Genomic DNA, 57,671 nt, shown 5'->3' with positions numbered 1-57,671 from the left:
TGGCGCCGGGCTTGTTTTCGACGATGAAGGCCTGCTTCCATGTGGCCGTCAATTGCTCGCCGATGATGCGGGTGACTGCATCCGGGCCGCTGCCAACAGAATAGGGCAGCACGGCGCGCACGCTGTGGCTGGGATAGCCGGACGGTTGCGCCTGGCTGGGCGGCGCAAGGGAAGCGCCCGCCAGGACGGTCAGGGCGATGGACGCCAGAATCAGGGTTTTTGTCATGTCTCCTCCATACTCCATGGATGGTTTATCGGATGGTCTGGCCATCCTTGTTGTCGGCCGTCAGGCCGGCCCGGGCTTCATAGGCCGCGGTAAACGCCGGGTCGCGCTGGCGCAAATCTTCATGGCTGACCTGGCCGGTGCGCCGCATGTAGTCGTAGGCGAAAGACACCGGATTCAAGTGCATCTTGTCGGCGACGTTCTCGTACCAGTCCAGGCTGCGAGCCGCGGCCGCCTGGAAGTTGGACGAAGCCGGCCGACGCAGGGACTCGAAGACCGCGAAGGCGGCTTGCGTTTCGGTCGGGTGTTGTTTCAGTCCTTCATGCAAGGCAATCGCGTCCTGCATCGCCATACGGGTGCCGGAGCCCAGGGAGAAATGCACGGTGCGCAAGGCATCACCCAGCAACAGGATGTTGCGGTGCGACCAGTTGTCGTTGCGCACGATGTTCGCCTCGAACCAGAGGGAACGATTGCCCAGCAGTTCATGGGCGCCCAGGTCGGCCCGGAACACGTCGGCGCAATAGCGGCGGCTTTCTTCCTCGCTGGCGCAGTCCAGGCCCGCGCGGCGCCAGGTGTCGGGATCGACCTCGACCAGGAACGTGCTCAGTTCGGGGCTGTATTGGTAGCTGTGGGCGATGAATATTCCGTGTCCGGTCTGACGGAAGATCAGCGATACGGGGTGGAAGCGCTGGCGCGTGCCATACCAGGCGAACTTGTTGCGCCGACGTTCGAAACTGGGCCGGAAATGATCGGCGAACTGCTTGCGCACGGCGCTGTTGGAGCCATCGGCGGCGACCAGCATGTCGACCTCATCGGCCAGCTGCGAAACGTCTTCGACGCGATGGTCATAGGTAATGCGTACCCCGGCCTTCAGGCAGGCCTGCTCCAGCACCTTCAGCATGTCCAGCCGCGAGGTGCGCGAGAAATGGTTGCCCTGCACCTGGATGCGTTCGCCCCTGTGCACGATCTCCATGTAGTTGCAGTGTTCGTGGTGCGCGACGAAGGCATGGAAGAACTCCGGGTCCGCCTCGCGCAGGAAGGCCAGGCCGATATCCGAAAACACCACGCCCCAGCCGTAGGTGGCGCCCTGTGGATTCTGCTCATAGACCTGTATGTCATGGCTGGGATCGTGCTTTTTGGCAAGCAGGGAGAAATACAAGCCGGCGGGGCCGGCCCCGATGACGGCGATCTTCATGGTTCAGGACTCCTGGAGGGCGCCGCCTGTGCGCAGGCGGTCTGATAGGCGAGCAAGGCATCGCGCATCGCTGGGGGGATGGGGATGGCCCGGCGTTCGCCGCGAGCCACGCAAACGGGCGTCAGCCGTGCATCGAAGGCAGGCAGGCCCCGCACGCTGGCCGCGATATGCAGGGTGTAGGAACGTTCGCCGATGCGTTCGACGTGAACCGCCATGTCGAACTCTTCGTCAGGCCATAGCGAGGCCTGAAAATCGAAGGCCAGCGCGCGCGTCGGGGTGCCGAAACCGTGCTCGTCTTTGAGGCGTTGCGGCGTGCCGCCGAGCAGCCGTCCATAGAAGAGTTCCGCGGCCGAGATCACGTACTCGCTGAAGGTAACGGTGTAGACCACGCCTGCGGGGTCGCAATCGCCCCATTTGACCCGTCGCCGGACGACGAAGGGCGTTACGCCGATCACATATTCGGTGCTCGTCATGGCTGGCTTCCTGCCGCGCGGGCGGCTTCCTGGTTGAGGATTTCGCCGATCATCCTGCGCAGCGCCGTCTTGTCGAGCTTGCCGACCTTGGTAACGGGGTACGCCTCGATGACCTCGACGCGTTCGGGGCATTTGTATTTCGCCAGGCCCTGCGAAACCAGGAAGGACAACAGTTCCTGCACGGATGGGGCGGTATGGCCCGGGCGCGGGATGATGAAGATGCAGCCTTTTTCGCCATAGAAGGGGTCGGGCATGGCGACCAACCGAGCCTCGGACACTGCCGGATGCGCACTGACCAAGGCCTCGACTTCCTCGCAGCCGATCTTCTCTCCGCCACGGTTGATGTTGTCGCGCAAGCGACCTTCGAAGGTGTAGTGGACTTCGCCGTCGTGGACGTGCTGGGTCATCATGTCGCCAGTGCGGTAGAAGCCGTCCGAGGTATAGGCTTCGGCATTGGCTTCTGGCGCGTCGAAAAAGCCGGGCACCGTGGAAGGGCCCCGAAAACAGAGTTCGCCCATCTGGCCGGGGGGAGCGAGCGCTTCGCTACCTGGCACCAGCAGCCGGATCTCGTCTTCGGCGCTGCCCGAGCGGCCCTGGGTCTTGTGGCGCACATGGGCGGGCGCGCTGGCGGGGGAACCCAGCAGCAAGCCTTCCGTGATGCCGAACAGGTTGGAACAGGGGACGCCAAGGTGGGCTTCCAGGCGGTCCGCGGCGCTCATGGTGGTGAACAGCCGCAAAGAAGACAGGTCGTGCCGCGCAAGGTCGGCATAGGCCATGAGCTGAGGAGCAATGGGGCCGATCGAAATAGCGCGGGTGACGCGATGGGTTTCGATGAGCTCCAGCATGCGCGGCACGTCCATCCGGGACATGAACACCGCCGACAGGCCCAGCAGGACCAGCGGCATCAGCACGTAGACCTGGGCGGCGTTGTGCAGCAGGGGCAGGGCCCAGATGATCCGGTCGTCCTCGCGCAGTTCGTAGCGCTGGGCACATGCCAGCGCGTGCGCCAGGTACTCGGCATGGAAGCGCGGGATGATCTTCGGCACCCCGGTTGTCCCGCCTGATAGCTGGAAGCCCAGCACATCTTCGCAACCGGGTTCCTGCTCGGCCAGCATGTCACGAGCGCGCGCCAGCGGCATGCCGTCTATCAGCGCCTGCAGGCAGGCGCCTTCGGACGCCTGTCCGCGCGCGACGATCAGGTGCTCCAGCCCGGGATGGGCCTGCATCATCCGGGATGCGAACCCGGGCAAGTCGAAGGTGCTGAAATCGGCCTGGACAAAGTAGGCGCGCGCGCCCGACTGCCGGATCAATTGGCCGATCTCGAGTTCGCGATGCTGCGGCAGCGAACACACGGGTACGATGCCTGCCTTGTAGCAGGCCAGCAGCGCAAGCGCAGTCTCCAGGGTGGTGCCCATTTGGAAAATGGCGCGGTCGCCCGGACGCAGGCCGGCTTCCAGCAATGCCGCCCCGAGCCTTTCGGTGCGGGCGTCCAGCTCGGCGAAGCCCAGGCTTCCCTCTTCGGTGATGATGGCCGGACGGTCGCCGCAGCGTCGCGCGGTTTCACGCAAGGCTTGGCCCACCGTCAGCGGGCGCCAGGCGCCGCTGGCGAAATAGGCGCGGGCCCGTTCCTCGGGGTGATATATGACACCCTCGATGGGGTAGCGAATGTTCCGCATGTCTGTCTCCTCCTTGTGGGGTTCACGCGGCCATGGGCTCGATTCTTACGTGATCGCGGTCCAGGACGGCGATGGTGCCGCTTACGCCGCCGGTGAACAGCCCATACCAGACGGCAGGCTTCAGGCCCAGTGTCTTACGGCGGAATTCCAAGGGGGCGTCGCCCTGGATGCAATCGAAATACTCGCCCTGCACCACGGCGCAATCGTCGCGCTGTTTGGCGTCGCGCACGAGCGGAGCGAACTCTTCCACGCGTGGCACGAAAATGCGCACGCCCGGGCGCTTGCCATCGTGGTTCGATTGCAAGGCTTCGACCAGTGCCGCCTTGCGCGCCCATATGCCGTCGATATGGCTGATGCGTCTGCCCGCGGCCAGCGCTTCATCCTCGGCCTGGATCGCGGCTTGCAGGGTCAGGTCCGCATCCAGGGCATCAATCTTGCCCAGCGGCCGCAGTTTGCGCGTGAATTCGATGAAATAGCCGTTGGGGTCCCGCACGTAAATGGACTCGATCACCTCGTGGCGGGTCTCGACGGAGACCTCCAGGCCGGCGTCTTCCAGTTTTTTCTTCCAAGCCTTGAGCTCATCTTCGCCTTGCACCAACCAGGCCGTGTGCGTGGCGTCGCCGATATGGTCGTCGGGGAGGGGGCGCATACGGCTGCGGCCCTGCATGGACTCGGGTTCCTCGGAACCCAGGTAATAGAAGAAGGCGATCGTGCTGCCTTGGCCGCTATCGAAGAAAAAGTGCAGAAAGTCGGGATGTGTCCGGGGGCCCCAGCCGCGCGCGGAAATGACGTGGACAAGGGGCAGTCCAAGTACATTCCGGTAAAAGTCTACGGTGGCGCGCAGGCGCCAGGTGGGCCTGGCGGTGTGGTCCACACCGTGCAGTCTCAGCGGGCCGGGCATTGTTTGGCAGGAAGTCATGCGGCTACTCCGTCAGTCGGTGATTACAGGAAACGTGCTTGCAGCCAGGCGGCGAGTTCGCGGCCGGCGCGATAGCGCCCCGGCTCTTCACCGTCCTGCAACGCGCGGCCGTGGTGATCGCCGCGGATGCGCAGATGCTGCTTGTCGCGCGCGGCGATGGCGTCGTTGATGGCCCGCACGTCGGCCGGGAAACAGGCTTGGTCGCCGGTGTATTCGATAAGTAGGGTGGGCTGGACGATGGCCGGCGCGGTACGAGAAAGGGCGGCGTTGGAAGACAGGCCCGACCAGGTCGACAGCCAGCTTTCAGGCGTGCAAAAGCGTGCGAAACCTACTGCCCCATAGTTGGAGGCATAAGGATCTTTGCCCCAAAGCGATCCCGGGTGGCGGTCGGAAGGGTCCATCGTTAAGTCCAGGCAACGCAGGTCCGCGTCGGTGCGCCAGACGGTAAGGACAGGCGTATGGGCCGCCTGACGACGGCGGCCGGCGGACGTGTCCGCACCGGTTTTCACCTGCTCGCGCGCCTGCTGGCGCGCGGCGATCATCCCCCGCGCCAACGCGTCCAGTCGCGCGACGCGCGCCTGCTGGGCCGCCCGGTAGCGGGCGACGAAATCCGGCGCGTAGCATGCCTGCCCCTTCGGCCGGTAGCCATTGCGGGGATCCAGCGGGTCCAGGTCCGGCGTCACCGACAGCGCGTCGTTCTCCTCGGCGACTGACGGGTCGATGCAGTTCATGAGCAGCGCGCCCTGGCCGGGATGCGGGCCGACCAGCACCATTCCCTGTACCCCCGGCATGTCCAATTCGTCCAGTCCGGTTCGTTTGCCCCCCGGCGTGCGTGTGAAACGCTGCGCGCCAGGCAACCCCGATTGCTGCGCGTAGAGGGAATAAAGGCCGGCGCCGCCCGAATTTCCCAGCAGCACGATATGGGTGTACCCCTGTTCGCGCAGGAAGCGCATGCCCGCGGCGACGTCATGCAGCGCGATTTCGTGTTCCAGGCGCAGGTCGTTGCCAACGGATCGCGCGCCTTGCGACCACGCTGCGCATCCTGCCGCGACGATGTCGGGAATCAGGTAGTGACAAGCCATGAATTCGCGCGGATGCATCACGCACACCACTACGTCGGGCCGTTTGCCAGCGGGCAGGTAGAGGGAACCAGAGGTCGCGGCGCCGTCGGCGGTGCGCAGCACGACATTGCGAGTCGAGGCGCCGGCCGGCAGGTCCCGGGGGTTCCAGTCGGTGTTCAGAAAGCCCGCATTGACCGGGCCTGTAGAGGTTTCGATTGCCACGTCTGTCTCCATCCAAGCTGTAATGCAGCCTGTTTTGTCGCATTAGACAAATATTTGACGTGAGTGTCAATTGAAGTAAATAATTTGACGCGAACGTCAATTTGAGGAAAATAATGGTTGATCCGGCGGGCAGCAGAGAGAAGCAGGGCCGTGTCCGCGAGTAACACTGAAGGGACATCGCAACCGTGAATGACGTATCGACCAAGGCAACCCTGAAAGGCGAGGCGCTGCGCAGCGCCATCCTCGACGTGGCGGCCAAGCTGTTCATTGAAAGAGGAACCGCTGGCACCAGCATGCAGGACATCGCCGAGGCGCTGGGGCTCAGCCGCACCGCCGTCTACTATTACTTCAAGAGCAAGGAGGCCATTCAGCGCTCTCTGACCGAAGAAGTGCTTAGCACGGCGCGCAGGCTCGCTGGCGAGACCGTCGCGCGCGATGACATCGACCCTGTAACAGCTTTGCGCGCCCTGGTCTCGCAGCACGCTGAACTGATCTTATCGAGGCCCGCAGAGTTTCGCGTGGCCGACCGCACGGAAGCCGACATGACCCCGAAGCAGCGGGCCTCGGTGCAGAGCGCGCGCCGGAACGTGCTGGAGAATTTCAGCGGCGTGATCGAGCGGGGCGTGCGCGAAGGACAGTTCCGGATAGTCGACGCGCGCGTCGCCGCGTTCAGCCTGATCGGCATGTGTAACTGGTCGGCGTGGTGGTACAAGTCCAGCGGGCGGCTGAGCTGCGCGGAAGTCGCCGACATCATGGCGGAGATGGCTGTCCATGCGTTATTGCGCGACGAGGCGCGGCGCCCGAGGGCGCCGGCAGACGTGCGCGAGTCGTTGCGTCTGGTGCGCGAAGACTTGGACTATCTGGAGAAGGTGGTCCTTTCGGATCGCTGATCGGTACGAGCGGAAGATCGCTGTCTGCAAGGTGACGGCGGCGCCGCTGGTGACTTTACTCCTTGTATCTCCCGTGACTCAATAGCGCCAGCGCACGGTCAAGGAACCAGAGTGCTCGCGATTGCCGCCGCCATATTGCCCGCTGTAGAGAACGCCCACCGTGGCGTTGGCGGACATGGCCACTTCGGCGCGCAACTCGGCCAGCGCCGCGTTGCGCGCGATGGGCGTGCCGGACACGGTGAAGGCCTGACCGCCGTCGAACGCCAGGGTGGATTTCGGCGCCACGTCGCCGAAGGCATGGCGCCAACCCAGCGTGCCCTGCAAGCGGCCTTCGGCGCGGCCCAGCATGAAGGCCGTCTGCGCGCGCAGGCCCAGCGTGGAACTGGTCTGCTTGTCGCTGCTGCTTTGGCCGTGCAGCGCGGCTGATCCACCAGATTCCGAGAAGCTGCGCGTGCGCAGATTGCTCCATGCAATGCCGGCGAACGGTTCGATGCTGGCGCGTTCGGACAGCGGCATCGCGTAACCCAGTTCGGTGAAGAGCTGTGTCGTGCTGGCGCCGTAATCCGCGGTCAGTTTTTGCTCGATGCCGGACACGGTGGCGCGGCGTTCGGTGCTGACGTCGTGCCAGGTGTAGGCCGCGCCCGCCAGCAGGTTGAGGTTGCCCGCGCCGGCCGCGAAGGATTTGCCGCCGTACACGCTGGCGCTGTAGCCGGACACGTCGGATTGCGATGCGCGGCCGTCGACGCGGATCTTGCTGTCGGTGTAGCCCAGCGCGCCTCCCAGGCGCCAGCCGTTGCCCACGGCATGGTCGGCGCCCGCAAAGACGCCGCCCGTATGCTGCCGGACCTGCGCCGTGTTGGCATCACCTTGCAGCGTTTGCCAGTTGCCCACCACTTCGGCCCAGGCTGGCTGCGCGTTGGACGAGGGCAGGGCGGATGCGGGGAATGTGCCACCGGCCTGCGCCGTGGGCGCGCCCGCACGCATGCCGGCGTTCAGATTGGCGCGCAGGTGCGACAGCGGCAGCGCGCGCGTGGCGGCGCTGGTCCCCATCAGGCTGGACGCCACGCTGGCGTGCGCCTCGCCGGAGAGGCTGTTGAAGACCGCGGGCGGTGCGCCTTCGGGCAGGGTCAGGACATACTCATGCAGCGGGTTGCCGGCGGGCAGGCTGTCGAGCGCATTGGCCACGGCGCGTTGATTGCTGCTTTGGGCCGCATCCGCGAAGGCGATCGGGCGTGGCGGCGTGGCGGGGTCGACGGGATTGCCCGGGACCTGCTTGCGCTCCAGTTGCAGCGTGACGTCTTGCGCGGCGTATTGCAGCGTGGGATTCAGGTAGGCGTAGCTGGACGACACGCTGTCGAACTGGCCGTTGATGGCGCCCGCCATCAGGATCGTATATTGCCGCGTGCTGTCGAAGCCGCCCTCGGGGCCGATATGAACGACGGAGCCGGCCAGGTTGGCGGCGCCTGTGACAGCCACGCGCGCGCTGGCCGACGACGCGGGGTCCGCCGCCACCCGGTACGTGGCGCCCGGCAGCAAGGTCAGGTCGCCCGCCACCGTTAGAACGCCACCCAGGTTGCCCGGCGCCAGGATGGCGCCGCTGCGCAAGGAGGTGGACCCGACCTGGCCCGCGCCCTGCAGTTGGGCGCCGCTCGACACCGCCAGGGTGCCCCCCAGCGTGGCGGCCGACGCGATGTCCAGCGTGCCTGCCTCGACCAGCATGTTGCCGGTGAACGCGCTGCCGTTGCCGAAGACGCGCAAGGTGCCCGCGCCCGACTTGGTCAGCTCGCCGGCGCCCGTGATGGCTCCGCCCAGGCCCAAGGTGCTGCCCGCGCTCACCGCGAGGCCGCTGGCGGCAGAGATCTTGACGGCGCGCGCGGTATCGAAACTGGCCGTCGTGGCTAGCACGCCGCCGCTCAGCAGCAGGCCGCCCGAGGCGTCGCCCAGGTTAGCGTCCCGCGAGACGGACAGCGTGCCCTGGCGGATGTCGGTGCCGCCGGTGTAGGAGTTGTCGCCCGCCAGGACGAGCGTGCCGAAATCGGTCTTGGCCAGCGTGCTGGCGCCCGTGAGCGATGACGCGACGGTGCCGGTCATGCCTGCATCGGCGAGCGATCCCGTCCCCACCCGGACAATGCTGACGCCGCCCGCGCCTTGCAGGGCGATCGCGTCGCCCTGGATGCGATAGCCATCTGCAGCGATCTGCATGCCGGTCACGCCGATGGCGCCCGCCGCGTCATCGACCGTGACGGTGCCCGCTTGCCCCTGGAACACGGCATAGGTCGGGTTCGGCTTGAACACACCATTGAGGGCGCCGTCCACGCTGGTCCAGTTGAGGTTGTCGGCGCGCCATGTGCCCGCGCCGCCATCGACGGCGCCGTTGTCATGGCGAGCGACGTTGCCGCCATCCCAGAAGCCCAGGGCGGCACCGGCGGTCGAGGCCAGATTGACCTGGCCGGCAACGGCCGTCTGCACGGTCAATGCATTGAGCTCCACGCCCGCAGGCGTGCTGCCGATGGCCAGATTGTTGCCGGTCAAGTTGCCGGCATAGTCGAACAGGCGGTAGACGCCCGCGCCAAAGCCGCCTTGGTCCGCCACGTTGAGGGTGCCGGCCAGGTTGAGATCGCCGCCCACGTTGAAGAGGCCGCTATTGGGCGCGCTACCCAGTGCGACATTGACCTGGCTGGCGCCGGTTAGCGACAAGTTGCCTGCAATGGTCAGCATCTGCCCTTGCACGCCTTGCAGCACGCCGCCGGTCAGCGCGGCGTTGCCTGTGATGGTGCCCGTGCCCGCGATGGCGCCTGTGCCGCTGGCGGCCACATTGCCACGCAGGAGGCCATCGACTTGTAGGCGTCCGCCCGTGACGCTGGCCGAGCCGCCCAGCGTGTCGGCCACGCGCAGCGTGCCCGCCTGCACCTGGGTCTGGCCGGCGAATGCCTGGCTGTCGCCCAGCAATTGCAGTTGCCCCGCGCCGCTCTTTACGAGGCTGCCGGTGCCCGTCAGTTGACCGGCGTAAGATGCGCCGGCGGCGTCTTCGAAATGCAGCGTGCCGGCCGCGCCGATCGTCGTGTCGCCGGTATAACGGCCGGCGCTGCTTGCCAGCGTGCCCGCGTCGATCTGCCAGCCCAGGCCGCTGGTGCCGGTCAGGCTCAGTACGCCGGCGCCCTGTTTGATCAGCGTGCCGCTGCCGCTGATGTTGCCGCCGAAGGCGGCGTCGGTCGCCTGGTCGAATACGACCGCGCCATTGTTCAGCAGATTTCCCCGAATGGCGCCTGCGTTGCCCGCCAGCGTACCGGCCTCTACGCGCGTGTTGCGGTAGGTGTTGGTGCCGGTCAGCGTCAGCGTGCCAGCGCCTTGTTTTTGCAGGTCGGCCGTGCCGCTGATGGTGCCTTGCAGGCCCAGCGTCGTGCCCGCGTCGACATCGATGACGCCGTCCTGCAGCAGTGACACCGCGCGCGCGCTATCGAAGCTGGCGGTCGTGGCCAGCGTCCCGCCGTTGAGCGTGATGCCGCCTGCCGTCGCGCCCAGGTTGGCGTCGGCGGACACGGACAGCCTGCCCTGGCGGACTTCGGTGCCGCCGGTATAAGTGTTGTTGCCCGCCAGCACTAGCGTGCCGAAGTCCGACTTCACCAGCTTGCCGGCGCCGCTTAGGCTGGAGGCGATGGCGCCACTCATGCCGGCGCTCGCGGCCACGCCAGTGCCCACGCGGATGATGCTCTCGCCGCCCGCGCCCTGCAGTGCGATCGAGTCGCCCTGGATGCGATAGCCATCCGTGGCGATCTGCATGCCCGTCACGCCGATGGCGCCCGCAGTGTCGTCCACCGACACCGTGCCCCCAGCGCCCTGAAACACCGCGAAGGTCGGGTTGGGCTGGAACCGGCCGTTGATCGCGCCATCTCCATCCGTCCAGTTCAAGCCATCGGCGCGCCATGCGCCCGTGCCGCCATCGATCAGGCCGTTGTCGCGCTGCGCCGCGTTGGCGCCGTCCCAGAAACGCAGCGTCGCGCCGGCGGTCGACAGCAGGTTGACCTGCCCGCCCACGGCGGTCTGAAGGCGCAGGTCGCTCGCGTCGATGCCGCTGGGCGTGGCGCCGACGCTCATGGTGTTGGCGGTCAGCGTGCCGCCATAGTCGAACAGCCGGTACACGCCCGCCCCGAAGCCGCCCTGGTCGGCGACGTTCAGCGTGCCGTTCAGGCCAAGGTCTCCCGCCACCTGAACGAGCGCGCCCGTCGAGGCCGCGCCCAGGCTGACGTTGACGCGGCTGGCGCTGTCCATCAGAAGGTTGCCGCCGATTGTCAGCGTCTGGCCTTGCGTGGCTTGCAGCACGCCGCTGGTCAGCGTCACGTTTTGGTTGATGCGGCCCGAGCCGCCCAGTGTGCTGTCGTCCTGCACCGCGACGCTGCCGCCGATCGTGCCATTCGCGATCAGGGTGCCGCCCATCAGCACCCGGGTCAGGCCGGTGTAGGAGTTGATGCCCGACAGGGTCAGCGCGCCGGGCCCGGCCTTGTCCAGGCCGCCTGTGCCCGAGATCGTGCCCGCGAAGTTGCCCGTTTGCAGGGTCAGCGTATTGGCGCCCAGGGCGACCGTGCCCAAGCCCGAGAGCGATCCCAGGCCTCGATTTCCCCCGGCGGACAGGTCGAGCGTCCCGCCCGCGTTCACCGTGACGCCGGCCGTCGGGGCCAGACTGCCCCCCGCGCCTAGCGCCAGGGTGCCGCCGCTGATCGCCACGCTGCCGCCGAAGGTGTTGGCGCCCGACAGCGTCTGCGTGCCCGCGCCCGCTTTGATCAGCGAACCCGCCCCGGATATGATCCCCGAGAAGCTGTTGCTGGCATTGCTGTCCAAGGTCAGTGTGCTGGCGCCAAGCCGAACGGCGCCATTGCCCTGCAATGCGCCCAGCGTCTGGTTGCCTGCCGCGGACAGGTCCAGCGTGGCGGCCGAGGACACATCGACCGCCTGAGCGCTCAAGCTGCCCGCAGCGCCCACGGCAAGCGTGCCCGCATCGATGTAGACCGAGGTCCCGATCGCGTTCATGCCGGTCAGGGTCACCGTGCCGGCCCCCAACTTACCCAAGCGGCCATTGCCGGAGATGTCGCCGGAATAGGCGCCGTTGGTGTCTTGCCTGAACAACAGGTAGCCATCGTTGCGGATGTCGCCCCGAACGCTCTGCGTGCTGGTATCCAACGCCGAGGCATTCTGAATAATGGTCAACCCGGTGTAGGTGTTGGAACCATTCAAGACGACCACGGCCGGCCCCGCCACGGTCAACCCGCCAGTGCCAGAAATCGTGCCGTCCAGCAACATGTCATTGTTGCCCGCCAGGGTCAGGCCACCGGCGCCAAGCACGATATCGTTGTTCAGGAGCAGGCCGCCGGCTGGCCCCGTGATGCTGCCGCCATTTGCCGTGATCCGCGCATTGCCCAGCACGCTGTTGTTGGCGATGTTCGCCACGCCGCTGTTCAAGGTGACGGCGCTGTCCGCCAGCGTGGACCCGGTCAGGTTCCAGGTGCCGCTGTTCACCACCAGATTGTCGAAGTTGATGTATTGGTCGCCGGAAATCGCTGTCTCGGTGCCCGCCGCGCCGCTGCCCGTGCCGGCCGACGGCAGCACCGTTTGCAGCACCAGCGTGTTGTTTGCACCGGCGCCGCCATCGACGGTGCCGGGCGGCGCGAAGTTCAGCCCCGGCACCGAGCTCACGGGCAGGTCGGCAATCGCGCTGCCCGATCCGCGCAACACCGTCGAACCAGAGACCGCAGTGAAGGTATTGTTGCCGCCCTGGCCGAGCGAGACTCCCCCGAGGATCGCGCCAGCATTGGCGAAGCTGTGGCCCAGGGTGGGCGTGCCCACCTGTTCCAGTGCGATGCGTCCGACAATGGTTCCGGAGCTCTGGTTCTCGAATATCACCTGGCCCCCGCCATAGGCGGCGATCACCGGCATGTCCGCGCCCGCGATCGCCAATCCGGAGCGGGGAGTGCTGCGGATCAAGCCTGCGTTGCTCAGGTGGGTCGTGCCGCCCGTGCCGTTGTGTACGGCAATGGCCATGCTGCCCAGGTCCGGCAGGCCAGGTTCTCCGCCCGCGACCCCGCCGATCGTGCCCGTTGCGGTGTTGAAGATGCTGAGGGTGTTGACGGAGCCGTTGCCCATCGCCACACCCCCCGCCACGACCGATGAGGGACCGAGGAGGGTCGGGTCGATCCGGCCCGAGTTGGTCAGCGTGACGGTGCTGCCGGTCAGGCTCATCGCCGTCCCGCCTGCGCCCAGCACAACGCCTACTGTCGCGTCCTGCTCCACCGTGACGGTGCCGTCGATACCCATCGCGTAGCTGGGCAACAGCGGATTGGCGGCGCCGGTGCACACGGCGTTGTTGCCGACCAGCGAACAGGTGGCCTGAACCGCGGCGCTTACGCTGGATAGTCCCATGGCCAGCGCCAGGCTCAACGCATAGCGCGGCGCGCGCGCGCTGACGCGTCCGCCCGACGACGAGCGTCCACCGCGCGCTTGCGCCGCCAATTCCGATGCCGCTTGCCAGACGCGCAGCTTACGATTCCATACCAGCCGGTAAGTGTGATTCAAAACGGGGCTCTCCAGGGGGCGATGACGGCATTCCTGGGTGCACGGGCAGTCTGTCGGCGGCGCGCGCGGGCTTCGAAGCGCGCCAGCACGGAGGGGCGCGCTCACGCTTCTGGAATGACGGGTGATGTGTTGGGGATGAGTCTGCATCAATTAGTAACTTGTTTACAACGGTGCTAATTGAGAGAAAACCGGGGAATTTGCCGCCTATTCCGGCGATTGGTCGGCGACCCCTGGGGCGAAAGCGATCAAAGCGCTGCCCGCGCGGTGCCGCGTGCCCGCCTGCGCGGGGTCACCCGACTGTTTGCCGCATGACGCCAGGCCGTCTTGCCGCGGCGATAATGGCGCTTTTCCGGCCGCCGCATGAGCGCCGTGGAGCTGCATAAGTGGGCAAGCACAACGATCCGGCCGTTCCCCCGCTGACGCTGTCGACGGCGTTGAACACCGCGCATGCGCATTGGAACGCGGGCCAGGCGCCGCAAGCCGAACACCTTTGCCTGCGGGTCCTTCAAGCGGCGCCCGACCAGCCCGATGCACGGCATCTGCTGGGGGTGATCGCGCATGCCTATGGGTTGGCCGACCTGGCTATTACGCACCTGCGGGTGGCCTGCCGGCCCGCGTCCACGCCGGCCATCTATTGCAGCAACCTGGCCGAAATGTGCCGTCAGCGAGGGCTGCTCGACGAAGCGGAAAGCGCCGCGCGCCGCGCCGTGGCGGTGGACCCGGATCTGGCCGAAGGGTGGAACAACCTGGGCATCATCCTGCAAGAACGGGGCCAACTGGCCGCCAGCCTGGAATGCCTGCAACGCGTGGCGGCGCTGTTGCCGGCCAGCGCCGAAGCCCACAACAATCTGGGCAACACCTGCAAGCTCCTGGGCAACAACGCGCAGGCGGTGCAGCACTACCAGCATGCCCTGGCGTTGAACCCGCGCTTTGTATTGGCGCTGTGCAACCTGTCGGCGGTCTTGCGCGATGAAGGCCGCCATGAGGCGGCGCTGGCGGCCATCCGGCGCGCTATCGACATCGACCCGCTGACGCCCCAAGCCCACCAGATCCTTGCCAGCCTCGACGCCACGCGCGCCGCCAGCCCGCGACCGGCGGCGATGGCTCCCTTTCAGGCCGTGCACGCGCAGGCGCAGGCCTTGTTGCTGGCGGGGCGCCACGCGGACGTCGACGCATTACTGCAAAAGACGCTGGCGGATGGCGACGGGCCGATTGCGCTGTGGCGGCAATGGGGCTCGGCCCTGCGCGCGCTGGGCAGGGACGGCGAGGCGCGGGTCATCCTGGAAAGGGTGGTGGCAGCCACTCCTGGCGATGCGGGTGCCCGTTTCGATCTGGCCGAAGTGCTGTTGCTGCAAGGTGAATTCGAGGCGGGCTGGCGCGAATACCGCTTCCGCTATCAGATGCCGCATACCGTGTTGCGGGGCCGCCCCATACAGCAGCCCCGTTGGGAAGGGCAGGCCATCCCGGGCCAGACCTTGCTGATTCACGACGAACAGGGCTTTGGCGATACGTTCCAATTCCTGCGGCTGGTGGCCTTGGCACGCGCCCGCAGCAGCGCCCGGGTCATCCTGGAAGTCAACGCGGCCTGCCATGCGCTGGCCGCGCGCAGCGGCGGTTTCGATCAGATCATTCCCGCAGGCACTGTGCCGCCCGCGTTCGATTACCACTGTGAATTGATGAGCCTGCCGTTGGCCTTGGGCCTTCGCCTGGACGATCTGCCCGTCAACACTGCGTATCTGCGCCCCGACCCGCAACGGGTGGCGCACTGGCGGGCGCGCCTGGCGGCGCTGCCCCGGCCCTGGGTCGGGCTGGTGTGGGCCGGCCGGCCCAGCCATTCCAATGATGCACAGCGCTCGATGGCGCTGGCCGACCTGGCGCCGCTGGCGCGAGCGGGTGTCAGCTTCATCGGCCTGCAAATGGGCTCGGCAGCCGCTGAAGCGGCCACGTCGCCAGCGGGCATGTCGCTGTTGCCGCTACACGAAGAAATCCGTGACTTCGACGATACTGCGGCAATCATTACGCTGCTGGATGTCTTGGTGACCGTGGACTCTTCTCCGGCGCATCTGGCTGGTGCGCTCGGCTGCCCCGTATGGCTGCTGCTTCCCTTCGTGCCAGACTGGCGCTGGCTGCGCGGCCGGGCCGACTCGCCTTGGTATCCAACTATGCGCCTATTTCGCCAGCCAGCGCCGCATGCCTGGGGGCCGGTATTGAGTCAGGTGGCAGCGTCGTTAGATGAACTGCGCACCGCGTACCGCAGATGATGGGCTTCGCGCATTTTTCTTCTGTAGATACGCTCCACGCGCATGTCCTGGGTATATAGGAAGACCTCCCACATGAGGCGTCTCGGGCACAACCCGAACCGGTCATCCGTGCAGAGGTAGGCTCGGCGCATCGAGGCAGCGATATAGGGATGCTAGAAGGGATGCTAGATGTAGAATGATATAGATTCCCATTCAACTTTTAGTCACCCGCTGCGCCGCACATGCTCCCGCGTTCCACGCTTTCATCGGACCCGCACCTTCTGGTCCGCATCTATACCGAAGACAGGCCTTGGCTGCTGGGCCGCCTCTACACGCGGCTGCGCAACATCGAAGATGCGGAGGACGTCGCGGGCGACACGTTCGTCCAGTTGATCCAGAACCCGATGCTTGCCTCCGCACGCGAGCCCCGCGCGCTCATTATCACGATCGCAAAGCGGCTGATCTGGAAACTGTGGCGCCGCCGGGAACTGGAAACTGCCTGGTTCGAAAGCCTGCTGGACAAGGGCGAGCAGTTTTCCCCGTCCCCGCAGGAGCAGCTCATCATTCTGCAGACGCTGCATCAGGTGGACCAGATGCTCGATGGCCTGTCCGCCAAGGCGCGCGCGGCCTTCCTGTACAGCCAGCTCGACGGCCTGACGCACAAGGAGATCGCCGTCGCGTTGGGCGTATCGGTGAGCAGGGTGCGGCAGTACATCGCGCAGGCGCTGCAGCGCTGCTATGCGCTGGCGGAGGCGCCATGAGCCGCGAGCTGGCAACGAACGACGCTGGCGACCGCGCGATCGGCTTCTGGCTGAAACTGACGTCCGGCGAGGCGACGGACGCCGATCGCAACGCATGCGCGGCGTGGCGCGCGGCCGATCCTGCCCACGAACTCGCCTGGGCACGGCTGCAGCAAGGGCTGAGCAAGTCGGTGGGACGGCTGGAAACCGTATTGAAGAATGAGCATCACGCCTTGCGGCGCACGCTGGTGCGACCCACGCGCCGCCGCATGCTGCTCAATGCCGCCGGCCTGGTGGGCGCGGCGGCGACTGGGGCCTGGGTGGCGAACCGGGTCTCTCCACTGAGCAATCTGGCGGCCGATCTGGGCACCGCCACCGGAGAGCGCCGGGAGTTCACGCTCCCGGACGGTAGTCTGTTGATGCTGGACGCGCGTAGCCGGGTAGACCTGGAGTTCACGGCACAGCGGCGCAGTGTGCGTCTCCTGGAAGGTGCCCTGGTCGTACAGCCGCGCGCGGGCCACCCCGCATTGTTCGACGTGCATACCCCGCACGGGCAGGTCCGCAGCACGGGGGCCGGCTGCATGGTCCGGCTGGAGCCGCAAGCCAGCCTGGCGGTGGCGTTGCAAAACAGTATCGAGGTCCTCCCGCGCGAGGCCGAGCGGCTGACGCTGGCCTTTGGGGAAGGGGCGCGCTTTGGCGATGTCTGGGTGGACCGGCCGCAACCGATGGAAGACGCGGCCTCGTGGCGCGAGGGGTGGCTCAAGGCCCGTGACCAGCCGCTGGGCGAGATTGCCGCCGCGCTGGGCCGCTACCGGACGGGTCTTCTGCGCGTGAGTCCCCGGGCCTCCGTCCTTGCTGTGTCCGGCCTATACCCGCTGGACGATACCGACCGCGCGCTCAGCGCGCTGGAACATACCTTGCCGATCACCGTCAGCCGCTACACCCGTTGGCTGACCTTGATCGACGTACGGCCGGCCTGACCGGGCGTTTCAACTTTTTTTCGCATGGGGACTGTCACTTTTCCGATCTCGCGGCACATGTCTACATATCGCTGTGCGCAACGTATCGGAGATCTTCATGCGCGTATTTCCTGTTTCCCATGTTCTATGCGCCGCCCTGGTCCTGGCGGCATCCAGCCTCGCCCTGCCGGCGTATGCCCAGCCGATCGCGCCCATCGTGTTCGATCTGCCCGCCGCCAGTCTGGACGCCACCTTGACCGAGATCGCCCGGCTGGGCAAGACCGTGGTGTCCTACGATCCGCAGCTCGTGCGCGGCCTGGATGCCCCCGCTGTGCGGGGCGCCTACACCACGGACGCGGCGCTGCGAGCAGCCTTGGCGGGCAGCGGGCTCGAATCCACGCGGGCCGCGGACGGCACGTTGACCCTGCGGCGTGCGCCGGGCTCCCCGACCACCACGCTCGCGCCGGTCACGGTATCCGGCATGCTGCCTCCCGTGGACACCGGCGGCACCTACGTCGTACCGGTGACGAACAGCGCCACGCGCCTGAACCTGTCGCCGCGCGAAACGCCGCAATCGGTGACGGTGGTCACGCGCCAACGGATGGACGACCAGTCCATGCGGAACCTGGACGACGTGCTGCATGCGACCACCGGCATTTCGGTGGTGCAGAGCGGTTCGGAGCGCTCGGTGTACCAGGCGCGTGGCCAGCAGATCGACAACCTGCAGATCGACGGCGTGCCGGTCAACATCACCAACCCGTATTCGTTCGACGCCATCAATAAGCCCACCACCGAGATCTATGACCGGGTCGAGGTGGTGCGCGGCGCCACGGGCCTCCTGGAAGGGGCGGGCAATCCCGCAGCCGCCATCAACCTGGTGCGCAAGCGGCCCGGCTTCGAAACGACGGGGAGCATGACGCTGTCGGCGGGTTCGTGGGACGACTACCGCACCATGCTCGACGTGTCCTCGCCCTTGAACGACGCCAAGACACTGCGCGGACGCGCCGTGACGGCCTACACCAACTCGGGCGACTTCCAGCAACAGGCGGGCAAGGAGAACTCGCTTTTCTACGGCATCCTGGAGGCCGACATCACGCCCGCCACCACGGTGACGGCGGGCCTGACCTACCAGAAGGATCGCAACCAGGGCTATGACTGGTCCGGATTGCCTACGCGGGCCGACGGTTCGTTCTACCCGATGTCGCGCAAGACGGCCCTGGTCGGCGACTGGAACTACGTGAACAAGCGCAACACAAACCTGTTCGCCGACCTCAAGCACGAATTCGACAACGGCTGGAAGTTCACCCTGGCCGGAAACTGGCTGTCCGCCAAGTCGGACTTCCTGGGCAATTACACGCAGCGCACCACTGGCGACCTTTTCACGCTGAACCCGCGCCTTTTCCATTTCGACGATACGCAGTGGGGCGTGGATGCTTACGCGTCTGGCCCGTTCCAATGGCTGGGTCGCCAGCATGAGCTGGTGGTGGGCGCCTCCACGCGCAAGGACGATTTTGACTATCACGGCGGGCGCGACGCCAGCTATCACTATCTGGTCGACATGAACGACCTGGGCGCCTTCGATCCGCCCGCACCGACCGGGCTGGACGTGGACATGTGGCAGTACAACATCACGCAGAAGCAGCAGGGTATCTACACAGCCGGCCGCTTCAGCCTGACCGACAGCACGACCGTCCTCCTGGGCGCGCGCATGAGCTGGTTCGAATTGGATCGCTTTGCGCAGACCACCGTGCGCACGGAGAGTCGCTATGAGCAGCGCGGCAAAGTCACGCCGTATGCCGGCGTGGTGCAGGACCTGAATGAAAACCTGTCGGCCTACGCCAGCTATACCGAAATCTTCAAACCGCAGGAGAACATCGGCGTCGATGGCGGCGTGCTGCCGCCGATGACGGGGCAGAATTACGAGATCGGCCTGAAGGGCGAGTTCATGGACCGCCGGGTGAACGCGGCGCTGGCCCTGTTCCAGACGGACCAGAAGGGCCGGGCCGACCGCATCTACGACATCGACCTGTGCCCGCCGGGCGTCCTTTCTTGCTTCCGCGCCGCTGAGAAGGTGCGAAGCCGCGGCGTGGACTTTGAGATCAACGGCGCCATCACGCCGGCCTGGAACGTCAGCCTGGGCTACACGTACACCCAATCGAAGTACGCGCAGGGTCCGCAGTCCGGCCAGACGTTTGCGAGCACTTTTCCGCGCCACATGCTGAAGGTGAGCACCGACTACCGCCTGCCGGACCAAGGGAACAAGTTGCGCGTGGGCGGATCGGTCTATGCGCAGAGCGGCATCTTCAACGCCAGCGCGCCGGGCGAAAGCGCGTACAGGATCTCGCAGGGCGCCTACACGCTGGTCGGCCTGCACGCGGTCTACGACGTCAACAAGAACCTGGCGGTGCAGTTCAATGTGGACAATCTCTTCGACCGGCATTACTACCAGTCGGTGGGCAACACCAACTACTTCAATTACTTCGGCCAGCCGCGCACGTTCCGGCTGGCGCTGCGCGCGACGTTCTAGCGGTCCCGGAACGGGGTTGCGGACCCACTCCCGGCACTTCGAATGTTCTGACAGGGACTCATTGGCATCGATGGCACAAGCAGCGCGGGAGGCTACGCTCGCGAGCTCCCTCCTTCAGGCCACGCCAGTCGATGCGGCAGCTCCCCATGCAATGGGTATCCTTACCTGCGTTGCTTCCGGCGGGCGGCTCACTGCATCCAGGCGCGCAATCTGTTCAGCGGAGAGAGCCACCGTCAGCGCACCCAAGTTGTCCTGCAACTGCTCGTGCGAGCGTGGGCCGACGATCGGAATGGAGCCGTGCGTGCCGGCCCACGCAATGGCGACCTGGCTCGGCGTGACGCCCAGGTCGTTGGCAATGGCGATGACGGTGTCGAGCACCTCAGTGCGCTGAGGTGTGTTTTCAGGTTGGAACACCTTGCCTGCGAAGCCCTCGGCACGACCCTTTACGCCCTGGCGATATTTACCCGTCAATACGCCGCCACCCAGCGGCGACCACGTCACGACGCCAAGACCTAAAGCGTTTGAAGCAGGGAAGAGGTCGGCCTCGGCTTCCCGGCGCACCAGACTGTGTTCAAACTGCGCCGCGGCAATGGGAACCGTGCGGTTAAGTTCGGCCAACGTCACGGCACGGGCCAGGCGCCAGGCAGGAAAATTCGACAGGCCGGCGTACAGGATCTTGCCCGCCCGCGCCAGGTCCTCGAAGCCGCGCACGATCTCTTCGGTGGGCGTCACGTGATCCGGCCAGTGGGCCCAGTAGATGTCGATGCGATCTGTCTTCAACCGCTTCAGGCTTGCCTCAAGCGACGCGACAATCGCTTTGCGGCTGTTGCCCGTGACCAGGCGATTCGCGTTCGGCGCCGCACCGCGGGTGAACTTGGTCGTCAACACAAAATCCTCGCGCCGCCCTTGAAGCAGATCTCCAAGCAACGCCTCGGACTGCCCGAACTGGTAGACATCCGCCGTGTCGATGAAGTTGCCCCCGGCATCACTGTAGCTATTGAAGATGGCTTTGGCGGCATCCGGATCAGCGCCATGCCCCCAGCCTGTGCCGAAGTTTCCTGTGCCCAATGCGACTTGCGAAACCTGAAGGCCTGTCTTGCCAAATGCTGTGTATTTCATGTTTTGTTCCGACAGAAAAGAGGTATTCAGGGCTTGTTGGCCGCCGTCGTCCTGCGTAATACGACAAGGTTGCTCACGGATGTCTGCACCACTTCGCCGTCTTGGTTGAATGTGCTTGTACGCACTTTGACCAGTCCTTGCTCCGGTCTGGATTGCGATGGTCTGACCGCTACCACTTCGCTTTCCACGCGGAGTTCGTCGCCGGGGCGCACCGGCCGCGGCCAGCGCAATTCGTCAATGCCAGCCCCGACGATGCCGCCCGCGGGCTTGAACTCGCTGTTCACCAGCAGGCGCATGGTCACCGCCGCGGTGTGCCACCCACTCGCCGCAAGGCCCCGAAAGATCGACGCTGCTGCTTCGGCTTCATCGAGATGAAAGGGTTGAGGATCGAACTCCGAGGCAAAGCTCTTGACGCGGCTTTCTTCGATACGGATACGCGTGGTTCCAGAGAATCGTTGGCCAGGCTCAAGGTCTTCCAGGTACAGAAATGTCATGGTTGATCTCTCTTGCCTAGAGCGCTTCGAGCGCCAGAGCAATGCCCTGACCGCCACCGATGCACAGGGTCACGACGCCACGCTTGACCCCATCGCGGCGCATCGAATGCATGAGTCGGGTGGTGAGTACCGCACCCGTGGCGCCGATGGCGTGTCCATGGGCAATTGAGCCACCTTCGACATTGACGACCTCCTCCGGCAAGCTCATTTCGCGCAGGCATGCCAACGTGATCGCCGCGAAGGCCTCGTTGATCTCGATGCGTTCAATGTCCTGGTGTGTCCAGCGTGCGCGCGCCAGGGCAAGCTTGACCGCTGGGATCGGCCCCAGGCCAAAGAACCCGGGTTCCACTGCGGCGACCCCAAAAGAAACCAGTCTTGCCCAGGGCCGTAGCCCTTGAGCCTCGGCGTAATCGCGCTCGGCCACGATCAGCGCTGCGGCGCCGCTGTTGAGCCCTGGGGCGTTGCCGGCCGTGATCGTGCCATCCTTGCGAAATGCCGGCTTCAGTCTGGCCAGCGTGTCCACCGTGGTATCTGGGCGATTGGTTTCGTCACGCTCGAACCGAATCGTGCCCTTGCGGCTGGCAAGCTCGATGGCGACGATCTCATCATCGAACTTGCCTGCGGCTTGCGCCGCGCTGAAGCGCTGCTGGGAACGCGCTGCCCAGCGATCTTGATCTTCCCGGGTAATCCCGTATTGGCTGACCAGGTCCTCAGTATGCCAACCGGAGTGCTGGCCGCTGAAGGCGTCGTTCAGTCCATCGCGCAACATGCTGTCGAGCATGAGCGCATCGCCCATGCGGACGCCCCAGCGGCCGCCTGGCACCAGATGGGGAGCCTGATCCATGTTTTCCATGCCGCCCGCGATCACCGCCTTGGCGTAGCCCGCCGCGATTTCCAGCGCGGCGCTGGCGATGGCTTGAGCCCCGGATCCGCAGACGCGATTCACCGTCAATGCGGGCACCTGAACGGGCAGGCCACCGCCAATGGCGGCCTGCCTCGCGGGGTTCATCTTCACCCCGGCCTGGATCACGTTGCCCAGCACGACGGCATCTATCTCATCGGCGGGCAAGCCCGAGCGGCGTAGCGTTTCGCGCACCGCCGCGGCACCCAGTTCGGGCGCGGGGGTTTCCTTCAGCGTGCCGCCGTAGGCGCCGATGGGTGTGCGCACGGGGGTGCACAAGACAATTTCAGGTTTGCTCATGGGAACTCCTTTCGGTACGAGCAGGAACATCGAAAATCAGGCAAGTCGTGGTTGCCTGGGCATATAGCTTGCCGTCGGGGCCGACAACGCGGCCTTCGGCCGTGACGACTTGGCATCCCGCATGGATCCCCTTTCCCTCGGCGCGTACCCGTGGCACGCTCACTTCTTCTGCCTGCATGCGGCGCTCCATCAATCACATACTTGTAGGTACAATAATTGTAGGTACAATATATAGCATGAATAACGCCACCAAGCCGCAAGGCTGTACTCACTTGAAGCTGCGCCAGCTTGATCGCGTGGTGACGCGGCACTACGACCAGTATGTCGCCAGGGCAGGGTTGAAAAACACGCAGTACGCCTTGCTGTCGCACGTGATCAGGCTGGGCCCGATCCGGCCGGGGGATCTGGCGCGTCATATGCAGATGGATGCCTCCACGCTCACGCGCAATTTGCAGCCCTTGGCGGCCCAGGGCTTTCTTACGATTGGTACAGGATCCGATGCGCGCAGCCGCCTGGTTCAGGTGACGGAGGCGGGTATCGCCAAACGCGCGGAGGGACAGCGCGCCTGGAGGCTGGCTCAAACAGCGCTCAATGAACGCCTTGGCGAGGCGCGTGTTGCCGAGCTGCACCTGTTGCTGGACGCTTGCATGGCCAGCCTGGCAGACGAGACTGGGGACGACGGTCTATAAAGCGGCGGGCTCTGGAGGCTACGTCGTGGCTTTGCGCCCTGGCGGCGACAAACGCCGCGGCCAGGCTGAAAACAGGATCAATCTCTGCATCAACGCTTGATTAAGGACACATCCAGAATGACCGAAGCACTGTTCTCGCCGCTGAAGCTCGGCGCCATCACGCTCTCCCATCGTGTGGTCATGGCGCCGCTTACCCGGATGCGCGCGGCACAGCCAGGTAATGTGCCTGGCGAACTCAACGTGGAGTATTACCGTCAGCGTGCGTCGCAGGGCGGCCTCATCATCACCGAGGGGACGCAGATTTCACCGTCTGGCCAAGGTATGCCTGCGACACCCGGCATCCACAGCGAAGCGCAGATCGCAGGCTGGAAAGCGGTCACCAAGGCTATCCACGAAAAAGGCGGCTTTGTCTTCCTGCAGCTATGGCACGTCGGCCGAATCTCGCATTCATCACTGCTGAATGGCCGGTTGCCGGTCGCGCCGTCGGCCATCCCAGCGCCCGGCAATGCGTTCACGGCAACCTTTGATCGCGCTCCCTTTGAAACGCCGCGCGCGTTAGAGACCCACGAGATCGCCTCGATCGTCGAGGATTACGCGCGCGCCGCCCTCAGCGCGCAGCGCGCGGGATTCGACGGGGTAGAGATCCACGGCGCCAACGGATATCTTCTCGAGCAATTCCTGCAGCGCCGCAGCAACCAGCGCACGGACGCGTACGGCGGTTCGATCGAGAATCGAAGCCGTCTCGTGCTGGAGGTGGCGCACGCGGTGTCGGCGGTGTTCGGGGCGGATCGGGTCGGGATTCGGTTGTCGCCTTTCGGCGTGGCCAATGGGAGTGGCGAGGACGACCCGCTGCCGCTGTACACCTACCTGATCGAGCGCCTTGCTGGCCTGGGCTTGGCGTATCTGCACCTGATCGAACCGCGGGCCAGCGGAGCCGGCCAGGCCGAAGTCGATCATCAGAACGTGCCTTTCTCTTCGGAGCTGTTCCGGCCGTATTGGCCCAACGTGCTCATCGCAGCAGGCAACTACCAGCCCGGCACGGCCGCAGCCGCAATTGACGAAGCCCGTGCAGACGCGGTGGCGTTCGGGCGCCTGTTCATCGCCAATCCGGATCTTCCCGAGCGAGCACGCCGGGGCCTGGGCCTGAATCCGTACAACCGGGCCACATTCTATGGGGGCGGCGCCGAGGGCTACGTGGACTATCCGACTTGCGAAGCGTCTGTCCAGACGGAGCCGGGTTGATACATCCGTAGTTCCGGCTTGGGAGGCAGTCCGCCGGACGCCGCGATCGCGTTGCCTCGCTTCGTGCGACGGGCGGGGGCGAGCAGCGGCGCGGCGGATCAGGCCGCGTCTATTTCGCTGGCGCGCCGGAAAGTTGCGCGAGCAGGTCCGCGCGACAGGTATCCAGTATTTCATCGGCGATCGGCGCATCGTCCGGGCAAGCGCGCGAAAGCATGAGCGCGCCGACCATCTGCGCCACCATGGACAGCACGTGTGCGCGGGTGTGTGGCAAGCCATCTGCGGCCAGCCTCTCCGTGAAACCGTCGACCATCGCCACGATCCCCGTCTGGAACACGCTCTTGATTTCATCGTCCTGACGCGCCGCATCGCCACCGAGTGCGGCAATGGTGCAGCCGTCGGCGCGCGAATCTCGATGCTTGCGTGAAAGGTAGTGCGTGATGAAGCGACCCACATCGACGTCAGCCATTTCCACGCTCGAACGTGCAAGGCCGCATGCAGCGGCTTCGCTCATCAATGCCGCCTTGGATTTGAACTGGTTGTAGAACCCCCCATGGCTCAGACCTGCTGCAGCCATCAGCTCAACCACTCCGATGCCATCGTAGCCACGCTCACGAAACAGCGCCGACGCGGTGTCAACGACGCGCGTGCGGTTCTCCTGAGCCTGCGCTCTGCTAACTCTCATTTCCTACTCCTCTCGTGTTCGGCAGTGTCGACGGTCGAAACCAGTTATATGACGACCAACATCAAAGTCTTGACTTTATTTATTATGGTCATCATCATAATGATTCGTCAAATTTTCAGGCTGCGCTGGCGGCGCGGTCCCACTTTTGTGTCCCCATTGCACCCAACGCAGAAAGGAAGAACGCATGACCGACAAGACACTGTTTGAGCCTTATACACTGGGCTCCCTGAAGCTCGCCAACCGCATCGTTCTGGCGCCGTTGACACGTAACCGCGCGGGCAAGGGTTTCGTGCCGGGTGAGCTCGCAGCCACCTATTACATCCAGCGCGCCAGCGCCGGCCTGCTGATCACCGAGGCCACCCAGATCTCGCAGCAAGGGCAGGGCTACCAGGACACGCCCGGCATCTATACCCAGGCGCAGATCGATGGCTGGCGCAAGGTCACCGAAGCAGTCCATGCCAGGGGCAGCAAGATCTTCCTGCAGTTATGGCATGTCGGCCGCATCTCGCACCTGTCCCTGCAAAAGGTCGGCGCCGCGCCAGTGGCGCCCTCCGCCATCCGCGCCCAGGCCAAGACTTTCGTGAACAACAGCTTTGTCGAGGTCTCCGAGCCGCGTGCGCTGGCGCTTGGCGAACTGCCGGGTATCGTCAACGACTTCCGTCAGGCCGCAGCCAATGCCATCGCCGCCGGCTTCGATGGCGTGGAAATTCATGCCGCCAACGGCTACCTGCTCGACCAGTTCCTCAAGGACGGCGCCAACCAGCGCACCGACGAATACGGCGGTTCCGTGGAGAACCGTGCCCGCTTCGTCCTGGAGGTGGCCGAAGCGGTGGTCAAGGAAGTCGGCGCAGAGCGCACGGGAATTCGCATTTCGCCGGTGGGCCCGGTCAACGGAATTTCCAGCTCGGATCCGCAACCGCAGTTCGACTACCTGGTGGACAAGCTCGATGCACTGGGGCTGGTGTACCTGCACGTGGTCGAAGGTGCGCCCGGCGGTCCGCGCGACTTCGCGCCGTTCGATTACGACTCGCTGCGCAAGCGCTTCACGCGCACCTACATCGCCAATAACGGCTACGACCGCGAGTTAGCCACCGAGCGCCTGAACGCAGGCAAGGCCGACCTGTTCGCATTCGGGCACAAGTTCATTGCCAACCCCGATCTGGTTGAGCGGCTGAAGACCGGTGCGCCGCTGGCGCAGCTCAACCCGGCCACGTTGTATGGCGGCGGAGCCGAGGGCTATACCGACTACCCGACGCTGGCCGGCTGATTCAGGCGCCGCAACCCAGGCGAACCAAACACTCTCTGAGATTTTGTCATGACGACTTCCACGCATGTGACAGCCCCCACCCAGTTCCTGGTGGCCAACGGTGTCCGCTATGCCTATCGCCGCTTTGGCGCCGCAACCGGCACACCGCTGGTCTTCCTGCAACACTTCCGGGGCGGCCTGGACAACTGGGATCCGCTCGTCACCGACGGACTGGCCCAGGGCCGGCCCGTCATCCTGGTCAACTACGCCGGGGTTGCCAGCTCTGGCAGCGAACCGGCCCAAACGGTCGATGGCATGGCCGATGGCATCGCCGATTTCATCAAAGCCCTTGCCCTGCCTGCGGCGGCGGATGTGCTGGGCTTTTCCATCGGGGGCTTCGTCGCGCAGAGTCTGGCGCATCGTTACCCGTCGCTGGTGCGCAAGCTGGTGCTGGTGGGCACGGGGCCGCGTGGCGGCACGGGACCCGACGACCCCAGGATTTTCCAGACCGCGGCGAATCCGGTACCTGTCGAAGAAGACTTTCTCTTCCTGTTCTTCTCTCCTTCGGAGAAGAGCCAGGCCGCTGGCCGCGCCTTCTGGCAGCGGCGCCACAAGCGCCAGGACCTGGATCCGCCGTCCTCGGTGGAGGCAATGAAGGGTCAATTCGCGGCCATCACCGAGTGGAGCGCGCCGCGTGATGATGACTTTGCGTACCTGAAGGAGATCACCCAGCCCACGCTGGTGGTCAATGGCCAGACCGACATCATGGTCCCCGCCATCAATGCGTTTACCTTGCAGCAGCACATCCCCAACGCGCAACTGATCCTGTATCCGGATTCGGGGCATGGTTCGCAGTTTCAGTATCCGCTGCAGTTTGTGCACCAGACCGCCTTGTTCCTGGATCCGCCGGCCGAGCCGGCCTGACGACTGCGATCGCATGACGCGGGGCGCCCGCACGCGACTGGCCGCTTCTGCCCGGCGTGATCGAGGTGGTTGCAACCCAAGCGGATCGCCGGCCCTCCACATGCCCGCACTTCCCGTTGCTATAGGAAATTTCAACAATGTCTGCGTTTTCCACTGTTTTGATTACTGGCGCGTCCTCGGGGATTGGCGCCACCTACGCCGATCGCTTTGCTCGCCGTGGCGATGACCTGGTGCTTGTCGCACGCGATCAGGCGCGCCTCGATGTGCTGGCGAGCCGCTTGCGCGATGAGACCGGTGTTGCCGTCGACGTCCTGCGTGCGGACCTGACCCAGCCTGAAGGGCTGGAGGCGGTGTCGGCTCGGCTGCGCGACGATGATCGCATCGGGACGCTCATCAACAACGCGGGGTTGGCCCAGTCCGGTCCCTTTGTCGAGCAGACCCCTGACAGCGTCGCGCGGCTGATAACCCTGAACGCCACGGCGCCTACCCAGCTTGCCGCAGCGATCGCGCCGCGCCTGGCGAAGGCGGGCGGCGGCGCCATCGTCAACATCGGTTCGGTGGTGGGATTCGCCCCGGAGTTCGGTATGTCCATCTACGGTGCGACCAAGGCCTTCGTGCTGTTTCTCTCTCAGGGGCTGGCCCTGGAGCTGGGGCCGAAAGGCGTGTACGTCCAGGCCGTGCTTCCCGCAGGCACGCGCACCGAGATCTGGGAACGCGCGGGCATCGACATCAACACGTTGCCGGACCTGATGGAGGTCGGCGAACTGGTCGATGCGGCTCTGGTTGGGTTTGATCACCGCGAGGCGGTGACCATCCCGCCGCTGCATGTGGCCGAGCGTTGGGATGCGCTGGATGGCGCGCGTCTGGCTCTGTTCGGTGACCTGCGCCAGGCGCAGGCGGCCGATCGCTACCGCGCCGGCGCCTGAACGCGTAGTTTGATGGGCGGCAGGCGTGATGCTCAGGCTGATCAACATCAAGACTCAAAGGACTAAGAGGCTATGAAGGCTTTTTTTATTGAGCGTTACAAAGAGGCCGGCCGTATTGGCGAACAGCCTGAACCGACTGTCGGGGATAACGACGTTCTGGTGCAGGTGCATGCGGCCAGCGTCAATCTGCTCGACTCGAAGATCCGCAGTGGAGAGTTCAAGCTGATTCTGCCTTATCGTCTGCCGCTGATATTGGGCAACGACTTTGCTGGAAAGGTCGTGCGTGTCGGCAGCAATGTCCGCCATTTCAAGGCGGGTGACGAGGTCTACGCGCGTCCGCCCGATGACCGGATCGGCGGCTTCGCCGAACTGATCGCGGTGAACGAAGCCGCGCTGGCGCTCAAGCCCGGCAACCTGGACATGGAGCATGCCGCCGCCGTGCCGCTGGTGGCGCTGACCGCCTGGCAGGTACTCGTCGAGACGGCAAAGCTCAAGCCGGGACAGAAAGTCCTGATCCATGCAGGTTCCGGTGGCGTAGGCACCATTGCCATCCAGCTCGCCAAGCATCTTGGGGCGTTCGTCGCCACCACGACCGGCACCAGCAACGTTCAGTGGGTGAAGGAACTTGGCGCGGATGTCGTCATCGACTACCGCACCCAGCAGTTTGAGAACGAGCTTCGTGACTTCGACGTCGTCCTCAATAGCCTGGGCAACGATGTGCTGGAGAAATCGCTCAAGGTCCTCAGACCGGGCGGCCACCTCATTTCCATTTCGGGTTCGCCGACGCCGGCCTTTGCCGAACAGCAAGGGCTCTCCTGGGGACTCAAGCTGGTGATGCGCCTGCTAAGCCGAGGCATCCGAAAGAAAGCCGCCAAGCGCGGTATCCGGTATGACTTCGTATTCATGCGTGCGGACGGACATCAGTTGAAAGAAATCACCCGGCTTATTGAGGCCGGCGTCATCAAACCGATCTTGGACCGCGCATTCCCGTTGGAAGCGGTTACAGAGGCACTTGCCTACGTCGAGTCGGGAAGATCAAAAGGAAAGGTCAGCGTCTCGGTGCCATGACCAACTGTCGATCCGCACTGCATAAGTGTGATTTAGGGGGAGGTCCGCTTTGGAAGGGGGCGACACAAAGCGGCACCTGATCAAGGTTTCACCTGCAATGCACGAGTTAAGAACGGATCAAAACAAGGATATCGTCGGTGTCGGCGAATGCCCGGATTCAAACCCAGGCTGAGGGGGCAGCCTGGGCCGTCATTCAATGAATCTGTTCTGAGCCTTCGGGCTGTAATTCCGACAGCGCATTCCAATCGGGGTCTTTGAACACGCGCAGGTTGATGGGGTAGACAGGATGCCCCGCCAGGCATGCATTGAACGCATCCAGGAAGCCTTCGACGTCATGGGTGTAGTAACGCCACTCCTTCAAATGATTGCCGGTCAGGCAAGCCACCTGCACGCCGACATTGGAGTTCTCGAAGCCCTTCTCGATGGCCTCTTCAAAGCTATTGGTATTCCTCTTGTCTTCGTCATTGGGCATGCCGGACTCGATGCCCGTATAGGGCCAGGAGATCAAGACCAGGTTCTCATTGATCTGACGATCAGGCGCTGACGGCAGCCCGGTGCGAAAACGAACGATGACCGATAAGCCGTTGACGTGAGTTTCACCCACCGCCCACAGATCGCCTGGGAACATGCTGCCCATTGAATAAATTCCATAGTAGAAACCGAATAGAAGCCGAACCGACGGGTTCAGCGCTTGGTGCCGAGACAACCTTGCGCGCATGCGCTGACGACCGGAAACCCGACAGGCCGGGCTAATTTCCATAGCTTGTCGATGAATCGTTTGCTGAACCGCGCATCCAAAGGAAGCCGATTACGGTCTTGCGGAATACGCGTTGCGATATCGCCCGCAGTCTCGGCTGTCGTTCGGGCAGGGACGAAGGTTGTCATCAAGAACAACCCCGGAGTCTATCGCAAGCCATCGATCCCGATGCCGAGGCCAAGACGGGCGGTGCGTCACGGCCGCCTGTGGTCCACCGGCCGTTATTTGGGGAAGATACTTGGGGGGAATGTCGTATTCACTTACGTTTACTGAAATTTGCTCGAATCCTTACGCGCGGATTCCGCACAAAAAGCCGGCGCCTGAAGCCGGCGTTTCATTCCGACGAAGCAAATCCACGATTCGTCGAAAAAAGCATGTGTTTTCTCTGGTCCACGAATTAAATCGAAACGTCTACGACTTAATTTGAAACAGCCGCGGGCGATCGTGCGGATCCCACTGCCTGCAAAGGACCAGAGATGAAGAAGCTGACTGCCAATCTGACGGCGCGCAGGAGTGTCGCCGCCGTATTCGAACCGGTCCCGCGGCCCGCGCGGCCCCATCTGGGGCGGCTGTCCTCGATGTCGATGACCGCCATCGGCCTGATCCTGGCGCAGCCCGCGATGGCCGACATCTCCTGTCCGTCGCCGACTTCGTCCAGCTCGAGCACGACCACCTGCACGGTGGCCTCGAACCAGAGTGGCAACCTGACCGTCGATTACACCGGCGGCACGGGCTCGGGTACCGACAACGGCGGCTATGGCGGCAACTACATCGTGGTCAACAGCGGCTACTTGGGTCCCAACCCCTTGCAAGCGGCGCTGCTGGTGCGCCTGAAGGGCGGCACGGGTTCACCGGACGGCAAGGACAGCGGCACCTTTGGCGGTTGGGGCGGCGCGATCACCATCACCAACTATGGATCGGCCGAGACCGACGTCTCTCCGGCGGAGACCGCGCAAGGGTCCGCGCCGGGCGTCTGGGACGACTACAGCGCACAGTTCGGCATCTACGGCGCATCGGTGGGCGGCACGGGCGGCACGCCGCCGGATAACTTCGGCGGTGGCAGTGGCGGTAGCGGCGGCAATGGGTCGGCCGTCAATATCAGCAACATCGGGCAGGTCCAGATGCAGAGCCTGCCTTATGGCGGCGTTGGCATCTACGGGGCCAGCATAGGCGGCGCCGGCGGCAACCAGATGAGCGCCGTGGGCAGCGACCAGGTAGGCGGCAACGGCGGCAACAGCGATATCGTCAATATCACCAATACCGGTTCGGTTTCGGTGTCGTCCAACAGCGCGGGCCGTTATGCCTGGGGCATCGGTGCGGAATCGCTGGGCGGCGCCGGCGGCATGGACAACGGTTGGGGCGGCACGGGCGGTGGCGGAAACCCCGCCGCCACCACGATCATCACGAACAGCGGAAAGGTGCAGGTCAATGTGGAGGTTCCGGGCAGCGCCACCAGCAACCTCCTGACCAATGGCGTGCGCGGGCTGTATGTCACGAGCCAGGGCAATGCGGGATTCACCTCCAACGACGGTAGCGACAACGGCGGTCAGGGCGGCGGATTCGGCACCATGGCGGCAGTCAACAACGGCCAGATTTCGGTCACCACTAATTCCCTGCAATCGCCGACGACCTTGGCCTCGCTGTCTGGGGGCATCGTGATGGTGGGCCTCGGGGGGGCTGGCGGCGGTGGACCCATGACGGAAACCAACACCACCGGTGAACGGGGCGGCAACGGGGGCTCGGCCCTTTCGACGGCGACCGTGACGCTGAACAACGGGTCGTCGATCACCACCAGCGGTTCCTATCTTCCCGGCGTGAGCGTGATCAGCCAGGGCGGCGACGGCGGCCCCGGGCGCGAAAACAGTAATGGCGCCAACGGCGGCAATGGCGGCACCGTCGCGGTCGGCATGAGCGGCAGCGCCAGCATAAGCACCTACGGCACCCAATCCCACGGCGTCGCCGCGCGCAGCGTGGGGGGCACGGGTGGCGGGGTGCAGACCAGCAGCGGCCTGGTCGATTTCACGCCGGAAAACGCGGGCGTGGGCGGCGGCGGCGGTACGGTCAATGTGACCACGGGCGATGCGTCGACGCAAACTGCCGGCGGCACGATCACGACCCAGGGGGATTATTCGATCGGCATCCTGGGCCAGTCGATGGGGGGCATCGGCGGCACCACCACGGGGAACTTCGAGATGTTCGGCAATGCCGGCTCCGCTGCCGGCAACGGCGGCGCCAGCGGCACGGTGAACATCGATAGCCGCACCGCCATTACCACCTATGGCACGTCGTCGCACGGCATCGTGGCGCAAGCCATCGGCGGGGGGGGCGGCACGGCGGGCGCCAGCGCCGGCCTCGTCTCGGTGGGCGGCGCTGGCGGCAGCGCCGTGGCCGGGGGTACGGTGAATATTGCCCAGAACGGGAGCCTGAGCGTCAACGGTTCGGCGTCCATCGGCATGTTGGCCCAATCCATCGGCGGCGGCGGTGGCGACGGGGGCAGCGCTAACGGCGTGGCCGTGATCGGCGGCACGGGCGGCGGCGGGGGCGCAGGCGGCCAGGCCACGGTCAACCTGACCGGGAATTCGGTCTATACGTGGGGCGATCATGGCTACGGCATCGTTTCGCAGGCGATCGGGGGAGGCGGCGGGACGGGGGGCGCCGCGTCCGCCTACGATGCCGGCGTGGGGTTTTCCATGGCGGTCGCGATCGGCGGCACGGGCGGAAACGGCGGCATGGGCGGCACGGCGGCAGCCAATCTTTCCAATTCCAGCGTGACGACTGGCGCGAGCGATGCCCATGGCGTGCTCGTGCAATCCATCGGCGGCGGCGGTGGCGCGGGCGGCGCGTCGGTGGCCAAGGCCTTGACCGTTGCCGTTCCCGATGAGGACGCCTCGTTCGGCGTCGCGGTCAGCTTCGCCATGGGCGGGTCGGGCGCCGCGGGCGGGGCAGGGGCCACGGCCACGGCCACGCTGACCAATGCCGGGATTACGACAACCGGCGCGAACGCGCAGGGCGTGATCGTGCAGTCCATCGGCGGCGGTGGCGGTGCGGGGGGAAGCGCCTCGGCGACGTCGACGGTGATCGGCACGGGCGACTCGGTCGGCGGATCGCTGCAGGCCGCGCTGGGCGGCAGCGGGGGCAGCGGCAACACGGGCGGCACCGCGTCGCTGGTCATGCAGGGCAGCAGCGTCACCACATCGGGCGATTCCGCCAATGCGATCCTGGTGCAGAGCGTGGGCGGCGGCGGCGGCGCGGGGGGCGTGGGATCGGCCACCGGCCGCAGCATCAATACCGATGCCAACGTATCGCTCACGTTGGCCTTGGGCGGCAGCGGCAACTCGGGCGGCAATGGCGGCACGGCAAGCCTGACGATAGATCCGACTAGTTCGGTGACCACGCATGGCGACGGCGCGCGAGCCGCGCTGGTGCAGTCCATCGGCGGTGGCGGTGGCGCATCGCAGGGCGGCCAGGTTGGCCTGGAGGTGAGCGCCACCGAAGAGGACAGCACCACGGACGTCCGCGGCTCGGTGTCCGTCGGCCGTGGTGGTGGCGGCGGCGGTAACGGTGGCGCGATCAACCTGAACAGCGATGGCAACATCACCACCTATGGCGCCGACGCCGACGGCCTGCTGGTGCAAAGCATCGGCGGCTCCGGCGGCCTGGGCGGCGCCGTGGGCGGCAATAGCGCCACCCCGTCCATGCTTCCCGTGGTGAACGATTCCGGGACGACCTACCAGCTCAACGTGGCCGTGGGCGGAACAGGTGGCGCGGGCGGCAATGGCGGCGCCATCGGAAGCAGCAGCGCGCCCGCCATCCTGGGCGCCTGGACGCAGACCTACGGCGACTACGCGGACGCAGCCGTGGTGCAGTCCATTGGCGGCGGGGGAGGTGCGGGCGGAGCGTCCACGGTGTCGTCCAGCGTGTCCCTGTCCAACGTGACCCTGGCCGTCGGGGGCAGCGGGGGGGACGGGGGCTATGGCGGAAAAATCACGGCCTGGCTGAACGACAACGGGTCCAATGCCTTTCACACCGAAGGCTACGGCGCGGCTGGCATCGTGCTGCAGTCCATCGGCGGGGGCGGCGGCATGGCGGGATCCGGCTCGCCGAAAGCGCGTGGCCAGATATCGTTGGGCGGCACGAACGGATATGGGGGCGACATCCTCATCACCTCGGGGAGCTGGGCCAACATACAGACCCAGGGCGACAGCGCCTATGGTCTGGTTGCGCAATCGATCGGCGGCGGCGGGGGCATTGCCATGGTGGGCAGCGCCGGTTCGGCAGCGGTTCCCGGTAGCCAGCAATTCAGCATGACCGCAGGCAACACCAGCGGTAATGGCAGCGCAGGCGCCATTGAAATCACCACTGGCCTGGACCTGAACACCTACGGTGACAGGGCGATGGGGGTTGTGGTGCAGTCCATCGGCGCCGGAGGGGGCATCGCGACCTCGGGCACCGCAATCGGCATGGGCACGATCCAACTGGGCAGCCAGCAGTCCAACAGCGCCTATGGCGCCTCGGGAGGCCCGGTGACCCTGAACCTGAACGGCAGCATCGCCACGCGAGGCGCCGGCGCGCACGGCATCGTCACCCAATCCATCGGCGGTGGAGGCGGCATCGTCGGTGATGTGTCCCAACCTATCCAATTCAATCCGACGGGATTTTCCAGGCAGTCTGTCGCGGCCAATACCTCTGGCGATTCAGGCGGCGAGGTCAAGGTTACCTTTGACGGCAGCCTGGCCACTAGCGGCGACAATGCGCACGGCATCGTCGCCCAGTCCATCGGTGGCGGGGGGGGCCTTGCCGGCGGCCCGCAAGGCGGTTTCGCTGGCGCCATCGCATCCAACGGGGAAGGCGGTAGCGGCGGAGGGGTTCGCGTCAGGCAGTCGGGCACGCTACAGGCCACGGGGGCGGGCTCGGCCGGTATCTTCGCGCAAAGCGACAGCACCAGCTACGGCGGCGGGTCCTCCGTCACCGTCACTGGCCTTGTGCAAGGCGGGACAGGATCCGGCAGCGGGGTCTGGGTCGCTACGGGCTGGAACAACAGATTGACCGTGACCGCCGGCGGCTCGCTAAGCGCCCTGTCCGGCGTGGCAGCGCGCTACGACGGAAAGAGCTCCACCTCGTTCGGTTCCGTGCTTTTCATTGACAACTACGGCACGCTTTCGGGCAGCCTGTCGTGCACCAATGCGGACGGCAACAGCGCCTGCTTCCTCAACAATAACGCCGGGGCGGTAGCCACCGATGCCGTGGCCTACAACGGCAACGTCCGCAATGACGGGCTGATCGTGATCGGAAAGCCCGGTCAGTTCCAGACGCTGACGGTCAGCGGCAGCCTGACCCAGTCCGGCAGCGGCGTGCTGCGTGCCGACGTCGATTTCGACAAGCTGCGGTCCTCGCACATGGTCGTGGAGGGCGACGCCAACCTCGCGGGAGGCATGGACGTGCTGCCGCAAGCCCTGTTGCCCAAGCGCGAACTGTCCGTACTGACGGTGAAGGGCACCTCGCAGGGAGCGCTTACCGCGGTGGACAGCCCGGTCTTTGACTACGAAGTGCGCCAGGTCGGGCCGGAAACCCGCATTCGGGTCGAATCGGCGGATTTCAACGCGCCTTCCATGGGCTTGAAAGCGAACCAGGGCCAGGTCGGGAGCAACCTGCAGCGCATCTGGGACGCCGGCGGCAACTCCGCGCTGGCGCCGCTGTTCGCGCAACTGGACCTGGCCTCGCGTCAGAGTGCCGGCGCCTACCGGGACAGCCTTGCCACGCTGTCGCCCGGCGTGACCCTCGCGCCTGCGGTGCAGTCCGCGGCCAACCTGGGGCAGTTCACCAGCGCCATGATGTCGTGCCCCACGTTCACCGGCACGGACGCGATGACGGGTGAGCAGAATTGCTTCTGGGGCCAGGTAAGCGGGCGCTCCACCCGTCAGGACGGCAGCGGCGGTACCTCGGGCTTCAACTACGACACCGTCACGTATCAAGTCGGCGGCCAGCGCGAGGTCAGCCCCGGCTGGTTCCTGGGCGGCTCGATGGCGTATGAAAGCAGCCATGTGCGCGCCAGCGACGGCAGCGTCAGCGGTAATGGCGACAGCGGCTACGCCGGCATGGTGCTGAAGCGGGAGGAGGGGCAGTGGGTGTTCTCCGCGGCGTTGGGCGGCGGTTATGGCGGCTATCGGATGGACCGCGGCATCGACATCGCAGGCTATCAGGAAACCTTGTCCAGCCGGCCCGACGTGTACGGCTTCAATGCGCGGCTGCGCGCGGCCCGCACCTTCGCGCACGACAACCTGTATGTGAAGCCTTACGTGGATCTGGACTTCAGCTACAGCCGCATGCCCGCGTACAAGGAGTCCGGCTCCAATCCGCTGGCGTTGTCGGTCGACAGCAGCGACCAGTTCGTCATGGGCCTGTCGCCCATGATCGAAATAGGCGGCCGCGCGGAACTGAAGAACGGGGCGATGCTGCGCCCATTCCTGTATGCGGGCGCGTCCTTCCTGTCGCAGGACGACTGGACCTCCAGCGCGCGCTTGCGCGGCGCGCCGCAAGGCACGGGCGCGTTCGACACCACGCTGCCTGTCGATGACGTGGTCGGCAAGGTGGGGGCGGGGCTGGCGGTGATGAAGGCGGGCAGCGTGGATTTCCGCCTGCAGTACGAAGGCCAGTTCTCAGAGCACGTAAGCAGCCACAGCGCGGCGCTGAAGGTGATGGTGCCGTTCTGAGTGCGCGCGTGGGGCGCCTGACCGCGGTGGCGCGGGTTATGTCTGCGCCACCGCGCGCCGCAGGCGCAGCGATGCGACGCGGCCCAGCGTGAGGGGGGCGACGCCGTTGATGAACGTCACTTCGGTCTGTGCGCCGGGGAGTTGCGACAAATGGGAGACATGCTCCAGGTTGATGATGACCGAGCGCGACAGGGCGCAGAAGGGCGGGCAGGGAAGCTGCGCGGCCAGGCGCTTGAGCGTGATGTGCATCAACTCGTTCGCGTGGGCGGGGCTGCACAGGCGCACATAGTCCCCTTGCGCCTGCACGATCGTCAGTTCTTCAACCTTGATGAGCTTGGTGCCGGAGCGTGTCCGCATGGACAGGTGGCCGGTGGCGCGGGGGCGCAGCCGTGCCAGCGTTTGTTCAAGCCTGTCGGGGCTGACCGGCTTGAGCAGGTAGTCGACCGCCTCGACGTCGAAGGCGCGGGTGGCGTAGTCGTTGTGAGCGGTGACGAAGACCACGGCGGGCGCGGGGGCCAGGCTGTCCAGCAGATCGAATCCGGTGCCGGACGTCAGTTCGATATCCAGAAAAAGGGCATCCGGATTGTGATCCCGGATCAACCCGCGGGCCTGCTCGGCGGTAGAGGCTTCGCCGGCGACCTGGACGCCGGGCGCGGCTTCGAGCAGCCGGCGCAGGTAGCGTCGCGCCGGGGCTTCATCGTCAACGATAAGCACTCGTAGCATGTTTCTCTCAGGCGCCCGGGGTGTGGCGAGTATATTCTTTCGGTCCAATACGCGGGTAAATATAAGGCCATTGCCGTGTCCGGTGCATCCGTTGCTGCGCTTGAACCGGGCCGTTCCGGAGAGGGCGCGTCCATGATATTCACATCCGTCAGCCAGGGGCTCAGCGATGGGGAGTCCTCGCCGGGCTTCTGGCGGGCCCAGATCGTCGGGTGGCTCTTTCTGGCGCTCGTCGGCTATTTCATCCGCCTGGCGGTGTTCGGCAATGCCGTCGCGGCCTTCTGGCTCACTTTGGGGCTGGAGCCGCTGGCGTTCGCACTGACCAGCGCGGCGGCCGCACTGCATGGCCGCCGGTCGGGCAAGGGCGATGCGCCCATCCTGACGCTTGCCTGCGCGGTGCTGCTATGCCTGGCCGCCTCGGCGCTGCTGGCCTCGATCGCCTACGCCATCCATCACGTGTTTCCGCCGGGGTCGCTCCGGGTGCTGCCGGGCAATCAGTACCGGCTGGGCTTTCTCTACTACATGGGGATACTCTCCATCTGGACGCTGATCTACTTCGGCGTGTCGGCGGAGCTTGCCGCGCGCACCGAACGCATGTCCAAGATGAAGGCCGAGACCCGCTCTCTGCAACTGGAGCTGGAGCATCTGCAGCGGCAGATAGAGCCCCACTTCCTCTTCAATTCACTCAACACCATCGTCGCCGAGATCGCCGAGCGTCCCGCCATTGCCGAAGAGATGACGCGTCGCCTGGCCGACTACCTGCGCTATTCGCTGGACCGGCGCGGGCGTGGGCTGAGCCGGCTGGAAGAGGAGATCGAGGCGGCCCAGGCCTATGTCCGCATACAGGCCCTGCGCTTTGACAAGCAGCTTGAGTGCCAATGCCACATCGACCCGGCCACGCTGCAGATCAACATTCCCCATATGACGCTGCAGGGGCTGGCGGAAAATGCGGTCAAGCACGGCATGCGGTCCGAGCATGACCGGTTCCTGATCCATATCCGCACCCGGCTTCACGGCGACGAACTGGTCATCGAGGTGGACAACCCGGGCCAGTTGCAGGCGCCGTTCGATCTGGTTGAGAGTGGCGGCGGACTGGGCAATCTCTGCCGCCGTCTGGCCCTGCGGTACGCCGACAGATACGAGTTTTCGCTGGACCAGCGCGGCGACCGGACCGTGGCCGAGATCAGGCTGAGGGGAAGCCCCGCGGCGCTTTAGGGAGCGTGTCCCGCCGGACGTTTTCCAGGGGCTGCACCGCGCTTGGGATGACCCGGCGCATCGTGAACCACACGATACGTGGCGACCTTGTCATCCCCGGCACGATCAGCCAGCCGTGGTGGGCACCGGCGTGTTCAGCAACTGTTGTTCCCACAGATAGGCAATGCCGCTACCGGCGGCGTGCTGAACGAGGATGTCGGTCAGCCCGGCGGCGGTGTCGGTGCGCGCCCAGTCGCGTTGCCACTCGGCGGCCACTGCCATCCACGTCATCAGATTCACGCCGGCCGCCGCCATGCGCTGGAGGGCGACTTCGTGCGCCTCGACCGAAATCCCGCCCGATGCATCGGTGACGACCGTCACATCCCAGCCTTCGCCCGCAGCCTGGATCGCCGGCATCGCGACGCAAACCTCGGTCCACAGCCCGGCGATGATCAACTGCTTGCGGCCGGTGGCCTTGGCCGCATCAACCACTTTTTTGTCTTCCCACGTGTTGATGAACGTGCGGTCAATCACTTCTTGGCCGGGAAATACATCGGTGATCTGGGGAAAGATGCGGCCGCCACGAGCCGCGATTACGCTGGTCAAGATCGTGGGCACGCCGAAAACCTTGGCGGCCTTGGCCAACGCCGTCGAATTGTTGACGACGGCATGCGGATCGTGGCTGTTCAGGTTGGTGAGCTGGTAAGGCTGGTGGTCGATCAGGACGAGTACCGAATCCTCAGGACGTAGAAGCGAATCGAGGCCATTACGAAAAGTCATTAGTGATCCCTGGTTTGCTGTGGTTTGCAGAAGTTGCATTGCGCGTTGCGCTGCAGGTGCTCTCCGGAACGCGTGCGCTTGTGGCGACGCGGCCCGGATCCAGCATTATGTTTTCGTCAAACTTGATGCGGTAGTTCCGTTCCCGGGCGAGCTGTGTCGCACAAATGGGAACACCACGGCGGCGCGCGATCGCCTCGCGGCGCATGCCGAGAGGATGCCTGGCACGTAGTGCTATCCTGCGGCGAACTGCGTCGCGAAACGGGGAGCAACGCTAAATTGGATATCGAAGCACTTCAGACCTTCATCGAAGTCGCCGATGCGGGCGGCGTATCGCCCGCCGCGCTGCGGCTAGGCGTTTCCAAGTCGATCGTCAGCCGTCGGTTGCTGCGCTTGGAAGCGGAACTTGGCGTCCAGTTGCTTGCGCGGACCACTCGCGGGGCGGCGCTTACCGAGGCCGGGGCGATTTTTCGGGACCATGCGGCCAGGGCCTGCGCCGAAATCGACATGGCCCGCGAAACGATCGTGCCCGCCGGGGATTTGCATGGCCGCTTGCGGGTCGCCGTGCCGGTGTCGTTCGGCCTGACGCATTTCGCGCCCGTCGTCGCGGAATTGGCGCGACGCCACCCCAAGCTGCATGTCCAGACCTGCTATAGCGACCGCTTCGTCGATCTCATCGCAGAGGGTTACGACTGTGCGATCCGGGTGGGCTATCTTCAGGACTCCAACCTGGTCGCAAGACGCGTCGGCCCCATTCATGGCAAGCTGCTTGCCAGCCCGGCATACATCAAGGCGCATGGGGCGCCCGACACGCCAGAGCAACTCGTCGCGCACGAGGCCCTCATGCAGGGTACCGAGACGTGGCAGTTCATGGATGGCGACAAGACCATCACGGTTCGCCCGCAAGGGCGTTTCAAGGCCGACAACGGCGCGGCCTTGGTCGCGGCCGCGACGGCCGGGCTCGGGATTGCTTATCTGCCCGACTGTCTCACTCACGACTATGTGATTGCCGGCGAGCTCCTGCCCATCATGACCCGCTACCCCCCACCGCCGGCGGGTGCCTACGTCATTCGCCCGCCAGGCCAGCATCCCGCACGAAAGATACGTGTCCTGACGGAACTGCTGATTGAACACTTCGGGCAGTCGCCGCATTTTGCGGGGACTGGGGCGGGTTGAATGGGGGGTGAGGATGGCAACCAGTGATCAGCGCACCGGCAGCAGATAAGTCAGGCCCTGCGTGAAGCCTCGCGGCGCGACGGTGAGGTGGTCCTCATCGTTCAGGACTGCAGACTTCAGTTTCAAGCCGGGATACTTGCGGCTTAGCAACGCCGACTCAAGTGCCCGGTTGTCGGCGACCATGTCCACGGTCTGGTTGTAGCGCTTATCCCCTTTGCGCAAGGCCTCATAGGCGCCGACATAAAGGTAGACGTTCGCCGTCAGGTCCTGATGCTGCTTGGCGTAGCGCGCTTCCAGCGCCAAGGCGTGCCGCTTGTCGTACCAGAGAGACGGGCTGCCGAGGATATAGCCGTTGAACAAGCCGGGCTCGGTGAACAGGATCTGCGTCCCCAGCAGGGCGCCGTAGGAGTGGCCCAGAAAGATCGCCCTGGCAGGGTCGGCCCGGTAGCGGGCGGCGATGAATGGTTTTACCTGATCGCGCAGATACTGTTGATAGGCGCGCGACTGGCCGTGGATCGCATTGGCGGGTGCGGTGCTTGGGCCGTTGGGCGTCGGCGTGTAGTCGCGCTGTCGGCTGACTCCGCCGTCTTCGCCTTTGCCATAAGACAGGCCGACAAGGATGAATTCCTCGATCCGGGGACCTTCCACGTTCAGGCGGCGCCCTAATTGCCGGATGATCGGGAAAGCGTAATCGGCGTCGGTCACATACACCACGGGGTAGCGCCGCTGCGGCTGCTTCGCATACGACGGCGGCAACGCAACGAAGACCTGGTAGCCGCGTGCCGAAACCGGATCGGGCACGTCCCAGACTTCGCTGTCCGGGATCTCATAGGGGCGTCCCTGGCCAGACTGCACCTTCGGCGCCGGTTGGGCTTGGGCGGGCGCGCTGGAGAGGCTGACGCTGGCGATGAAGGCGGCCAGCAGGGCCTTCAGAAAATGTCGTTGCATGTGATGCTACTTGCCGCGGGTCGTTTTGGGGGTTTCACCGAAAGCCTGGCGGTAGGCCTGGGAAAACTCGCTCAGGTGGGTGAAACCGAAGCGTGTTGCGATGGCGCTGACGGTGTCTGGATTGTCGGGTTCCAACAAGGCCGTCCGCACCGCCTGCAGGCGCTGCTTGCGTAGCCATTGCAGGGGCGACTGCCCGCACTCATCCTTGAACAAGGCTTGCAGGCGTCGGACCGACAGGCCGCAATGGCTGGCGACCATGGCCACCGGCAGCCGGTCGCCCAGGTGTTCGAGCATGTAGGCTTGCGCGCGCCGCAGGCTCTTGGGCGCGGAGGGCGGCGGAGCTGGCCATAATTGCGCCGCCATGCTGTGCGGCTGGTGCAAGAGCAGGGTAGTGGCGACAAGCATTTCGGTCTGGGCCAGCAAGGCGGCCTGGGCGATCGTTTGGTCCGGCGTCAGGCCCGAGCAGCGCACGACCCATTGCAGCATGGGCAACAGCGCTTGCCACGCGGTTGTGTACAGGGGGATGACGGCATCGAAGCAGATGTCAGGCGTCTGCTCGTGGCCTGTCAGGCGTTGCCAGGCGTCGGCAATGGCGGGCCGGTCCAGGCGCAGCAGCACCTGTTCGTAATCGTGGCCCACCTGGAAGTGGAATCGCCTGTCGGGGCTGATGAGAAAGGCCTGATTTGGCGAGACCTCGATGCGTTGGCCATCGAAGTGGAACACCGCCTGCCCCTGGGTGGGCAGCACCAGAAGGTAATAGCCGTCCAGGCAGTGGCAATCGGGATCAATGCTGATGTCCGCCCCATAGCCGTGCCTTAGCTTGAGCAGCGACATGCGCCCGCAGGCAAGCAGGTCCAGCCGGCTGTGAAGAATCCGTCCGCGGTTGATCTGAAGCCGGTAGGAATTGAGGATCTGGCCGATTTGCTGCCGCGCCTGGTCGGGGTCGCTCGTGTTCACAAGCCGATTTTTCTCGAACGGCACCTGTTCAAACAATGAAGCAAGCATCTGATGTCACACGGGCTGAGAAGTAGCCGGAATACTACCGGAGCATCCCGGGCAGCGCGATAAAAAAGGTGCGATTCCGATAGCCGATGACGCGAAACCGATAGACGACGCGTGGGTCCGGCACGACCATGACGCGCTGTGTGCATGTCCCATCTGGCCCCACCCGCCTGTTGCGCAACGGCCGGGTGCATTCATGAGCGAACCGATGCTGAACCCTTCCAAATTGCCCAAGCGTGTGTCCCGTCGTCAACGCAGGGCCGCGCCGAGCCCGGCGCGGGGGCCTGTCGGGTTCACGCTGAGCCATGCCAGCCGGCTGCTTCTGATGGCGTGCTGCTCGACGGGGTCCCTCGCGCATGCCCAGCAGCAGAATCTGGACTGCAAACCCCAAGGCGGGCTGGTCTGCGGCAATAGCGGTGACTCCACGCTGACGTCGCCAGTGCTTCTGACCGATGAGATGTATGACCTGACCGTCACCAACAGCGCCACGCTGATGCTGACATCTGCCGCCGATGCCACCGGCGTGCAGGTCATCAGCCAGGGGCAGACCGGCAACGATGACAGCTTCAACGGTGGCGCCGGCCACTCCGTTACGTTGACGAACAACGGCAGCGTATCGGTCTCGTTGACCGGCACGGCCGGCCAGATGGGCATCGGCGTGCGCGCCGCCAGTCGCGGTGGGGTCGGCTATTCGCCCGACCATGACGATGACGGCGGCGCCGGCGGCTACAGCAGCCCGGTCACGTTGACCAACAATGCCGCCGTTTCAATGTTGCAAGGCGCGGGCGGGGACTACTCGGCTGGCGTGATGGGCGTGTATGCGGAGGCTGCGGGCGGCAATGGCGGCGCGGGCTATTCCCATGCCATTGACCACTACGGCGGCAACGGTGGCGCGGCGGGCGCGGTCATGCTGAACAACAATGCGGGGGTTGCGGTGGGCTCGAGCGCTGCGCGCGTGACGGGCAGCGTCAGGGCGTGGGGCGTGGCGGCCGAAAGCTTCGGTGGCGCGGGCGGCATGTATGCGAAAGGCCAGGAAACGGATTCGACCGCAGGCGAAGGCGGCGACGCGGGCAACGCTACCGTGAACAATCTGGGCGATGTCGGCGTTTATTGGCAGAATCTGTCCCCCGAAACCACCGCCGATGGCGTGGTCGGCATCCTTGCCCGCAGTATTGGCGGCGAGGGGGGCGGTAGCGACTACACCTACGATTCCGGCGGCAACGGCGGCAATGCCGGGACAGTGCAGATCAACGTGGGGCCGGCCCAGGGCGTGGCCAGCTCGAGCCCGACCTCCGTGGTGGTCGACAGCGCGCAGGCCCCCAGCGGCACCAGCGCGGGGATATTGGGCATTTCCAGAGGTGGACTGGGCGGCGCGCAGGCCTCGCATGGCGCCAGCGGGGGGGCGGGCGGCAACGGGGGGGCTGTCACGATTCAACTGAACAATACGGCGGTCCGGACCACGGGAGACAATGTGGCCGGCGTCGTCGCCTTGTCGCGGGGCGCCAACGGCGGGTCTGGCGACACCACCGATGACAGCACCAATGGCGGCAACGGCGGCAAGGCCGGCAACGTGTCGATCTCGATGGATTATTCCGGCAGCCCGATGGGCCAGGCTTCCTCCGTATTGACCAATGGCTTGTATGGGTACGGCCTGTTGGCGCAAAGCGTGGGGGGATTCGGCGGTATCGGCACCGCGCTCGGCGGCATCGGCCAGGACGCGGGCACCGCGTTCGCCACCACGCTGAACTATTCGACCATCACGACAGTGGGCGACTTCGCCGCCGGCATCGTGACGCAGTCTATCGGCGGGGGCGGCGGGACCGGCACTGACTTCACTGACGGCCTGGCCGGGGCGGGGGGCAACGGTGGCAATGGCGGGTCTGGCAAGGATTCGACCATTTCCACCTCGGGCACCATCAGCACGACGGGCCAGCATGCCTACGGTCTGCTGGCGCAGTCGATCGGGGGCAGCGGTGGCACGGGCGGGATCGGCGAGGGCTTGATCCTGGCGCTTGGCGGGGCCGGCGGCGCTGGCGGGGCGGGCGGCACGGTGACGATCGACAACGCGGGCGCGGTCAGCACCAATGGCTACGGATCCACCGGCATGGCGGGCCAATCGATCGGTGGGGGCGGCGGCGCGGCAGGGTCCGCCACCGGCCTGTTCGCCATTGGCGGATCAGTGTCCGCCTCGCAGAGCAATGGGGGCGGCACGGTCAACCTGAGCAATACCGGGCAAGTCATGACCCAGGGCGATGCGGCCATCGGCCTGCTCGGGCAATCGATTGGCGGCGGCGGGGGCAGTGCAGCGTCGGCGGCCGGCCTGTTGTCCATCGGCGGGTCTGCAGGCTCGGGCGGAGACGGTGGGGCCGTAACGGTAACGGCGAACGGCATCCAGCAGACGTCCGGCAGGTACGCGTATGGCGCCGTGGCGCAGTCGATCGGCGGCGGGGGCGGCAACGGCGGCGATGCCTTCGTGCTTACCACCGCGGCGGCGACTCCCGCCATCGGGGGGAGTGGCGGGGCCGGCGGTGACGGCGGCGTGGTGCTGCTGTCGGTCGACAATAACGGTACCGTGACCACCTCCGGCGATGGCGCCACCGCTGTGCTGGCGCAGTCCATTGGCGGCGGTGGGGGCAGCGGCGGCTCGGCGACCAACGCGGCGTTGCTGGATCCGGTTTCCCTGTCGATAGGCGGCACGGCCGGCAATGGCGGGGCGGCGGGCACGGTAACCGTCCAGACATCGGGCGCAAGCCTGCAGACCAACGGCGCCACGGCGGCCGGCATCGTCGCCCAGGCGATCGGCGGCGGTGGCGGCAGCGGCGGCACCGCCCAGTCGGCAGGGCTGAACGTGGGATTCAGCCTGGCCGTGGCGGTGGGCGGCAGCGGCGGCGACGGCGGCGACGGCGCCAAGGTAGCCGTGACGCTGACCGACACGCAGATCAACACGGCGGGCCTGTTACCCGGCCAGGCGCCCGCCACGCCGGCGGGTCAGGCGGTGGCGCAGACGGATTCCTACGGGATACTTGCCCAGTCGATCGGCGGAGGCGGGGGCGCCGGCGGTAGCGCCGTGGCGCAGAGCGTGGCTTTGCCCGTGCCTCTGGATGAAGACACGGTTTTCGCGATCGGTTCCGCAGTGGCCGTGGGTGCGTCGGGCGGCGGCGGGGGCCTGGGCCAGGAAGTCGATGTGACGCTCTCTGGAAACAGCCTGGTCCGCACCAACGGCCAAGGCTCGCACGGCGTGCTGGCGCAATCCATCGGCGGCGGCGGCGGCAATGGCGGCGATTCCAAGGCCATGAGCCGTACGTTCACGATTCCCGACGCCAGCATCGCGGTCAATGTCGATGTGGCCGTGGGGGGCAGCGGGGGCAACGGCGGAGACGCGGCGCTGGTCAACCTGCAACTTAACGACCAGGCCCAGATCGCGACGTATGGCGACCTTTCCAATGCGCTGATGGGGCAATCCATCGGCGGGGGCGGCGGCAATGCCGGCGTGGGCAGCAGCGGTACCGGCGGCCTGGCGAAAGGAAAATCCTACACGGTGAATGTGGGCGTGGGGGGCAAGGGCCATGCGGGCGGCGTGGGTGGACCCGCGCAGGCGACGCTGGCTCAGGGCGCCCGTCTTGCGACATTCGGGTCGGGCTCTCGGGGCGTGCTGCTTCAATCGGTGGGCGGCGGTGGGGGCGCTTCACAAGGCACCACGGTGGACCTTGGCGCGCCCTTTTCGTCCAGCGGCGGGGGCGCGGAAGCCACGACCAGCTTTTCGGCCTCGGTCAGCGTCTCGGTGGGTGAAGACGGTGGTGCGGGCGGCGCGGGCGGCGCCGTGCAGTTGACCCATGCCGGCACCATCACGACTGCCGGCAACGATGCCGACGGCGTCCTGCTGCAGTCCATCGGCGGTGGCGGCGGGCTGGGCGGCTCTGCGGGCTCGGACGCTTCGGCGGGCCCCTCGTCCTATCCCGACTTTCCCGGCAGCGGTTCCGGCGGCAATTCTGGAGGGGATCCCGGCAGCGACCCCGGTGGCGACCCGGGCGGTGAACCGTCGGGCGATACCGATCTCGGCTCGTATTCGCTGTCGGTCTCGGTAGGAGGCAAAGGAGGCGGCGGCGGCAATGGCGGGACAGTCACCGTCAATTACGCCGGGCTTGTCACGACCCAGGGCGATCTTGCCGACGCCATGGTCGTGCAATCCATCGGCGGCGGCGGCGGGGTGGGCGGCACGTCGACCGCCAAGGGCGCCAAAGGCAACCTGGACCTGACGATTGCCGTGGGCGGCCAAGGTGGCGTGGGGAGCGACGGCGGCGATCTCACCTTGAACATGCAGGGGCAGGCCAATGCCGCCAGCAGCCGGGCGAACATGGCGCAATTCACGACTTACGGTAACGTGGCCTATGGCTTGCTGGCGCAGTCCATCGGCGGCGGCGGCGGCCAGGCTGCCGATGGCTCCGCCAACGTCACCTATAAAACGGCGGACACGCCCTCGTTGCTGATCGGAGTGGGCGGCCAGGGGGGCGCCGGCGGCAAGGGCGGCACCATCAACATGAACGCCGCAGGCAGCCTGTTTGGCGCGGCGACGCAAGGCACGGGATCGCATGCAGTGGTCCTGCAATCGATCGGCGGCGGTGGTGGCGCTGCCAGCGCGAACGCCAGCAACAGCGCGTCGCTGGTGGGTGAATCGTTCGTCCTGAACCTGGGCGGCGGAGGCGCGGGCGCCGATAGTGGCGGCGGCGCCATCAACGTGGACAGCGTAGTGCTGGCGAATACGAGCGGGCATGGCGCCTACGGCTTCATCGCGCAATCCATCGGCGGCGGCGGCGGGATTGCCTATGCGGGCCAGGCGGCGAACATCGGTAGCGCCACGATCGATACGTCGCAGCAGCAAAATGCCTACGACGCGACCGGCGGGGCGATCACCGTGCAGTTGCATTCTGCCTTGGACCGGGGAGCGGCCGACCCCTACTACGATATCCAGACCCAGGGGAACGCGGCGCACGGCATCGTGCTGCAATCCATCGGCGGCGGCGGCGGGATCGCGGGCGACCCGGGCTTGCCGCTGCAACTGGGATGGTTGGGCGGCGGGAAGGCCAATTCGGGCGCGAACCTGGCCTCCGGCGGCGACATCTCGCTCAGCGTGGGCAATGCGCTCATCCAGACCCTTGGCGCCAACAGCGTGGGCATCATCATGCAGTCGATCGCCGACGGTGGCGGCTTGGGCGGAACGGCCCAGGGCAGCTTTGCCGGATCGCTGTACAACCATTCCGCGGGCGGGGGCGGCAAGGCGGGCAGCATCACCTTTTCCCAGGGCGCCAACGGCAGGCTGCTGGTGTACGGCGCCAATCCTGTTGGGGTGTTCGCCCAGAGCGACGGTAATACGTCCCTGGCATCGCCCATTTCCCTGACCTTCGACGGTCTGCTTCAAACAACCACCGGTGATCCGAATGGCATCGGCCTGTGGCTTGATGGCGGCTCCGGCTCGAACCTGGTCACGGTCGGCGCGGGCGGCAGGATCCTGTCCACGGTTGCGGTTCAGCAAACCCGGTTCGGCACCACCACGGTGAACAACGCCGGCACCATCTCGGGTTCGCAGATACTGACTGCGCAAGACGCCGACACGGTGGGCGTCGTCAACAACACGGGCACGCTGCTCAACGCGCAGACCATCAAGGGCACCGTCTTCAACGACGGCAACGTGTTGATCGGTTCGGCGGGCCGGATCGACAGCATGCGCGTGACGGATGATTTCACGCAGCGTGGCGCCGGCACGTTGCACGTGAGCACCGACTTTTCCGGCAGGCGCGCCGACATGATCACGGTGGATGGTGCGGTCGCGCTGGGCGGACGCGTGAAGATCGACGCCGTGACGCTGATGCCGAACCGGGAGTTGACCTTCCTGCAAGCTGGCACATTGACGGCAGGTGCAAGCGCAGTCGGCGCGTCGTCCCTGTTCGACTTCAATACCCGCTACACGGACCAGTTGGCGGCCGTGTCGGTGGGTGGGGCGAATTTCAAGGCGGTGTCGGACAACTACGGCGTGGGCGCCAACCTGCGAGAGGTCGGCAACCATCTGCAAAGCATCTGGGACCGCGGCGGCAACGAGGCACTGGGGGCGTTGTATGCCCAGCTCGATCATGCCGCCGGCGCGGGTTCGGCAAGCTATTCGTCGGTCTTGAGCGACCTGTCGCCCGGCCTGTCGGCCGCGCCGGCCGCGCTTGCGACGGGCGCCATGAAAGGCTTTGCCGACACGCTGTTCAGCTGCCCCTGGTTTGACGGGGCCTCTGCGAAGACGGCCGAAGGCAATTGCGTGTGGGGCCGTGCAAGCGACAAGACAACCCACCTGGATGCCGGGCGCGGAACGTCTTCGACGCGAGCGCGGGCCACTTCCTACCAGTTGGGCGGGCAGCACCGCATCGCGCCGAACTGGGTGTTGGGCGTTTCGGCCGCGTATGAGAACAGCACGATACGATCGGACGACAGCCGCGTACAGACCAAGGGAGATGCGGGCTATCTGGGCGCCGTGCTGAAGTACGACACGGGCAACTGGACCCTGTCGGGCGCGACCTACGGCAGCTTTGGCGCGTATGACAACAAGCGCCGCATCGGCCTGACCGGCGAGCAAGCCAAGAGCCGCTCCGACGTCTGGTCGATCGGCCAGCAATTCCGTGCGTCATACACGTATGCAAGCGATAAGGCCTACATCAAGCCGTATACCAATCTGGACTTGATCTACACGCGCATGCCTTCCTACGTCGAGCGCGGCGCGGGGGCCTTGAACCTGGACGTCGATAGCGCCGATAAGCTCACGGCGCTGCTGACCCCGGGCGTCGAGGTGGGCGGGCGCTTCGATCTGAAAGGCGGGGTCACCGCCCGCCCGTTCCTCAATGTCGGCGTATCGCTCGCCAGCACGGACAAGTGGGACACCAAGGCGCAATTGGCCGCCGCGCCGGCCGGAAGCCGCGATTTCAGGACCACGCTGGAGACCGGCCGCGTGTTCGGCCATGCTTCGGTCGGCGTGGAACTGGCCAGCCGGTCCGGCTTCGATCTGCGGTTGCAGTACGACGGGGTGATCTCCGACCGCGCCCGCAGCTCGGGCGGTTCGGTTAAGGCGACGTGGAGGTTCTGAGCGCGGCAACGTGCGCGATTGATTTCCAAGTCTGCTCGTTGAATTTACTAAGCCATTGATTTTTAAGGATATGATTCTGCATTGTCAATGACCTTCAGCGGCGGTCGGCGTCTGGCGGCTATGATTGGCCGCCATCCGGTGATTAATGACCTGGTTGATCAAGCGCCCGACCTTGCGAGGCGCGCATTTCACGGGAAACCGTCCATGAAGACCGTAAAAAAATCGAGCAAACTCGCGCACGTCCTGTATGACATCCGTGGCCCCATCATGGATCGGGCCAGGCAGATGGAGGACGAAGGCCAGAAGCTCATCAAGCTCAATATCGGCAATCTGGCCGCGTTCGGCTTCGATGCCCCGGAAGAAGTCCAGCTGGACATGATCCGCAACCTGCCCAACTCGGCGGGGTATTCGGACAGCAAGGGCATCTTCGCCGCGCGCAAGGCGGTCATGCACTACACCCAGGCGCAGGGCACGCAGGGCGTGACGCTGGACGATATCTACCTGGGCAACGGCGCGTCCGACCTGATCGCGATGGCCACCAATGCGCTGCTCGACGATGGCGACGAGCTGTTGCTGCCCGCGCCCGACTACCCGCTGTGGACGGCGGTGACGAGCCTGTCGGGTGGCGTGCCCGTGCACTACCTGTGCGACGAGGCGAACGGCTGGATTCCCGACCTGGACGACATCCGCGCCAAGATCACGCCGCGCACCAAGGGCATCGTGGTCATCAACCCGAACAACCCGACGGGCGTGCTCTACCCCGATGACGTGTTGCGGGGAATTATCGACATCGCGCGTGAATTTGGCCTGGTCATCCTGGCTGACGAAGTCTATGACAAGGTGCTGTACGACGACGTCCAGCACACCGCGCTGGCAAGCCTGTCTACCGACGTGCTGACGTTGACCTTCAATTCGCTGTCCAAGAGCTACCGGGCCTGCGGGTACCGCGCCGGCTGGCTGGTGGTCTCGGGCGACAAGGGCGCCGCGCGCGACTACATCGAAGGTCTGGACATGCTTGCCAACATGCGGCTGTGCGCGAACGTGCCGGGCCAGTGGGCGATACAGACCGCGCTGGGCGGCTACCAGAGCATCAACGACCTGGTGCGCGAGGGCGGCCGACTGCACCGCCAGCGCGAATTGGCCTACGAGCTGATCACCGCCATCCCGGGCGTCACCTGCGTCAAGCCGCAGGCCGCGCTATACATGTTCCCGAGGCTGGACCCCGAGGTGTATCCCATCCAGGACGACCGCCAGTTCTTCCTGCAACTGCTCGAAGCCACGCGCGTGATGCTGGTGCAGGGCACGGGCTTTAACTGGTCGCGCCCCGACCATTTCCGCATCGTGTTCTTGCCGCACGAGACGGACCTGCGGGAGGCCATCAGCCGCATCGCCAAGTTCCTTGGCGACTACCGCGCCAAGCATGCGAAGCAGCGGCTGGTTTCCGTGGAGGCCGATTCGGCGGAGCGCGCAGCCGATTTGCCGATCGAGCTTGTGGCGAAGGCCGGATGAGTCGTTAAGGGCCTGGGTGTCCCGGGCCCGCTCACGATTTGCGTTTCCGGCTGTCCCGCCTGGCGGGCGGCGCAGCCGAGATGCTCAGTTGCGCATAGTCCTTGGCCGCTTTCGCGGCATATCCGGCCGGCATCACCCCGGTCGTGGCGCTGGATAGCCCGAACGCACCTTCCATCAGGGCAAGGACGCCGGCCGCGATCGTCGGCGCGCCTCGACTGTCGCGTTGCTGCTCGCCCAACGCGGCGGCCACCAATTCCGTGACCATCCCCAGTTCCTGCGCGATCACCTGGCTGTAGACGGCGCGCACCTCTTCCTGGCGCACGGCTTCGGCGCTGATCATGACCCAGGCCGCGACCGCATCCGGCGCGGCGCCTTCGCCCATGCCCAGGCGCGCTTCCAGGTAGGCATCCAGGCGCTGGCCGGGGGCGGCGGCGGCATCGCAGATACGCGCGAAACGGCTGCGCGCCACCTCGGCCAGCATGTCGATGAGCGACAGCAGGATTTCCTGCTTGTTCTTGAAGTGGTAGTGGATCAGGCCTGGCGCCAGCCCGGCCTGGCTTGCAATGGACTGGATCGTCGCCTTCTCATAGCCGTGCCGTGCGATGACGGTGAGCAGGGCTTGCGTAATTTCAGCGCGACGGGCTTCGGTGTTGGGGCTGCGGGCCATGGCGTGGGTGTCATATTTGGGCGGATAACCAATTTTAGTTGCGTCAGGCACCGGAGAGGAGTAATTTTTCAATATTGGTTGGTCAACCAATTTAGATTCCCCCTTCACTGATCAGGCCATAACCATGTCGAGCCCATCCGCCTTCCGTGCCGCCGAGCCCTTTTTTCCCTTGCCCGAGGGGCGCCTGTTCTGCAAAGTGATTCCGGGTTTTCTTTCTCCGGACGAATGTGCCCGGTTGATCGCGGAAAGCGAGGTCCGGGGGTATGCAGGGGCCGACAGCGATTACCCGCCGTCCTACCGGAACAATGACCGCCAAGTGCTTGATTCCCCCGAACTGGCTAGCCGGATGTTCGCGCGGTTGCAGGGCCTGGTTCCCGCGTCCCTGCCGCAGGAGGCTGCGGATCTCGCGGCGTCGCCTTGGACGCTGGATTCGATCAATGAACGGTTCCGCCTGTGCCGCTATCTTCCCGGCCAGGTGTTCCCCATGCACCAGGACGGGGTGCATCATCGAAGCCGCAGCCGGCAGTCGTGCCTGACGTTTCTGGTCTATCTGAGCGACGGGGCGTCATGCGAGGGCGGCGATACCCGCTTCTATGACGCCGGGCATGCCGGCGACGGGGAACCGATCGCCACGGTGACACCGCAGGCGGGCAGCTTGATCGTGTTCGATCACCGCCTTTGGCATGCCGGAGCACGCGTGACTTCGGGCGCCAAGTACATCTTGCGCAGCGACGTGATCTACCGCGCCCCGGACGCGCCGCGTCACGACGGGCCGGCAACCTTTGACTCGGCCCACCAGGGCTATGTCTGGACGCTGGAACGACTGAGCGAGGAAGTCCTTGCCAGCGGCGGGCGCGATACCTCGATCCGCGTGTGGCACCGGGACGGCAGGCTGTTGCGCACGTTGAACGGGCACACGCAATCCGTGCTGGGCCTGGCCCGTTTGTCCGACCGGTGCGTGGCTTCGGTGTCTCGCGACCGCACGCTGCGGATCTGGGATTGGCAATCGGGCGGTTGCCTGCACGTTGTGGAACAGGCGCACGCAGCCGCGATGTTAAGTGTGGTGGCGTTGGGCGACGGCATGCTCGCCACGGCGGGCGCGGACCGACGCATCAAGCTGTGGGATGCAAGGGGGCAAGCTTGCGGCGTGCTGGACGGACATGACGGGTGGGTCTGGGCGGTGGACAGGATGCCGGATGGGCGGCTTGCATCGGCGTCCGAAGACGGCGATGTCAGGATCTGGCACCCGGCGGGTGGCGCCAGTGCGCAGGTGTTGCCTGGCGACGTGGCGCTGCGCTCCTTGGCGGTATCCGAATGTGGACGGCACATCGCGACTGCCGACATTGCAGGAGGCCTTGCGTTGTGGGAACTGCGTGGCGATGCCTGGACGAAGCAGCGCTCGTTCGCGGCGCACCGCGCCGCCGTGCGACGCGTGCGCTGGCTGTCGGGAAACCTGCTTGCGTCCGCGGGCGAGGACAACCAGACACGGTTGTGGGCGATGCCTGACGGCACCCAGATCCACGAGGAGGGCCGGCAGAACTTCACCACGGACATCATGGCTGCGGGCGAAGGCATTTTGAGTTGTTCGTATGATGGCCAGATACGCTGGTTGAACAACGCCGCCCGCACCGGTTAAGCGACGTTCCCGCGCGCATCAGGGGCCGCCCCGCGATCGGCTGATTTGCACGGTTTACAGCGCCGGCTTCAGCACCATGAGGAAGTACACCGCCACCATCGCCAGGAAGGCGGGGTAACCCAGGCGTTCCCACCATCGTGCAAAGCGCCAGTAGCGGGCCGGCAGCGCGATCTGGCCCGCAGCGCAGGCGGTGGCCGCCATTCTGGACATTTCGTATTGCAGCCACACCACCGGCAGCCAGCACACGCCCGCCAGCAGATACAGCGCGATCGAAAGGCTGACCCAGGGCGTGGTCCATTGCCAGCCGGCGGCATGCGCCAGCCACAGGCCCGACAGGGGCTGGAACACGACGGCAGGCGTGGTGAACCACAGGTCGGCCCGGACCACCAGTTTGGAGACTGCGGCGATCGCCGGGATGGAGCCCGTCCGGTTGGCGAAGAACAGGTAGAAGGCCGTGCCGAAGCCGGTGCCCACGAGCAACACCGACGAGAGGATGTGCAGGGTCTTGATCGTCAGGTACAGGCTCATGGCTTGGATTCCTCGGTAAGCAGAATGAGTAAAAGCGCGATGACGGCGGCGTTTTTCAAGATTGGGCCGAACGGGTGCCACAGGAATGCCGGCAAGGCCACGGCGATCACGGCCGTGTAGCCCGACACCAGCCACAACTGTGCGGCCCACAGGCGCCGGCCCGGCCGCCACAGCGTGGCGATGCCTAGCGCGACATCCAGTCCGGCGGCCAGGTACAGCGCGGCACGGGCGGCCATGCCATGCAGGCCGACCGGTTCCAGCAGCGCCAGACTGTCGGCCACGGGATAGAGGAAGACGCTGCACACGGCCGTCCATAGCCAGATGAGCGCCAGCGCGCCGCGCAACAGGCCCGGCCGCCACGCCGCCAGCGCCTGATGGCGAAGCGCCAACGCGTCGGCGGGTTCGATGAAAGATTCGACGCCGGTGGGCGGACGCCCCAACGCCCGGCAGGTCGTCGTGGCGGCGGCCGTATTGCCGGCGCGCAGCATGCGCCAGGTGTCGCGCGTCAACAAAGACCCCGGCAGCCGGTTGAGCAACGCCGCGCCGACGGACACCAGCCAGGCTGGCACGGGCACCTGCCATGCCGGCGCAAAGCCCATCGATTTCCGGTAGGCCGCCAGCATCTGCCGAAACTCGACTTCGGCGCCGCCCACCAGGTTCAGCACGGACGGGGCGCCGGCGTCGTCGCGCAGCAGCCGGACGACGATCTCGGCCAACTCGTCCACGAGGATCGGGCGCAGCAACTGCCGGCCGCCTGCCGGTAGCGGGTGGATCGGCGCCGTGGCCAGGGCGCGGAAGAACCGGGCTGACGCGCCTTCTCTGCCATACACCAGCGCCGGCCGCAGGATGTGGTGCGCAATGGGCAGCGACCGCAGGTGGTCATCGGCTGCGCGCTTGCTCTGGAAGTAGGGCGTATCGCCGTGCTCGGCGCCCAGCGCCGACAATTGCACGATGCCCCGGACCCCGGCGATGCGGGCGGCGTCGAACAGGGCGATCGGCGCCGCGCGGTGGATGCGGTCGAAGGTGGCGCCGGCGCCTTCAATCAAGATGCCGACGGCGTTGACCACCACATGGATGCCGCGCAAGCGGTCCGTCCAGGCGGCCGGGTGAGTGTCCGCCATATAGTCCATGGCGACCTCGTCCGGCCGCGTGGCGACCCGTACGCCTTTCAGCACCCGATGGCCGTCGCGCGCCAAGGCGTCGCACAAGGCCCGGCCGACAAATCCGTTTGCACCACAGACCAGAATGTTCATGCCGTCGCCTTGATGGGTAAGCCGCTCATGACTCTAGATTCTTGTATTTCTGTAATTTCTGTATAGACAGAAATTATTGATTAAAAAAGAGGCGGGTTCTTGGCCCGCCCGGCGATCAAGGCTTGGTGCGCCGCATGGTCTTGCTGAGCTTCGCGCCCATGCCCAGTGTCTTCATCAGCGTCTCGGGCTTCATGCGCAGCATCTCGTCGGACCAGGTGGTCAGGATTTCAAGGAATTCCAGCGTCTCGCGCACGCGCTGTTCGGTGGCGCGGCTTTCGTTTTCGATTTCCGGGCTGGCCAGGCTGTCGCGCAGCATGGTCAGCGTGGGGTCGATTTCGCGTTGCCGGCGGCCTTCGACGATCAGCTTGAACAGTTCCCAGATATCCGTCGATGTTTCGAAGTGGTCGCGCCGGTCTTCCATGACGTGCACCACTCGGGCCAGCCGCCAGGCCTGCAATTCCTTGAGGCTGTTGCTGACGTTCGAGCGCGCGACCCCCAGGGTATCGGCGATCTCCTCGGCGGGTACGGGACGGCCCAACAGGTAAAGCAGGGCGTGGATCTGGGCGACGGTGCGGTTCACGCCCCAGCGCGAGCCCATTTCGCCCCAATGGAGGATGAATCGTTCGGCGATTGGAGTCAGTGTCATGGCGCCACTGTAGGAGGTTTCTGTTATTTCTGTCAAGACAGAAATAACAGAAACCAAGCAGCTCCCCCGTCCTGGGGCAAGCGCGCATCCCCGCTGCCCGGTGTCACAGTTGAGTCATGTCGTTGGGCTAGCCTGCTGGCCGGCGCGGTCCCGACCGGGCGCGCCGGCCCCATTCCATTTCCCGACCTCGAAACCGCGTGATGATATGCACTCCGGTACCGTTCAGTGTGTTGGCGCTGGCAGGTTCGTGTCTCATGTGCCTGGAGACGCCCGCCTTGGCGGGTGCCGCCGTGTCTCAATCCGCGGCGTCGCCGGACCGCTTGGGTGTCGAGCAATATGACTTCGCGCTGCCGGCGCAGGCATTGGGCGACAGCCTGGAAGCGATTGGACGCATGGCAGGCGTGGCGGTGTTGGCCGACGAGCGCTACGCGCGCCAGCCCGCGCCGGCGTTGTCCGGCCGCTTGACGGTCATGGAGGCCCTGCACCGGCTGCTTGGCGGATCGGACTTGCGTATCCGACATACGGACGGCGAAGCCGTTGTGATCTATGCGCCGACCGTCGATGCAAGGGCCCGTGGGACCGCGAACGCCGGCGCCCCGGTGGCGGCGGGGGACATTCCCGGCGCGCGGGCCGGCGGCGCGGATTTCAGCGGCTACATCGGACGGGTGCAGAAGGCCCTCTTGCGCACGCTGTGCGGCAGCGCCGCCACGCGGCCGGGCGGATATCGCCTGGCATTGCAACTGCGGCTGGGCGACAGCGGAAAAGTGGCGCGGATGCGCCTGCTTGACACCACGGGCAGCGACCGGGTGGATGCCGCCGTGACGCGCGCCATCCAAGGCATGGACGTGGGGGCGCCGCCGCCCGCCGGCATGCCGCAACCCATGTCGGTGCTGCTGCTGCCGGGCGGCACGCATTGCGCGGCCCCGCGCACGCCGGCGCAGTGACCTTGTGTCGATGATCTCCGCAGCCCTGTTGCGATTGCGTCTGATCGCCCGCTACGCCGAACTGCGGCGCAGCCTTGAACGCATCGTCGGTTCGCGCGATCAGGCGTCGGCCGCGTTGCACGAAACCTGGTTGCGGCTGGACGTCGCCAAGCCCGCGAGCCCGGTGCTGAATCCCGATGCCTACCTGCTGCGCATGGCCGCCCGTATCGCGACGGATGATTGGAGACGCAACCGCGAACTGCTGGGCGATGACGAGCGCGACGCGCTACTGCACGTCGTCGACGAGACGGCGGATCCGCAGCGCATCGTGGCGGCGCGGCGTGACGTGCAGACGCTGGAGGCGGCGATGGACGAACTGCCGCCGCGCCAGCGTGCCATCCTGGCCGCAGCGCGCGTAGATGGGCTGCTCAACGCCGAAATCGCGGAACGCTTTCAGATATCGGTGGCCATGGTGAAGAAGGAACTGGCCGCCGCCATGCGGCATTGCCGCGAGCGTCTGGCGCACACGGAGGCCGTGGCCCATGGCGATCTTGTCGGCCGGCGGAAATTCTGACACGATGCTTGGCGCCATGAACCCTTCAGAAGATCCCGACCGCCTGCGGCGCGAAGCCGAGCAATGGTGGTTGCGCTTACGCGACCGGGACGCGACGCGCGGCGACGCCGAAGCCATGAAGCAATGGCGCGCACGCAGTCCGGCGCACGCGCGCGCCTGGAACGAGGTGGCGCGGCTTTGGCAGGACATGGAGCCGGTGTTGCGCCAGGCTGCCCGCCGCGACCCGAGGCTGGCGTACCCGCCGGCCGCGGGTA

General features: G+C 65.8%; 40 protein-coding genes (1 of these 40 running past the window's edge). 20 read left to right on the top strand and 20 right to left on the bottom strand.

The window, feature by feature from the left end; all coding sequences use genetic code 11:
* The 6 genes in view from HG262_RS12410 to HG262_RS12385 are tightly spaced (at most 25 nt apart) and all read right to left on the bottom strand, a layout consistent with a single transcriptional unit that may run on beyond the window.
* On the bottom strand, positions 1-226 hold the start of the coding sequence (locus HG262_RS12410; RefSeq protein WP_169271317.1) for a tripartite tricarboxylate transporter substrate binding protein. 764 nt of this gene lie to the left of the window's left edge; the window shows 226 of its 990 coding nt (coding positions 1-226); it begins with the start codon at positions 224-226; its stop codon lies off the left edge, out of view.
* 25 nt (positions 227-251) lie between these two features.
* A complete protein-coding gene (locus tag HG262_RS12405; protein WP_169271316.1) occupies positions 252-1,418 on the bottom strand; it encodes an FAD-dependent monooxygenase in 1,167 nt (388 codons plus the stop codon).
* Entirely contained in the window at positions 1,415-1,891 is a 477-nt protein-coding gene (locus HG262_RS12400; RefSeq protein ID WP_169271315.1) for a thioesterase family protein, read from the bottom strand. The genes HG262_RS12405 and HG262_RS12400 overlap by 4 nt, the downstream gene beginning before the upstream one ends.
* Positions 1,888-3,567 carry an AMP-binding protein gene (locus HG262_RS12395; protein WP_169271314.1) on the bottom strand — a complete coding sequence of 560 codons (1,680 nt, stop codon included), beginning with the start codon at positions 3,565-3,567 and terminating at the stop codon, positions 1,888-1,890. Before HG262_RS12395 ends, HG262_RS12400 begins: the two co-directional genes overlap by 4 nt.
* A 22-nt stretch (positions 3,568-3,589) precedes the next feature.
* Positions 3,590-4,486, bottom strand: a complete 897-nt coding sequence (locus HG262_RS12390; RefSeq protein ID WP_169271313.1) for a VOC family protein — start codon at positions 4,484-4,486, stop codon at positions 3,590-3,592.
* 23 nt (positions 4,487-4,509) lie between these two features.
* Positions 4,510-5,769: an alpha/beta hydrolase gene (locus tag HG262_RS12385; protein WP_348984383.1), complete on the bottom strand. Its 1,260-nt coding sequence runs from the start codon at positions 5,767-5,769 to the stop codon at positions 4,510-4,512.
* 185 nt (positions 5,770-5,954) lie between these two features.
* Here HG262_RS12385 and HG262_RS12380 point away from each other — a divergent pair, with 185 nt between their 5' ends.
* Complete coding sequence (locus tag HG262_RS12380; RefSeq protein WP_169271311.1) at positions 5,955-6,659, top strand: TetR family transcriptional regulator; 705 nt, start codon at positions 5,955-5,957, stop codon at positions 6,657-6,659.
* Positions 6,660-6,737: 78 nt separating this feature from the next.
* Here HG262_RS12380 and HG262_RS12375 read toward each other — a convergent pair whose 3' ends face one another.
* Positions 6,738-13,223: an autotransporter domain-containing protein gene (locus HG262_RS12375; protein ID WP_169271310.1), complete on the bottom strand. Its 6,486-nt coding sequence runs from the start codon at positions 13,221-13,223 to the stop codon at positions 6,738-6,740.
* Between the two features lie 383 nt (positions 13,224-13,606).
* On the opposite strand from HG262_RS12375, the gene HG262_RS12370 reads away from it, so the two are divergent.
* The 4 genes from HG262_RS12370 (at position 13,607) to HG262_RS12355 (ending at position 19,689) form a co-directional block, all read left to right on the top strand.
* Complete coding sequence (locus tag HG262_RS12370) at positions 13,607-15,484, top strand: tetratricopeptide repeat protein (protein ID WP_169271309.1); 1,878 nt, start codon at positions 13,607-13,609, stop codon at positions 15,482-15,484.
* A gap of 221 nt (positions 15,485-15,705) precedes the next feature.
* Entirely contained in the window at positions 15,706-16,224 is a 519-nt protein-coding gene (locus HG262_RS12365) for a sigma-70 family RNA polymerase sigma factor (RefSeq protein WP_169271308.1), read from the top strand.
* Positions 16,221-17,183, top strand: coding sequence for a FecR domain-containing protein (locus HG262_RS12360; RefSeq protein WP_169271307.1), 963 nt, complete (start codon positions 16,221-16,223; stop codon positions 17,181-17,183). The genes HG262_RS12365 and HG262_RS12360 overlap by 4 nt, the downstream gene beginning before the upstream one ends.
* Before the next feature lie 97 nt (positions 17,184-17,280).
* Complete coding sequence (locus tag HG262_RS12355) at positions 17,281-19,689, top strand: TonB-dependent siderophore receptor (RefSeq protein ID WP_169271306.1); 2,409 nt, start codon at positions 17,281-17,283, stop codon at positions 19,687-19,689.
* 114 nt (positions 19,690-19,803) lie between these two features.
* Here the strand turns inward: HG262_RS12355 and HG262_RS12350 are convergent, their stop codons facing one another.
* The 3 genes from HG262_RS12350 to HG262_RS12340 are packed head-to-tail and all read right to left on the bottom strand — an operon-like array spanning position 19,804 to position 22,503.
* Complete coding sequence (locus HG262_RS12350; RefSeq protein WP_169271305.1) at positions 19,804-20,808, bottom strand: aldo/keto reductase; 1,005 nt, start codon at positions 20,806-20,808, stop codon at positions 19,804-19,806.
* Positions 20,809-20,834: 26 nt separating this feature from the next.
* On the bottom strand, positions 20,835-21,302 hold the full coding sequence (locus HG262_RS12345) for a MaoC family dehydratase (protein WP_169271304.1): 468 nt from the start codon (positions 21,300-21,302) through the stop codon (positions 20,835-20,837).
* A gap of 16 nt (positions 21,303-21,318) precedes the next feature.
* The gene (locus HG262_RS12340; protein WP_169271303.1) at positions 21,319-22,503 is read right to left on the bottom strand and encodes an acetyl-CoA C-acetyltransferase; all 1,185 of its coding nucleotides are present in this window, start codon (positions 22,501-22,503) and stop codon (positions 21,319-21,321) included.
* 236 nt (positions 22,504-22,739) lie between these two features.
* Between HG262_RS12340 and HG262_RS12335 the strand changes: the two genes are divergently transcribed.
* On the top strand, positions 22,740-23,192 hold the full coding sequence (locus tag HG262_RS12335) for a MarR family winged helix-turn-helix transcriptional regulator (RefSeq protein WP_169271302.1): 453 nt from the start codon (positions 22,740-22,742) through the stop codon (positions 23,190-23,192).
* 117 nt (positions 23,193-23,309) lie between these two features.
* Entirely contained in the window at positions 23,310-24,434 is a 1,125-nt protein-coding gene (locus HG262_RS12330) for an alkene reductase (protein ID WP_169271301.1), read from the top strand.
* 109 nt (positions 24,435-24,543) lie between these two features.
* Here the strand turns inward: HG262_RS12330 and HG262_RS12325 are convergent, their stop codons facing one another.
* Positions 24,544-25,116: a TetR/AcrR family transcriptional regulator gene (locus tag HG262_RS12325; protein WP_169271300.1), complete on the bottom strand. Its 573-nt coding sequence runs from the start codon at positions 25,114-25,116 to the stop codon at positions 24,544-24,546.
* 184 nt (positions 25,117-25,300) lie between these two features.
* On the opposite strand from HG262_RS12325, the gene HG262_RS12320 reads away from it, so the two are divergent.
* The 4 genes from HG262_RS12320 (at position 25,301) to HG262_RS12305 (ending at position 29,280) form a co-directional block, all read left to right on the top strand.
* On the top strand, positions 25,301-26,383 hold the full coding sequence (locus HG262_RS12320; RefSeq protein ID WP_169271299.1) for an alkene reductase: 1,083 nt from the start codon (positions 25,301-25,303) through the stop codon (positions 26,381-26,383).
* A gap of 48 nt (positions 26,384-26,431) precedes the next feature.
* Positions 26,432-27,286: an alpha/beta hydrolase gene (locus tag HG262_RS12315; protein WP_169271298.1), complete on the top strand. Its 855-nt coding sequence runs from the start codon at positions 26,432-26,434 to the stop codon at positions 27,284-27,286.
* Between the two features lie 137 nt (positions 27,287-27,423).
* Entirely contained in the window at positions 27,424-28,212 is a 789-nt protein-coding gene (locus HG262_RS12310; protein WP_169271297.1) for an SDR family oxidoreductase, read from the top strand.
* 72 nt (positions 28,213-28,284) lie between these two features.
* The gene (locus tag HG262_RS12305; RefSeq protein WP_169271296.1) at positions 28,285-29,280 is read left to right on the top strand and encodes an NADP-dependent oxidoreductase; all 996 of its coding nucleotides are present in this window, start codon (positions 28,285-28,287) and stop codon (positions 29,278-29,280) included.
* Positions 29,281-29,473: 193 nt separating this feature from the next.
* Here HG262_RS12305 and HG262_RS12300 read toward each other — a convergent pair whose 3' ends face one another.
* A complete protein-coding gene (locus tag HG262_RS12300; RefSeq protein ID WP_169271295.1) occupies positions 29,474-29,917 on the bottom strand; it encodes a DUF695 domain-containing protein in 444 nt (147 codons plus the stop codon).
* Between the two features lie 596 nt (positions 29,918-30,513).
* On the opposite strand from HG262_RS12300, the gene HG262_RS12295 reads away from it, so the two are divergent.
* Positions 30,514-36,747 (top strand): autotransporter outer membrane beta-barrel domain-containing protein, encoded by a 6,234-nt coding sequence (locus HG262_RS12295; protein ID WP_169271294.1) that lies wholly within the window; start codon positions 30,514-30,516, stop codon positions 36,745-36,747.
* A 36-nt stretch (positions 36,748-36,783) separates the two neighbouring features.
* Here the strand turns inward: HG262_RS12295 and HG262_RS12290 are convergent, their stop codons facing one another.
* Positions 36,784-37,470, bottom strand: a complete 687-nt coding sequence (locus HG262_RS12290; protein ID WP_169271293.1) for a LytTR family DNA-binding domain-containing protein — start codon at positions 37,468-37,470, stop codon at positions 36,784-36,786.
* 132 nt (positions 37,471-37,602) lie between these two features.
* Here HG262_RS12290 and HG262_RS12285 point away from each other — a divergent pair, with 132 nt between their 5' ends.
* Complete coding sequence (locus HG262_RS12285) at positions 37,603-38,682, top strand: histidine kinase (protein ID WP_169271292.1); 1,080 nt, start codon at positions 37,603-37,605, stop codon at positions 38,680-38,682.
* Positions 38,683-38,787: 105 nt separating this feature from the next.
* Here HG262_RS12285 and HG262_RS12280 read toward each other — a convergent pair whose 3' ends face one another.
* Entirely contained in the window at positions 38,788-39,441 is a 654-nt protein-coding gene (locus HG262_RS12280; protein WP_169271291.1) for a hydrolase, read from the bottom strand.
* Between the two features lie 276 nt (positions 39,442-39,717).
* Between HG262_RS12280 and HG262_RS12275 the strand changes: the two genes are divergently transcribed.
* Positions 39,718-40,614, top strand: a complete 897-nt coding sequence (locus HG262_RS12275; RefSeq protein ID WP_169271290.1) for a LysR family transcriptional regulator — start codon at positions 39,718-39,720, stop codon at positions 40,612-40,614.
* 27 nt (positions 40,615-40,641) lie between these two features.
* Here HG262_RS12275 and HG262_RS12270 read toward each other — a convergent pair whose 3' ends face one another.
* Positions 40,642-41,562, bottom strand: coding sequence for an alpha/beta hydrolase-fold protein (locus HG262_RS12270; protein WP_211187226.1), 921 nt, complete (start codon positions 41,560-41,562; stop codon positions 40,642-40,644).
* Positions 41,563-41,568: 6 nt separating this feature from the next.
* A complete protein-coding gene (locus HG262_RS12265; protein ID WP_169271289.1) occupies positions 41,569-42,567 on the bottom strand; it encodes an AraC family transcriptional regulator in 999 nt (332 codons plus the stop codon).
* A gap of 205 nt (positions 42,568-42,772) precedes the next feature.
* On the opposite strand from HG262_RS12265, the gene HG262_RS12260 reads away from it, so the two are divergent.
* Both HG262_RS12260 and HG262_RS12255 read left to right on the top strand, forming a co-directional pair.
* On the top strand, positions 42,773-49,681 hold the full coding sequence (locus HG262_RS12260; protein WP_169271288.1) for an autotransporter outer membrane beta-barrel domain-containing protein: 6,909 nt from the start codon (positions 42,773-42,775) through the stop codon (positions 49,679-49,681).
* Positions 49,682-49,885: 204 nt separating this feature from the next.
* Entirely contained in the window at positions 49,886-51,190 is a 1,305-nt protein-coding gene (locus tag HG262_RS12255; RefSeq protein ID WP_169271287.1) for a pyridoxal phosphate-dependent aminotransferase, read from the top strand.
* Between the two features lie 31 nt (positions 51,191-51,221).
* On the opposite strand, the gene HG262_RS12250 is transcribed toward HG262_RS12255, so the two are convergent.
* Entirely contained in the window at positions 51,222-51,857 is a 636-nt protein-coding gene (locus tag HG262_RS12250) for a TetR/AcrR family transcriptional regulator (protein WP_169271286.1), read from the bottom strand.
* Between the two features lie 124 nt (positions 51,858-51,981).
* On the opposite strand from HG262_RS12250, the gene HG262_RS12245 reads away from it, so the two are divergent.
* The gene (locus HG262_RS12245) at positions 51,982-53,493 is read left to right on the top strand and encodes a 2OG-Fe(II) oxygenase (RefSeq protein ID WP_169271285.1); all 1,512 of its coding nucleotides are present in this window, start codon (positions 51,982-51,984) and stop codon (positions 53,491-53,493) included.
* A gap of 54 nt (positions 53,494-53,547) precedes the next feature.
* Here HG262_RS12245 and HG262_RS12240 read toward each other — a convergent pair whose 3' ends face one another.
* From HG262_RS12240 to HG262_RS12230, 3 genes are all read right to left on the bottom strand, one after another.
* Entirely contained in the window at positions 53,548-54,021 is a 474-nt protein-coding gene (locus tag HG262_RS12240; protein ID WP_169271284.1) for a DUF2269 domain-containing protein, read from the bottom strand.
* Positions 54,018-55,274 (bottom strand): SDR family oxidoreductase, encoded by a 1,257-nt coding sequence (locus HG262_RS12235; RefSeq protein WP_169271283.1) that lies wholly within the window; start codon positions 55,272-55,274, stop codon positions 54,018-54,020. Before HG262_RS12235 ends, HG262_RS12240 begins: the two co-directional genes overlap by 4 nt.
* A gap of 115 nt (positions 55,275-55,389) precedes the next feature.
* On the bottom strand, positions 55,390-55,920 hold the full coding sequence (locus HG262_RS12230) for a MarR family transcriptional regulator (protein ID WP_169271282.1): 531 nt from the start codon (positions 55,918-55,920) through the stop codon (positions 55,390-55,392).
* A 290-nt stretch (positions 55,921-56,210) separates the two neighbouring features.
* Between HG262_RS12230 and HG262_RS12225 the strand changes: the two genes are divergently transcribed.
* The 3 genes from HG262_RS12225 to HG262_RS12215 all read left to right on the top strand — a co-directional run.
* Entirely contained in the window at positions 56,211-56,864 is a 654-nt protein-coding gene (locus HG262_RS12225; RefSeq protein WP_169271281.1) for a TonB C-terminal domain-containing protein, read from the top strand.
* Positions 56,865-56,874: 10 nt separating this feature from the next.
* A complete protein-coding gene (locus tag HG262_RS12220; protein ID WP_211187228.1) occupies positions 56,875-57,417 on the top strand; it encodes a sigma-70 family RNA polymerase sigma factor in 543 nt (180 codons plus the stop codon).
* A 16-nt stretch (positions 57,418-57,433) separates the two neighbouring features.
* The coding region (locus HG262_RS12215; RefSeq protein WP_169271279.1) for a DUF4880 domain-containing protein at positions 57,434-57,671 on the top strand (238 nt) is incomplete at its 3' end.

This window comes from Achromobacter sp. Bel (assembly GCF_012928505.1).
Taxonomy (GTDB): domain Bacteria; phylum Pseudomonadota; class Gammaproteobacteria; order Burkholderiales; family Burkholderiaceae_B; genus Achromobacter.
Note: the sequence above shows the minus strand (reverse complement) of the source record. Positions and strands in the feature narration are given on the sequence as shown.

Bases quoted from the DNA above. Each gene is read 5' to 3' on its own strand.
- HG262_RS12325 (WP_169271300.1), bottom strand. From the start codon at position 25,116: ATGAGAGTTAGCAGAGCGCAGGCTCAGGAGAACCGCACGCGCGTCGTT.
- HG262_RS12310 (WP_169271297.1), top strand. From the start codon at position 27,424: ATGTCTGCGTTTTCCACTGTTTTGATTACTGGCGCGTCCTCGGGGATT.
- HG262_RS12405 (WP_169271316.1), bottom strand. From the start codon at position 1,418: ATGAAGATCGCCGTCATCGGGGCCGGCCCCGCCGGCTTGTATTTCTCC.
- HG262_RS12230 (WP_169271282.1), bottom strand. From the start codon at position 55,920: ATGACACTGACTCCAATCGCCGAACGATTCATCCTCCATTGGGGCGAA.
- HG262_RS12335 (WP_169271302.1), top strand. From the start codon at position 22,740: ATGAATAACGCCACCAAGCCGCAAGGCTGTACTCACTTGAAGCTGCGC.
- HG262_RS12395 (WP_169271314.1), bottom strand. From the start codon at position 3,567: ATGCGGAACATTCGCTACCCCATCGAGGGTGTCATATATCACCCCGAG.
- HG262_RS12220 (WP_211187228.1), top strand. From the start codon at position 56,875: ATGATCTCCGCAGCCCTGTTGCGATTGCGTCTGATCGCCCGCTACGCC.
- HG262_RS12300 (WP_169271295.1), bottom strand. From the start codon at position 29,917: ATGGGCAGCATGTTCCCAGGCGATCTGTGGGCGGTGGGTGAAACTCAC.
- HG262_RS12340 (WP_169271303.1), bottom strand. From the start codon at position 22,503: ATGAGCAAACCTGAAATTGTCTTGTGCACCCCCGTGCGCACACCCATC.
- HG262_RS12250 (WP_169271286.1), bottom strand. From the start codon at position 51,857: ATGGCCCGCAGCCCCAACACCGAAGCCCGTCGCGCTGAAATTACGCAA.
- HG262_RS12390 (WP_169271313.1), bottom strand. From the start codon at position 4,486: ATGACTTCCTGCCAAACAATGCCCGGCCCGCTGAGACTGCACGGTGTG.
- HG262_RS12365 (WP_169271308.1), top strand. From the start codon at position 15,706: ATGCTCCCGCGTTCCACGCTTTCATCGGACCCGCACCTTCTGGTCCGC.
- HG262_RS12400 (WP_169271315.1), bottom strand. From the start codon at position 1,891: ATGACGAGCACCGAATATGTGATCGGCGTAACGCCCTTCGTCGTCCGG.
- HG262_RS12305 (WP_169271296.1), top strand. From the start codon at position 28,285: ATGAAGGCTTTTTTTATTGAGCGTTACAAAGAGGCCGGCCGTATTGGC.
- HG262_RS12345 (WP_169271304.1), bottom strand. From the start codon at position 21,302: ATGACATTTCTGTACCTGGAAGACCTTGAGCCTGGCCAACGATTCTCT.
- HG262_RS12260 (WP_169271288.1), top strand. From the start codon at position 42,773: ATGCTGAACCCTTCCAAATTGCCCAAGCGTGTGTCCCGTCGTCAACGC.
- HG262_RS12315 (WP_169271298.1), top strand. From the start codon at position 26,432: ATGACGACTTCCACGCATGTGACAGCCCCCACCCAGTTCCTGGTGGCC.
- HG262_RS12295 (WP_169271294.1), top strand. From the start codon at position 30,514: ATGAAGAAGCTGACTGCCAATCTGACGGCGCGCAGGAGTGTCGCCGCC.
- HG262_RS12290 (WP_169271293.1), bottom strand. From the start codon at position 37,470: ATGCTACGAGTGCTTATCGTTGACGATGAAGCCCCGGCGCGACGCTAC.
- HG262_RS12245 (WP_169271285.1), top strand. From the start codon at position 51,982: ATGTCGAGCCCATCCGCCTTCCGTGCCGCCGAGCCCTTTTTTCCCTTG.
- HG262_RS12280 (WP_169271291.1), bottom strand. From the start codon at position 39,441: ATGACTTTTCGTAATGGCCTCGATTCGCTTCTACGTCCTGAGGATTCG.
- HG262_RS12235 (WP_169271283.1), bottom strand. From the start codon at position 55,274: ATGAACATTCTGGTCTGTGGTGCAAACGGATTTGTCGGCCGGGCCTTG.
- HG262_RS12350 (WP_169271305.1), bottom strand. From the start codon at position 20,808: ATGAAATACACAGCATTTGGCAAGACAGGCCTTCAGGTTTCGCAAGTC.
- HG262_RS12330 (WP_169271301.1), top strand. From the start codon at position 23,310: ATGACCGAAGCACTGTTCTCGCCGCTGAAGCTCGGCGCCATCACGCTC.
- HG262_RS12240 (WP_169271284.1), bottom strand. From the start codon at position 54,021: ATGAGCCTGTACCTGACGATCAAGACCCTGCACATCCTCTCGTCGGTG.
- HG262_RS12255 (WP_169271287.1), top strand. From the start codon at position 49,886: ATGAAGACCGTAAAAAAATCGAGCAAACTCGCGCACGTCCTGTATGAC.
- HG262_RS12320 (WP_169271299.1), top strand. From the start codon at position 25,301: ATGACCGACAAGACACTGTTTGAGCCTTATACACTGGGCTCCCTGAAG.
- HG262_RS12265 (WP_169271289.1), bottom strand. From the start codon at position 42,567: ATGCTTGCTTCATTGTTTGAACAGGTGCCGTTCGAGAAAAATCGGCTT.
- HG262_RS12285 (WP_169271292.1), top strand. From the start codon at position 37,603: ATGATATTCACATCCGTCAGCCAGGGGCTCAGCGATGGGGAGTCCTCG.
- HG262_RS12360 (WP_169271307.1), top strand. From the start codon at position 16,221: ATGAGCCGCGAGCTGGCAACGAACGACGCTGGCGACCGCGCGATCGGC.
- HG262_RS12355 (WP_169271306.1), top strand. From the start codon at position 17,281: ATGCGCGTATTTCCTGTTTCCCATGTTCTATGCGCCGCCCTGGTCCTG.
- HG262_RS12270 (WP_211187226.1), bottom strand. From the start codon at position 41,562: ATGCAACGACATTTTCTGAAGGCCCTGCTGGCCGCCTTCATCGCCAGC.